This window comes from Pelomonas sp. KK5, assembly GCF_001984095.1.
Taxonomy (GTDB): Bacteria; Pseudomonadota; Gammaproteobacteria; order Burkholderiales; family Burkholderiaceae_C; genus KK5.
This window is the reverse complement of sequence record NZ_LYVQ01000011.1, coordinates 1-49,751: the sequence shown is the minus strand read 5'-3', so window position 1 is coordinate 49,751 and position 49,751 is coordinate 1. Positions and strand designations below refer to the sequence as shown.

Annotated in this window: 40 protein-coding genes and 1 tRNA gene; 10 read left to right on the top strand and 31 right to left on the bottom strand. The window is 68.9% G+C overall.

What is annotated here, in order from left to right:
• Positions 1-8: 8 nt before the first annotated feature.
• Genes B0W88_RS02860 through B0W88_RS02850 form a run of 3 tightly spaced genes read right to left on the bottom strand, consistent with a single transcriptional unit; the run spans position 9 to position 2,824 of the window.
• Positions 9-806, bottom strand: coding sequence for an ATP-binding cassette domain-containing protein (locus B0W88_RS02860; RefSeq protein WP_077033140.1), 798 nt, complete (start codon positions 804-806; stop codon positions 9-11).
• The gene (locus tag B0W88_RS02855; RefSeq protein WP_198937753.1) at positions 806-1,780 is read right to left on the bottom strand and encodes an ABC transporter permease; all 975 of its coding nucleotides are present in this window, start codon (positions 1,778-1,780) and stop codon (positions 806-808) included. Before B0W88_RS02855 ends, B0W88_RS02860 begins: the two co-directional genes overlap by 1 nt.
• A gap of 33 nt (positions 1,781-1,813) precedes the next feature.
• Positions 1,814-2,824, bottom strand: coding sequence for a sugar ABC transporter substrate-binding protein (locus tag B0W88_RS02850; RefSeq protein WP_077033139.1), 1,011 nt, complete (start codon positions 2,822-2,824; stop codon positions 1,814-1,816).
• Between the two features lie 131 nt (positions 2,825-2,955).
• Between B0W88_RS02850 and B0W88_RS02845 the strand changes: the two genes are divergently transcribed.
• Together B0W88_RS02845 and pepA (B0W88_RS02840) are read left to right on the top strand one after the other, a co-directional pair.
• A complete protein-coding gene (locus tag B0W88_RS02845; protein ID WP_077033138.1) occupies positions 2,956-3,879 on the top strand; it encodes a carbohydrate kinase in 924 nt (307 codons plus the stop codon).
• 109 nt (positions 3,880-3,988) lie between these two features.
• Positions 3,989-4,777, top strand: coding sequence for a flocculation-associated PEP-CTERM protein PepA (pepA, locus tag B0W88_RS02840; RefSeq protein WP_077033137.1), 789 nt, complete (start codon positions 3,989-3,991; stop codon positions 4,775-4,777).
• 67 nt (positions 4,778-4,844) lie between these two features.
• Here pepA (B0W88_RS02840) and fahA read toward each other — a convergent pair whose 3' ends face one another.
• The 5 genes from fahA to B0W88_RS02815 all read right to left on the bottom strand — a co-directional run bounded on the left by fahA (position 4,845) and on the right by B0W88_RS02815 (position 10,305).
• Positions 4,845-6,167 (bottom strand): fumarylacetoacetase, encoded by a 1,323-nt coding sequence (gene fahA, locus B0W88_RS02835; RefSeq protein WP_077033136.1) that lies wholly within the window; start codon positions 6,165-6,167, stop codon positions 4,845-4,847.
• Positions 6,164-7,462: a homogentisate 1,2-dioxygenase gene (gene hmgA / locus B0W88_RS02830; RefSeq protein ID WP_077033135.1), complete on the bottom strand. Its 1,299-nt coding sequence runs from the start codon at positions 7,460-7,462 to the stop codon at positions 6,164-6,166. Before hmgA ends, fahA begins: the two co-directional genes overlap by 4 nt.
• Entirely contained in the window at positions 7,459-7,668 is a 210-nt protein-coding gene (locus B0W88_RS02825) for a DUF2783 domain-containing protein (RefSeq protein WP_077033134.1), read from the bottom strand. Before B0W88_RS02825 ends, hmgA begins: the two co-directional genes overlap by 4 nt.
• Entirely contained in the window at positions 7,653-9,200 is a 1,548-nt protein-coding gene (locus B0W88_RS02820; RefSeq protein WP_077033133.1) for an FAD-dependent oxidoreductase, read from the bottom strand. The genes B0W88_RS02825 and B0W88_RS02820 overlap by 16 nt, the downstream gene beginning before the upstream one ends.
• A 148-nt stretch (positions 9,201-9,348) precedes the next feature.
• Positions 9,349-10,305 (bottom strand): MBL fold metallo-hydrolase, encoded by a 957-nt coding sequence (locus B0W88_RS02815; protein WP_077033132.1) that lies wholly within the window; start codon positions 10,303-10,305, stop codon positions 9,349-9,351.
• A gap of 85 nt (positions 10,306-10,390) precedes the next feature.
• Here B0W88_RS02815 and B0W88_RS02810 point away from each other — a divergent pair, with 85 nt between their 5' ends.
• Positions 10,391-11,152: an IclR family transcriptional regulator gene (locus B0W88_RS02810; protein ID WP_077033131.1), complete on the top strand. Its 762-nt coding sequence runs from the start codon at positions 10,391-10,393 to the stop codon at positions 11,150-11,152.
• Here B0W88_RS02810 and B0W88_RS02805 read toward each other — a convergent pair.
• The 4 genes from B0W88_RS02805 to B0W88_RS02790 all read right to left on the bottom strand — a co-directional run bounded on the left by B0W88_RS02805 (position 11,125) and on the right by B0W88_RS02790 (position 15,468).
• On the bottom strand, positions 11,125-11,961 hold the full coding sequence (locus B0W88_RS02805; RefSeq protein WP_144006571.1) for a long-chain N-acyl amino acid synthase: 837 nt from the start codon (positions 11,959-11,961) through the stop codon (positions 11,125-11,127). The two genes, B0W88_RS02810 and B0W88_RS02805, sit on opposite strands and share 28 nt — an antisense overlap.
• Positions 11,962-12,175: 214 nt before the next feature.
• A complete protein-coding gene (locus tag B0W88_RS02800) occupies positions 12,176-12,856 on the bottom strand; it encodes a long-chain N-acyl amino acid synthase (RefSeq protein ID WP_144006570.1) in 681 nt (226 codons plus the stop codon).
• A 546-nt stretch (positions 12,857-13,402) separates the two neighbouring features.
• On the bottom strand, positions 13,403-14,161 hold the full coding sequence (locus B0W88_RS02795; protein ID WP_077033129.1) for a SapC family protein: 759 nt from the start codon (positions 14,159-14,161) through the stop codon (positions 13,403-13,405).
• On the bottom strand, positions 14,158-15,468 hold the full coding sequence (locus tag B0W88_RS02790) for a hemolysin family protein (RefSeq protein WP_077033128.1): 1,311 nt from the start codon (positions 15,466-15,468) through the stop codon (positions 14,158-14,160). The genes B0W88_RS02795 and B0W88_RS02790 overlap by 4 nt, the downstream gene beginning before the upstream one ends.
• A 107-nt stretch (positions 15,469-15,575) precedes the next feature.
• Here B0W88_RS02790 and B0W88_RS02785 point away from each other — a divergent pair, with 107 nt between their 5' ends.
• The gene (locus tag B0W88_RS02785) at positions 15,576-16,397 is read left to right on the top strand and encodes a symmetrical bis(5'-nucleosyl)-tetraphosphatase (protein WP_077033127.1); all 822 of its coding nucleotides are present in this window, start codon (positions 15,576-15,578) and stop codon (positions 16,395-16,397) included.
• Between the two features lie 24 nt (positions 16,398-16,421).
• Positions 16,422-16,511 (top strand) — tRNA-Ser (locus B0W88_RS02780).
• A gap of 112 nt (positions 16,512-16,623) precedes the next feature.
• Here B0W88_RS02780 and B0W88_RS02775 read toward each other — a convergent pair.
• From B0W88_RS02775 to B0W88_RS02765, 3 genes are all read right to left on the bottom strand, one after another.
• Complete coding sequence (locus B0W88_RS02775; protein WP_144006569.1) at positions 16,624-16,899, bottom strand: hypothetical protein; 276 nt, start codon at positions 16,897-16,899, stop codon at positions 16,624-16,626.
• Between the two features lie 200 nt (positions 16,900-17,099).
• Positions 17,100-17,543 carry a helix-turn-helix domain-containing protein gene (locus B0W88_RS32815; protein ID WP_198937752.1) on the bottom strand — a complete coding sequence of 148 codons (444 nt, stop codon included), beginning with the start codon at positions 17,541-17,543 and terminating at the stop codon, positions 17,100-17,102.
• A 478-nt stretch (positions 17,544-18,021) separates the two neighbouring features.
• Positions 18,022-18,321: a hypothetical protein gene (locus B0W88_RS02765; protein ID WP_077033124.1), complete on the bottom strand. Its 300-nt coding sequence runs from the start codon at positions 18,319-18,321 to the stop codon at positions 18,022-18,024.
• A 237-nt stretch (positions 18,322-18,558) separates the two neighbouring features.
• On the opposite strand from B0W88_RS02765, the gene B0W88_RS02760 reads away from it, so the two are divergent.
• Positions 18,559-18,816: a hypothetical protein gene (locus tag B0W88_RS02760; protein WP_077033123.1), complete on the top strand. Its 258-nt coding sequence runs from the start codon at positions 18,559-18,561 to the stop codon at positions 18,814-18,816.
• Between the two features lie 34 nt (positions 18,817-18,850).
• Here B0W88_RS02760 and B0W88_RS02755 read toward each other — a convergent pair whose 3' ends face one another.
• The 14 genes from B0W88_RS02755 to B0W88_RS02695 all read right to left on the bottom strand — a co-directional run bounded on the left by B0W88_RS02755 (position 18,851) and on the right by B0W88_RS02695 (position 30,519).
• Positions 18,851-19,066 (bottom strand): hypothetical protein, encoded by a 216-nt coding sequence (locus B0W88_RS02755; RefSeq protein WP_077033122.1) that lies wholly within the window; start codon positions 19,064-19,066, stop codon positions 18,851-18,853.
• A 48-nt stretch (positions 19,067-19,114) separates the two neighbouring features.
• Complete coding sequence (locus B0W88_RS02750) at positions 19,115-19,318, bottom strand: hypothetical protein (protein WP_144006568.1); 204 nt, start codon at positions 19,316-19,318, stop codon at positions 19,115-19,117.
• A gap of 55 nt (positions 19,319-19,373) precedes the next feature.
• Positions 19,374-19,550, bottom strand: coding sequence for a hypothetical protein (locus B0W88_RS33440; protein ID WP_158080784.1), 177 nt, complete (start codon positions 19,548-19,550; stop codon positions 19,374-19,376).
• A gap of 120 nt (positions 19,551-19,670) precedes the next feature.
• Complete coding sequence (locus B0W88_RS02745; protein ID WP_077033120.1) at positions 19,671-20,015, bottom strand: hypothetical protein; 345 nt, start codon at positions 20,013-20,015, stop codon at positions 19,671-19,673.
• Between the two features lie 141 nt (positions 20,016-20,156).
• Positions 20,157-21,101 (bottom strand): PHB depolymerase family esterase, encoded by a 945-nt coding sequence (locus B0W88_RS02740; RefSeq protein WP_077033119.1) that lies wholly within the window; start codon positions 21,099-21,101, stop codon positions 20,157-20,159.
• 120 nt (positions 21,102-21,221) lie between these two features.
• Complete coding sequence (fba, locus tag B0W88_RS02735) at positions 21,222-22,226, bottom strand: class II fructose-bisphosphate aldolase (RefSeq protein ID WP_077033118.1); 1,005 nt, start codon at positions 22,224-22,226, stop codon at positions 21,222-21,224.
• On the bottom strand, positions 22,223-24,235 hold the full coding sequence (gene tkt, locus B0W88_RS02730; RefSeq protein WP_077033117.1) for a transketolase: 2,013 nt from the start codon (positions 24,233-24,235) through the stop codon (positions 22,223-22,225). Before tkt ends, fba begins: the two co-directional genes overlap by 4 nt.
• Positions 24,232-25,110, bottom strand: a complete 879-nt coding sequence (locus tag B0W88_RS02725) for a phosphoribulokinase (RefSeq protein ID WP_077033116.1) — start codon at positions 25,108-25,110, stop codon at positions 24,232-24,234. The genes tkt and B0W88_RS02725 overlap by 4 nt, the downstream gene beginning before the upstream one ends.
• 13 nt (positions 25,111-25,123) lie before the next feature.
• Positions 25,124-26,194 (bottom strand): class 1 fructose-bisphosphatase, encoded by a 1,071-nt coding sequence (locus tag B0W88_RS02720; protein ID WP_077033115.1) that lies wholly within the window; start codon positions 26,192-26,194, stop codon positions 25,124-25,126.
• Positions 26,113-26,850, bottom strand: coding sequence for an HAD family hydrolase (locus tag B0W88_RS02715; protein ID WP_077033114.1), 738 nt, complete (start codon positions 26,848-26,850; stop codon positions 26,113-26,115). The genes B0W88_RS02720 and B0W88_RS02715 overlap by 82 nt, the downstream gene beginning before the upstream one ends.
• Positions 26,847-27,596 carry an HAD-IA family hydrolase gene (locus B0W88_RS02710; protein ID WP_077033113.1) on the bottom strand — a complete coding sequence of 250 codons (750 nt, stop codon included), beginning with the start codon at positions 27,594-27,596 and terminating at the stop codon, positions 26,847-26,849. Before B0W88_RS02710 ends, B0W88_RS02715 begins: the two co-directional genes overlap by 4 nt.
• Positions 27,593-28,471, bottom strand: coding sequence for a CbbX protein (gene cbbX, locus B0W88_RS02705; RefSeq protein WP_233151602.1), 879 nt, complete (start codon positions 28,469-28,471; stop codon positions 27,593-27,595). Before cbbX ends, B0W88_RS02710 begins: the two co-directional genes overlap by 4 nt.
• Positions 28,455-28,886, bottom strand: a complete 432-nt coding sequence (locus B0W88_RS02700; RefSeq protein WP_077033111.1) for a ribulose bisphosphate carboxylase small subunit — start codon at positions 28,884-28,886, stop codon at positions 28,455-28,457. Before B0W88_RS02700 ends, cbbX begins: the two co-directional genes overlap by 17 nt.
• 139 nt (positions 28,887-29,025) lie before the next feature.
• A complete protein-coding gene (locus B0W88_RS02695; protein ID WP_369973840.1) occupies positions 29,026-30,519 on the bottom strand; it encodes a form I ribulose bisphosphate carboxylase large subunit in 1,494 nt (497 codons plus the stop codon).
• 97 nt (positions 30,520-30,616) lie between these two features.
• Here B0W88_RS02695 and B0W88_RS02690 point away from each other — a divergent pair, with 97 nt between their 5' ends.
• Together B0W88_RS02690 and pepA (B0W88_RS02685) are read left to right on the top strand one after the other, a co-directional pair.
• Positions 30,617-31,606 (top strand): LysR family transcriptional regulator, encoded by a 990-nt coding sequence (locus B0W88_RS02690; RefSeq protein WP_077033110.1) that lies wholly within the window; start codon positions 30,617-30,619, stop codon positions 31,604-31,606.
• Positions 31,607-31,658: 52 nt separating this feature from the next.
• Positions 31,659-32,435, top strand: a complete 777-nt coding sequence (pepA, locus tag B0W88_RS02685) for a flocculation-associated PEP-CTERM protein PepA (RefSeq protein WP_077033109.1) — start codon at positions 31,659-31,661, stop codon at positions 32,433-32,435.
• A gap of 36 nt (positions 32,436-32,471) precedes the next feature.
• On the opposite strand, the gene B0W88_RS02680 is transcribed toward pepA (B0W88_RS02685), so the two are convergent.
• Together B0W88_RS02680 and B0W88_RS02675 are read right to left on the bottom strand one after the other, a co-directional pair.
• The gene (locus tag B0W88_RS02680; RefSeq protein WP_077033108.1) at positions 32,472-32,870 is read right to left on the bottom strand and encodes a SirB2 family protein; all 399 of its coding nucleotides are present in this window, start codon (positions 32,868-32,870) and stop codon (positions 32,472-32,474) included.
• Positions 32,867-33,967 (bottom strand): low specificity L-threonine aldolase, encoded by a 1,101-nt coding sequence (locus B0W88_RS02675; protein WP_077033107.1) that lies wholly within the window; start codon positions 33,965-33,967, stop codon positions 32,867-32,869. Before B0W88_RS02675 ends, B0W88_RS02680 begins: the two co-directional genes overlap by 4 nt.
• A 284-nt stretch (positions 33,968-34,251) precedes the next feature.
• Between B0W88_RS02675 and B0W88_RS02670 the strand changes: the two genes are divergently transcribed.
• A complete protein-coding gene (locus B0W88_RS02670; RefSeq protein WP_158080783.1) occupies positions 34,252-35,964 on the top strand; it encodes a ShlB/FhaC/HecB family hemolysin secretion/activation protein in 1,713 nt (570 codons plus the stop codon).
• A 64-nt stretch (positions 35,965-36,028) separates the two neighbouring features.
• On the top strand, positions 36,029-49,751 hold a 13,723-nt coding region (locus tag B0W88_RS02665; protein ID WP_077033106.1), incomplete at its 3' end, for a YDG domain-containing protein.

The window sequence follows — 49,751 nt, the reverse complement described above, 5'->3', positions numbered from 1 at the left end:
GGAAGGGATCAGTGGGCGAGCGCGTGCGCCGGCAGGTCTTCAGGACGCACCGCGCCCGTCATCACCGCCACTGTATCGCTCATGCTGATCTGCTTCGGGTTCAGCACGCAGGCGCGCTTGCCGAGCCGAGCCACGTGGATGCGGTCCGCGATCTCGAACACGTGCGGCATGTTGTGACTGATCAGCACGACCGACAGGCCCTGGTCGCGCACGCGGCGGATCAGTTCCAGCACCATGTTCCCTTCCTTGACGCCGAGCGCCGCGGTGGGCTCGTCCATGATGACCACATGCTGCGCGAAGGCCGCGGCGCGGGCCACCGCCACGCACTGCCGCTGGCCGCCGGAGAGCGTCTCCACCGGCTGCGTCATCGAGCGGATGCCCACCTTCAGCTCCGCCATGCGCTGCACGCTCTGGGCCAGCATCTCCTTCTTGTCGAGCATGCGCAGCAGGCTGCCTAACGGTCCTTTTCGACGGATCTCGCGGCCCAGGAACAGGTTCTCGGCGATGGACATGGCGGCGGCGACGGCGAGGTCCTGGTAGACCGTCTCGATGCCGGCGCGGCGCGCATCGATCGGGCTCTTGAAGTGGATGGCCTGGCCGTCCAGCTCGATCGATCCCTCGTCGGGAATGGTGGCGCCCGACAGGCACTTGATCAGCGAGGACTTGCCGGCGCCGTTGTCGCCGATCACGGCCAGGATCTCGCCCTGGCGGAGTTCGAAGTCGGCGCCATCCAGCGCCGTGACCTGGCCGTAGCGCTTGGCCAGGCCGGTGGCCTTCATCACCGGCTGGTGAATAACTGCGGACATCAGCGGGCTCCTTTGCGGCTGAGTTGGTCGATGGCCACCGCGATGATCACGAGGAAGCCGGTGATGAGGACCTGGTAGACCGAGGGCACGCCGGACAGCGTCAGGCCGTTGCGCAGCACGCCGACGATCAGCACGCCCAGCAGCGTGCCCATCACGCCGCCGCGCCCGCCGAACAGGCTGGTGCCACCGAGCACGCAGGCGGTGATCGAGTCGAGGTTCTCGGTCTGCCCGGCGTTCGGATCGCCGACGCCGGTGCGCGCCACCGAGAGCAGCGCCGCCACGCCGTAGAGCACGCCGGCCAGCAGGTGCACGCCCAGCAGCACGCGCAGCGTCGGGATGCCGGTGAGGCGCGTGGCCTCCGGGTTGTTGCCCACCGCGTAGACATGCCGGCCCGAGGCCGTCTCGTGCAGCCAGAACCAGATGACACCGAACAGCGCCAGCATCAGCACCGTGCCATACGCGACCTGGGTGCCGCCGATGGCGAAGGTCTCGCCGAGCCAGGTCATCAGCGGCGGCACGTCGGTGACCGTCTGCGCCTTCGAGTAGATCTGGGTGATTGCAAAAGCGATGTTCAGCGAACCCAGCGTGACGATGAAGGGCGGCAGCTTGATGCGGGTGATCAGCAGGCCGTTGAACAGCCCGAACAGCGTGGTGGCGCCGATGCCGCAGAGGATGGCCAGCGGCGCGGGCAGGCCCAACTCCACCGCCATCTTGCTCATCACGATGCTGCCCAGCGCCATCACCATGCCGCAGGACAGGTCGATGCCCGCGGTCAGGATCACCAGCGTCTGGCCGATGGCGATGACGCCGACGACCATCAGCTGCTGCAGGATCAGCGAGAAGTTCGCGCCGCTGAGGAACTGCGGGCTCTGGGTGGCGAACACCACGCAGGCGATCACGAGCGCGATCAGCGGGCCGAGCGTGCTCATCGAGGGCCGGGCCCGGCTGGACTTGAGGGCGGATGAGGTGACCATCTTCGTATCCTCCGCGACAGCGGCCGCGCCCATTTACTTCTTGCCCCAGCAGAGGTCGAGGCCGAGCTTGGTGTCTTTCGAATCGACGCCTGCGACGGGCTTGCCGGCGATCAGCGTGACGCCGGTGTCGGTGTAGCCGCTGACCTTCTTGCCGCCCTGCGCATAGGCCACGCCGGCTTCCACGCCCATCGCCGCCATCTTCAGCGGGTACTGCTGCGAGGTGGCGGCGATCTTGCCGGCCATCACGTCGCGGATGCCGTCGCAGCCGCCGTCCACCGAGACGATCATCACGCCCTTCTCCTTGCCGGCCTTCTTCAGCGCGTTGTAGGCACCGGCAGCGGCGGGCTCGTTGATCGTGTAGACAAGGTTGATGTCGGGATTCTTCTGGAGGCAGTTCTCCATCGCGGTCTGGCCCTTGGCGCGGTCGCCGAAGCTGTCGGCCATGCAGACCACCTCGGCCGGCTGGGCCAGCGTGTTGTCCTTCTGCTCCTTGGTCGGCAGGCCGTAGCCCTTCAGGAAACCGTTGTGGCGCTGCGCGCCGACCGGATGGCCGGGGAACAGGTCCAGCGTGGCGATCTTGACCGGCTTGCCGGCGAACGAGGCCTTGGCGTACTCGCCGATCAGGATGCCGGCCTTGTAGTTGTCGGTGGCGAACAGCGCGTCGGTGGCCTCGGCGGGGTCGGCGGGGCTGTCCAGCGCGATCACCATCACGCCCAAGGCCCGCGCCTTCTTGATCGCCGGCACGATGGCCTTGGAGTCGTTGGGCGTGATCAGGATGGTCTTGGCGCCGGCGGTGATCATGTTCTCCATGGCGGTGACCTGGCCGGCGTTGTCGCCGTCGGCCTTGCCGGCAGCGCTCAGCAGCTTGGCGCCCTTGGCCTTGGCCGACTCGGTCGCGCCTTCGATCATCTTGACGAAGAAGGGGTTGGTCTCGGTCTTCACGACCAGGCCGACCACCGGCTGGTCGGCCGCGTGGGCAGCAGCGCCGGCAGCCAGGGCCAGCAGGAAGGACAGCTTGCGCAGGGTCGGGGTCGTCGTCGTCATTGCTTGTCTCCGTCGTTGGTTTGCCGATCGTTGGCAAGGCCAGTCTAGTTAATAAATCAATTTGAGTTATTAATGGTGAACCCTTAGACTCGCGGCCCGACAACCCTCAAACATCGAAGGAAGACAAAGCCATGTTCCTGGTCTGCGGCGAAGCGCTGATGGATGTGTTCTCGATGGGCGACACGCCCACCGGCGTGGCCCTGGATGCCCGCGTGGGCGGCTCGCCGCTGAACGTGGCCGTGGGCCTGGCGCGGCTGGCGCAACCGGTGGCCTTCTATGGCGGCCTGTCCAGCGACTTCCTCGGCGAGCGGCTGGCCCGTGCGCTGGCGCAGGAGGGCGTGGAGCTGGGCCACGCGCCGCGGCTGGATGCCCCGACCACCGTCAGCCTGGTGGGCCTGAACGCGCGCGGCGTGCCGAGCTACGCCTTCCTGGGCCACGGCGCCGCCGACCGGCAGGTGCGCATCGACACGCTGCCGCCGGCCGGCCTGTTCCGTGCCGTCCATGTGGGGAGTTATGCCACCGTGGTCGAGCCAGTGGCCGGCACCCAGCGAGCGCTGATCGAACGCGAGCAGGGCCGCGCGCTGATCGCCTACGACCCGAACATCCGGCTCAACGTCGAGCCGCGCCTGCAGGCCTGGCTGGACCAGCTCGAATGGATGTTGCCGCGCACCCAGCTGCTGAAGATCAGCGACGAGGACCTCGGCCTGCTGCTGCCGGGCACGACGCCGGCGGTCTTCGCCGAACGCGCGCTGGCGGCGGGCGTGCAACTGGTGGTGGTGACCCGCGGCGGCGAGGGTGCACTGGGCTGGACGCGCGCGCACCATGCCGAGACGGCGGCCCGCCCCGTCACCGTGATCGACACGGTGGGCGCCGGCGATACCTTCCAGGCCGCCCTGCTGACCTGGCTGGCCGAGCGCGACGCACTCAGCGGCGCCGCGCTGTCTGCGCTGGACGGCGCGCAGTTGCTCGCCCTGCTGGAGTTCGCCGGGGCCGCCGCGGCCATCACCTGTTCGCGCCGCGGCGCCGACCTGCCGCACCGCCGGGACCTCCCCTGAATAGGGGGTGGCGGAGGGTTCGCTTTACATGTGTATCACTTTGCAATCCCTAACATGAGGCACTAGGATTGCACCAAAACTGCGCTCGTCCATCCAGGAGACAAGATCAATGAACACTACCCTGCTGGGCCGTGGCGCCCTGGCTGCGGGCCTGCTGGCCATCTCCGCCGCCGCCAGCGCACTCCCGAGCTTCACCTTCGACCCGAGCGCGGTCGGCCTGAGCGGCGACAGCTTCACGGCCGACAACCTGCTGATCTCGGACTACGCCCGCGTCACCACCGCCGGCGCGAGCTTCACCGAATCCGGCTTCCTGAGCATCACCGCCGCGCAGAGCGGCGACGACCTGCTGGTGCCCTCCGGCCTGAACAGCGCCAGCGGCTACTCGCTCTTCATCAGCTTCGTCGGCAGCGGCACGCAGACCAGCGGCACGAGCCCGCTGACCGGCGACACCAGCGGGAAGTTCAGCTCGCTGACCTACACGCTGTATGCGGTGGCCGGCAAGGCGACCTTCAGCATCGTCGGCGGCACGCCGACCACCTCGGCCACCAGCGGCCTGATCACGCTGGCCAGCGGCAGCCTGATCGACGGCAGCGTCGGCACGCGCGTGTCGGGCAGCTCGTTCTCGCCGTCCGCCGATGCCACGCTGAGCTTCAACGTGAACGGCGGCAGCGCGGGCTTCTTCGCCGACCCGTCGCCCTTCAACTACAACCAGGCGCTGACCTCGTTCACGAACACCAGCTCGCAGGTGACGCTGCTGGCGGACGGCTTCGCGATCAACAAGGGCGGCGGTGCGATCAACTTCGCGACCGCCGTGCCGGAACCGGAAAGCTACGCGATGCTGATGGCCGGGCTGGTGACGATCGGCTTCCTCCGCCGCCGCCGCGGCATGAACCGCTGAGCGTCATCATCAGTTCACCCTGAAAGCCGCAGCGCCCTCGGGCCCTGCGGCTTTTTTGCGCCCGGGTTCAGCCGGCGTTGGCAGCGACGATCGTGCCGGCGCATTCACCGAAGCCGATCCGGCGCGCTCCGTCCTTCTGCGCGAAGGCCTTGAGGATCACCGTGTCGCCATCCTCGAGGAAGGCGCGCCGCTCGCCGTTGGGCAGCGTCAGCGGCTGCTTGCCGCCGTCGGACAGCTCCAGCAGCGAGCCGCCCTGCTCCGGCCTCGCGCCGGACTGGGTGCCGGTGCCCATCAGGTCGCCCGGTTGCAGGTTGCAGCCATTGCTGGCGTGGTGGGTCAGCATCTGCGCCAGCGTCCAATAGGCGCTCTCGCCGAAGTTGGAGTCCATCAGCTTGACCGCGGTCTCGCCGGCGCCACGCATCTGCGCCGTCTGCAGCCAGACTTCCAGCTCGATGGCATAGCCGCCCTCGGCGCGGTTCTTCCCGGAATCGAGATACGGCAGCGGCTGGGGATCCTCGGCGGGATGGGCGAAGCCGCAGCGGAAGGGCTCCAGCGCCTCCATCGTGACGATCCAGGGCGAGATCGTGGTGGCGAAGTTCTTGGCCAGGAAGGGGCCCAGCGGCTGGTACTCCCAGCCCTGCATGTCGCGGGCGGACCAGTCGTTGAGCAGGCAGACGCCGAAGAGGTGCTCGTCGGCTTTCTCCATCGGGATCGGCTGGCCTAACGCGTTACCTGCACTGACGAACACGCCCAGTTCCAACTCGTAGTCCAGGCGCTTGCTGGGCGCGAGCGTCGGCACGTCCAGGTGCGGCGGCTTCAGCTGGCCCCAGGGCCGGCGCACATCGGCACCGCTGGGCAGGATGGACGAACTGCGACCGTGGTAGCCGATCGGCACCCACTTGTAGTTGGGCAGCAGCGGGTTGTCCGGGCGGAACAGCTTGCCCACCGTGGTCGCGTGATGGATGCCGGTGTAGAAGTCGGTGTAGTCGCCGATGCGGCAGGGCAGCGCCATCTCGGCGGCATCCTGTGGCAACAGGCAGGCTTCGAGCGCCTTCTGCTGGCTGCCTGCGCCTTCGCGCAGTGCCGTGAACAGCGCAGCGCGCACGGCGCGGCGGGCTGCGGACGGAGCGCCCATGAAGCGGTTCATGTCGCCCTCGGCCAGAACCTGCAGTTGCACGGCGACCGGCGTGTCCCAGCGGCCGGCGGCGGCCGCCAGCTTCAGGTCGAGGATGCGGTCGCCGATGGCGACGCCGGCGCGCAGCGACTCGTTGCGGCCGGCGCGGCGGAACAGGCCGTAAGGCAGGTTCTGCAGCGGGTAGTCGGTGTCGGCAGCGTTGGCGGATTCGACCCAGCTGCGGGCGTCGGGGTCGTGGGTGAAATCGAGATTCATGGGTGCTCGTTGTAGTTGTCTTGCAGCGCCGACCAGCAGTCGGCATAGGTCTTTTCGAGGGCGCCGCCGTTCAGTGCGAAGTCCGTCGGCGCCAGGCGCCAGCGGGTCTCGAACATGAAGGCCAGCGTGTGGTCCAGCTTGTGCGGCTTCAGCTCGGCGCCGCTGGCCTTGGCAAAGGCCTCGGTGTCGGGGCCGTGCGGCACCATCGCGTTGTGCAGGCTGGCGCCGCCGGGCTTGAAGCCTTCGGGCTTGGCGTCGTACTGGCCGGTCACCAGGCCCATGAACTCGCTCATCACGTTGCGGTGGTACCAGGGCGGGCGGAAGGTGTCCTCGGCCACCATCCAGCGCGGCGGGAAGATCACGAAATCGGCATTGGCCCAGCCGGGCGTGTCGCTGGGGCTGGTCAGCACGGTGAAGATGCTCGGGTCCGGATGATCGAAGCTGATGGACCCGATGGTCATGAAGTGGGCCGTGTCGTACTTGTACGGGGCCAGCGTGCCGTGCCAGGCCACGACGTTGAAGGGCGTGTGCTGCTGCAGCGCCGTCCAGAGCCGGCCGCCGAACTTCTTGACGACCTCGTAGGCGCCCTCCTCCTCCGCCTCGACGGCCGCCACCGGCGCGAGGAAGTCGCGCGGGTTGGCCAGGCCGTTGGAGCCGATCGGGCCCAGCTCGGGCAGGCGGAAGGCGGCGCCGTAGTTCTCGCAGATGTAGCCGCGCGAGGGGCCGTCCACGTCGACCTTGAAAGCCATGCCGCGCGGGACCAGCGCGATCTCGCCGGGCGCCACGTCGAGCAGGCCCAGCTCGGTGCGGATGCGCAAGGCGCCCTGCTGCGGGACGATCAGCAGCTCGCCGTCCGCATTGACGAAGGCGCGCCGGCCCATCGCGCGGTTGGCCAGGTAGAGGTGGATGCCGATGCCGGTCTGGGCGTCGGGGTCGCCGTTGAGGGCCATCGTGCGCAGGCCGTCGACGAAGTCCAGCGGTTCGTCGGGAATGGCGACCGGCGCCCAGCGCAGCGGATCCGGGGGCACGACCTGACCCTCGGCCGCGCCCGTCTTCAGCCAGGCATGGGCCAGCGGCACATAACTCCCCACCACGACGGAGGGCCGCCGGCGGTACATCCAGCTGCGCAGGTTCTCGGCGCGGGGGGCGGTGAAGGCCGTGCCGGAGAGCAGTTCGGCGTACAGGCCGTGGGCCACCTTCTGCGGGCTGTTGCGGCCGACCGGCAGGCTGCCGGGGCGGGCCTCGCTGGCGTGCTCGTTGCCGAAGCCGCTCTGGTAATGCAGGGATTCGCTCATGTCGGGTTCAGGGTGTTGGATCTTGCGAGGGCCAGCGCTTCGTCGAGCACGGCGCGGTCGCCGACCTGGTTGGCCAGGATCAGGACCAGCTTGGCGAGGAACAGCTCGGCCTGGTCCTCGCTCATGTCGCGCTGGTGGTCGATCAGGGCGGCGTAGAAGCCGTCGGGATCGGGGATGTTGGGCGCGCGGATCAGTTGCTGGGGCATGCCTGGGCCTTTCTCAGGGCGGCGCGGACCTTGCCGGGGTCGTAGCTGCGCCAGCGCGCGGCCACGACGCGATCCGGCCGGATCAGGTAGCAGGTGCCGGGCCGTGCGTCATAACGCTCCAGTCCGACGCCATCGAGCGCAAGCGCCGGCAGCTCGCCACCGGTGGCCGCCTGGTCCGCCAGCAGGGTGAAGCCGGCGTCCAGCTGCTCCAGCAGCCAGCCGCCGGCCAGCGGCGCGTCCGGGCACGGGCTGCCGGGCGCGGGGCCGCCCTCGAAGGCGTCCTCGTCCGGCGTGTTCAATGGCGAGTCGCGGTAGGGCGTGGGCATCGACAGCCGCCCGCTGTTGACCAGCGGCCGCGCGAAGGGCTCGCTGCGCGCCAGCTGCAGCACCGCGTCGCGCAGGCGCAGCGAGGCGCGGCTCTTGGGGCTGATGAAGTCGGTGGAGCGGGTGGAGTTGAGGATGTTGTCGTCCGCCGCGGCGGTGCGCTCGGCCTCGTAGCTGTCCAGCAGCGCCTCGGGCGCCCTGCCCTCGATGACGGCGGCCAGCTTCCAGGCCAGGTTCTCGGCGTCCTGCATGCCGCTGTTGGCGCCGCGCGCGCCGAAGGGCGAGACCTGGTGGGCCGAGTCGCCGGCGAACAGCACGCGGCCGTGGCGGAACTTCGCCATGCGCCGGCAGGCGAACTGGTAGACGGACACCCATTCCAGCTCGAACTCGGCATCCGGGCCCAGCATCGCCTGGATGCGCGGGATCACGCGCTCGGGCTTCTTCTCCTCGACCGGATCGGCATCGCGGCCGAGCTGGAAGTCGATGCGCCAGACCTTGTCGCACTGCTTGTGCAGCAGCACGGACTGGCCGCGATGGAACGGAGGGTCGAACCAGAACCAGCGCTCTGCCGGGAAGTCCGCCTGCATGACGACATCGGCGATCAGGAAGCGGTCGTGGAAGACCTGGCCGTCGAAGTCCAGGCCCATCATCGCGCGGGTGTCGCTGTTGGCGCCGTCGCAGGCGATGACCCAGTCGGCCTCGATCTCGAACTCGGCGTCGGGGGTCTGGACCTTCAGCGTGACGCCGTCGGGTTTCGGCGTTAGCGCCACCAGCTTGTGCTTCCAGTGCAGCGCCACCAGCGGCTCGCGCATGCAGGCATCCACCAGCGCCTCCTCCAGGTGGTACTGCTGCAGGTTCACCATCGCCGGCATCTTGTGATGCGCCTGCGGCAGCAGGTCGAACTGGTAGGCCAGGCCCTCGCCATGGAAGACCTTGCCGACCTGCCAGCGCACGCCCCGCTCGGCCATCGACTCGCCGACGCCGAGCCGGTCCAACAGTTCCAGCGTGCGCTTGGCGTAGCAGACGGCGCGGGAGCCGAGGCTGACGCGGTTGTTGTCGTCCAGCACCAGCACCGGCACGCCGCGGCGGGCCAGGTCCAGCGCCGCGGTCAGCCCGACCGGGCCGGCGCCGATGACGACGACCGGGCGCCGCGGGTCGGCCGCGCAGCGTTCATAGGCGTACTCGGGCGCCTGGTAGGTCTTCAACATGTCTTTGCCTGTGTTCGGGGCCGAGCGCCGGGCCGCCCCAAGCCGGCCCACTGGCGGCGCTTGCGGCTCGATGCCGAAAGCGCCGGCGCCCCCTCGGGGGGCCGACCGGGCTCGCGCGCGTTCAGCGCCGCGAGATCGGGCGAGGGGCTCATGTTTCCAGGGCCTGCCACATCGCCACGTCACGCTCGGCGGTCCAGATGCGGGGATCCGGATACTGCGTGGCCTCGTCGTAGGCGCGGGTCACGTCGAAGGGCATGCAGTGGGCGAAGATGACCCACTGGCCGTACTTGGGCGCCAGCCGCTCGTAGGTCTCCTTGTAGACCGCCTTCAGCTCCCGGCCCGCCGAGGCACCGGCCTTGACGCTCTCGTACAGCTCGCTGACGAAGGCGCGCGTGCCGGCCAGGCCGGCGGCCACGTCGGCCGGCGTCTGCAGCGCGCGGCCGCGGCCGGGCACCAGCTTCTCGGGCTTCAGGGCGGCGATGTTGTCCAGCGTCTGCGGCCAGTCCTGGAAGTAGGCGTCGCCGGCATAGGGCGTGGCATCGAACTCCACCAAGTCGCCGCTGAACAGCACCTTGTCCTGCGGCAGCCAGACCACCGTGTCGCCCTTCGTGTGGCCGCGGCCCAGCTGCAGGATCTGCACCTCCAGCTTGCCCAGCCACAGGGTCATCTTGCCGGTGAAGGTGAGCGTCGGCCAGGTCATGCCGGGTGGCACCGACTCGACGTTCTGGAACAGGCGCGGGAAGCGGCCGATCTCGCTGGCCTTGTCCTGCTCGCCGCGCTCGACGATCAGGTCGTAGGTGTCCTGGCTGGCGATGATGTGCTCCGGCTCGTAGGCCGAGGCGCCGAGTACGCGTACCGCGTGGTAGTGGCTCAGCAGCACGTACTTGATCGGCTTGTCGGTCACCTCGCGGATGCGGCGGATCACGTCCTGCGCCATCACCGGCGTGGCCTGCGTGTCGATCACCATCACCGCGTCGTCGCCGATGACGATGCCGGTGTTCGGGTCGCCTTCGGCCGTGTAGGCCCAGGCATGGTCCGAGAGCTGGTCGAAGCTGACCTTCTTGACCTCGAGGTCAGCGTGCGAGGCGAATGTTTTGGTCGTCATGGCTGGGCGTCTCCTTGCGTTGGCTGAAATTTAATCTAAACCAAATCAGTTTGTCTATTCCAAATTTTCTGATCCAATCGGCAACATGAGCGAGAGCGACCTTTCCACCAGCAGCGGCCCGCGGGGCATCCAGAGCATCGAAGTGGGCGGCCAGCTGCTGCTGGCCCTGGTCCACGAGGGACGGCCGATGCCGCTGAAGGAGCTGGCGCTGGCGGCCGGCATGCCGCCGGCCAAGGCCCATCCCTACCTGGTCAGCTTCATCAAGCTGGGCCTGGTGGAGCAGGAAGGGGTCAGTGGAAGGTATGGGTTAGGGCCGCTGGCGCTGCAGCTGGGCCTGATCAGCCTGCAGCAGTACGAGCCGGTGCGGCTGGCCACGCCGGTGATCGAGGAGCTGGCGCTGCAGCTGGGCCACACGGTGGCCATCGCGGTCTGGGGCAACCGCGGGCCGACGATCGTTCGCGTGGCCGAGGCGCCGAGCCCGGTGCACATCAGCATGCGCCACGGGACCGTGATGAGCCCGTCGGGCACCGCCTCGGGGCGGCTGTTCGCGGCTCACCTGCCCAAGGCGCTGGTGAAGGCCGCGCTGCACGGCGAGGCGATGCCGGCGGTGGAGTTGCTGGAGGAGGTGCGCCGCCACGGCATGGCGACGTCGAAGGACGGCGTGGTCCACGGCGTCAGCGCGCTGGCGGCACCGGTCTTCGACGACAGCGGGCGGCTGGTGCTCTCGCTGACCGCCATCGGGCCCAGCGGCAGTTTCGACCTGCGCCTGGGCGGCTCGCTCGCGCCGGCCTTGCGCGCGGCGGGCGAGCAGTTGTCGCGTCAGCTCGGCTGGAAGCCGGCCGGCTGATCGTCGAAGGGCGTGAACCCGCTGTCGCTGCCGCGCATGCGCTCCAGGATCGCGAATTCCTCTTCCGGGGAATAGAAGTACGGGTAGAGCGTGCGGGTCTCGCTGCTCAGCTCGGGCCGGCCGCCGTAGGCCTCGACCTGCTGTTCCACGAAGCCGAAGTCCAGGGTCATCAGCACGGCCGGTGCCTTCACGCGCGGATTCGGCCGCGCCTCGGCGCTGACCTTGAAGCCCAGCATGCGGCGGTAGTAGGGCACGTGGCGCGGGTTGACTTCGATCACCAGCCACTTGGCGCCGGTGATGTGATGGGCGTGGATGTAGGCAGTGTGGAACAGCGCGGCCAGCACATGCTTGGAAGGCGCTTCCTGCTGGTCCAGCGCCAGCTTGGTGAACTCGCACAGCGAGCGGCCGGCATCGCGCATGGCCGCCACTTCGTCGGGGAAGACCAGCTCGGCGTTCAGGCCGTGCTCGGAATCGCAGCGGATGCCCAGCGTGCCCACGGTGCGCTCGTCGCATTCGGCGCGCAGCGTGAGCAGGTGGCGCTCCAGATCGTCGCCGCCGTCCTTGACCTGGTAGCCGCGCTGCGCGTAGCGGCGCATCTGCAGGGCCCGCGCGGCATGGCGCTGCTGGCGGTCCAGGGCAGCATGGATCGCGAAGCCCTCGATCAGCTCGCCGGTGACCGGGTTGAAATGCGGGGCGGCGTGCCCGGGCCGAAAGCCGCGGGTGCGCAAGGCCGGGAGACCGGCCAGGTACGGAACAGGTGCTGACGCCGACTCAAAAGCCGCGGCGCCGGGATTGTCAATGAACCACATGTACTGCTTTTCCTTACTCGGTCCGGCCCGTTCCGCGCGAGTCCGACTGCGGGCACGCGCCTCCCCGTGCGAGGCGTCCGCTTGCGCGAACGGTCGCCGGCCAGGACCTGCTTTTTCTCAACCAGTCGCCCGCTGGACGACCATGACGCTATCCCTCACCCGATTCATTCTTCTTTCCCTCGATACCGGCATATCGGACATCCCGGCGCCCCGATCAAGAGGCCAAACGTTGTTCTTCGTGTAACAGCTGCAACACCGCGGCCTCGCGCTCGGGCGAGAAGAACCACGGGTACAGGCTGCGGACATGGTGGGCCATGTGCGGATGCCCGCCCAGCCGCGCGATCTGCTGCTCGGCATGCGCCAGCTCCAGGCTCATCAGCACCGCCGGTGCATGGACGTGCAGATTGGTACGCACCTCGGAGCAGATCTTGAAATCCAGCATGCGCCGGTAGTAGGGCACATGCCGCGGGTTGACCTCGATCACCAGCAGTTCGATGCCCTGCATCCTGTAGGCGTGCAGGTAGGCGGTGTGGAACAGCGCGGCCAGCACCTGCTTGGACGCGGCCTGCGGGTCCAGCGCCAGCTGCGTGAACTCGCAGATCTCGCGGCCATGCGGCCCGCGCAGCATCTCCATCTCGTGCGGGAAGGCGCCGTCCGCGCTGAGGCCTTCGGCCAGATCGAAGCGGATGCCCAGCGTGCCCAGCGTGCGGCCGTCCTCGGCCGTGGCGCTGAGCGTCAGGACGTTCATTTCCCGCTCGCCCACCGGATGCTCGCGGCGATAGCCACGCTGCACATAGCGGTGGTGCACCAGGCGGCTCGCATCCACCCGGTGGCGCTCGCTCAGGGCGCTGTTGATCAGGAAGGGAACGACCGCGGGATATTCATGAAGGGCCACCGAATGCGCCGCCGAACGCAGGGCATGGGACCCGACCAGGGCTTGCAAACCGGCTTGGTGGAGAGGTACGGCACTGTCGGGTTGCATGATTTCCTTTTGCGGATACGAGCCAGCAAACGGGTAAAAATTCCGAATTGGTGCGCAGTCTAGCTGCTTCACCCCCTCGAATGGGGGTGGAAAAACCGCCCCCAACAAATTACCCGAGGAACTTACATTTGCTATCCGGTATTTCGGAAAAAACCAAAATCCCGGGATAGCACAAACCCCAAGATCCGACGTCATTTATGACGCTTCTGTGGCTAGCGAACGCTATGCGTGCGCTATCCCCATGCTCTCCCTCATGCAATGACTGCGCCACCCTGACGCACTTGCTCCTCGAAACCCGCCTCGCCGGGGCGGTCCTGAACACAGCGTGCACCTGCGGCGCCCGGACCACATCATCAACACAGGGATTGACCCGCACAAGCCCTTGCACTAACTAAAAAGCGGGCCACCCCCGCGAAGGGATGGCCCGCCGTCAAGCGGGTGCTGTCCGTGGCCGTGGACTCAGGCGGCGGCGCTGCCCGCCTTGTCGGCCGCGTGCAGGTTGGCCAGGCGGTTCATGTTGCCCATCGAGACGCGGTGCATCTCGATCAGCGACAGGATGCCGTTGCGGAACAGTTCGACGATCTTGGCCTCCGGCAGTTCGGAGAGCTTCTTCTCGTCCACGGCCAGGAAGCCTTCGACCAGCAGCTTCTCGCCGTCGGGCAGCGTGGCTTCGAATCGCATGTCCTGCAGCAGGCCGGCCTCGACGATCTGCTCGCAGATCAGGCGGGTGCGCTCGGACTCGGTCTCGAAGTTCTCCAGGAAGGTCTTGGCGTTGAGCAGGAACTCGCTGGGCTGGCCGTCGGCCGCGAACAGCGAGTGGCCTTCGGTCTCGTTGAAGCCGGTCCACTTCTCGTCATAGCAGACGGCCACCTGGTCGCCGCCATCGATGCGGGCCATCGCGAAGGGGTAGCGGCGCAGGTAGGCCGGGACATAGTTGCCGGTCCACTTGTCGCCCTTGATGAACAGGTTGCTGCCCTGCTTCAGGCCCAGCACCGCCAGCGGCGCCACCACCAGCTTGGCATCGGGCTTGTTCTCGCCCACGCGCACGAACACCAGCGGGTACTCCTTGCAGGCGTCGGCGAACTCCACCACCGTCAGGAACATGGAGTTCAGTTCCTTGGCACGGGCCAGCACCGGTTCCTCGGTGCGCAGGCGCAGGTTCTTGTGCGCGACGCGGTCGAGGGCGACCATGCTGTCATACATCGGGGGGTTGCTCATTGATTGACTCCTAATATCCGTTCGTCGGCCAGTCGGCTGACCAGCACCTTGTCCACACGCTTGCCGTCGAGGTCCACGACCTCGAACCTCCAAGCATCCCACTCCACCACATCGGCCGTGCGCGGCAGGCGCCCCAGCAGCAGCATGATCATGCCGGCCAGGGTGTTGTAGCGCCCACGGTCCTCTTCAGGCAGTTCCTTCAGGCCCAGCCGGTCCTTCAGCTCGGTGACGGGGATCAGGCCATCCAGCAGCCAGCTTCCATCCTCGCGCTGGACCGCCCAGGCGTCATCATCACTGGGCGCGTTGAACTCGCCCGCGATCGCTTCCAGCACGTCGCGCACCGAGATCACGCCCTGCACCTCGCCGTACTCGTCCACGACGAACACCAGCGGCGCGTCCGAAGCGCGGAACTGCTCCAGCAGCTCCATGCCCGACAGTGTTTCCGGCACGAACACCGGCGGCTCCAGGTCTTCGGCCAGCGCCAGCGGATTGCCGGCCAGCGCGCGCTGCAGCAGCTTCTGCGCGGAGACGACACCGATCACGTCGGACACGTCGCCGCGGCAAACCGGGTACCGGCTGTAGCCGTGCGCCTGCAGCAGGGCCAGCACCTGCTCGTTCTGGTCGTCCACATCCAGCCAGGCGATCTCGGCGCGCGGGATCATCATCGAGCCGATCTGGCGCTCGTCCAATCGGAACACGTTGCGCACCATCTGGTGCTCGTGCTGCTCGATCACACCGGCGTCCAGGCCCTCCTCGAGGCTGGCGGCGATCTCCTCCTCGGTGACGCCGCGCTGCGCATCGGTGCGCAGGCCCATCACGCCCAGCATCCAGTCGGTCGTCACCGTCAGCAGGCGCACCAGCGGGCGCGCCACCATCGACAGGAACTCCATCGTCGGCGCCACCAGGCGGGCGGCCGTCTCGGGGTAGATCTGGCCGATGCGCTTGGGCACCAGCTCGCCGAACAGGATGGTCAGCACCGTGATGATGCAGACCACCAGGCCGGTGGCGGTCACTTCCGCGGCGCGCTGGCTCATCGGGAAGGTCTCGAGCAGCCAGTGCGACAACGGGCCCGAGAAGGCCGCATCGCCGACGATGCCGTTCAGCACGCCGATCGAGGTGATGCCGATCTGCACCACCGACAGGAACTTGGTCGGGTTGTCGTGCAGGTCCATCGCGGCCTGCGCGCCGGCGCTCTCGTTCTCGACCATCACCTGCAGACGCGCCTTGCGGCTGGCCGTGAGGGCCATCTCCGACATAGCAAACAAGCCGTTGACCAGAATCAGCAGGAGTACGAGCGCGGTGTCCATTGAGGGGGCAGCAGGTTCGGGGTTTGCCCTTGCCATGCGCCCTTCGGTTGAAAGAAGCCCGCAAGCGTATCAGAACGTCGTGACTTCTCAGACAGCACAATCCCCGTATGAACTACCTGATCGGCGATGTCCAGGGCTGCTGCGGCGCCCTCGACGCCCTCCTGAAGAAGATCGACTTCTCCCCGTCCCGCGACCGTGTGTACGTGCTCGGCGACCTGGTCAACCGCGGCCCCGCCTCGCTGGCCACCGTCCGCCTGCTTCAGCAGTTAGGCGATGCCGCCACCTGTCTGCTGGGTAACCACGACCTGCACCTGCTGGCCCTGGCGCACGGCGTGCGCAAGCCCAAGGCGGACGACACCGTGGCCGACATCCTGGCCGCCCCCGACCGAGAGGCCCTGCTGGACTGGATGCGCCAGCGCCGCATGGCGGTACACGAGCACGGCTGGCTGATGGTGCACGCCGGCGTCGTGCCCCAGTGGGACCTGACGCTGACGCTGGCGCTGGCCGCCGAGGTCGAGGCGCTGCTGAGGAGCCCCGCCCTGCCCGACTTCCTGCACACGATGTACGGCAACGAGCCCGACCGCTGGTCAGCCGAGCTAACGGGTTATGCGCGCGCCAAGTTCACGATCAACGTGCTGACCCGGCTGCGCTTCTGCGATGCCGACGGACGCATGGACTTCAAGACCAAGGACGGGGCCGACGGCGCGCCCAAGGGCTTCATGCCCTGGTTCGACGTGCCGGGGCGCCGCACGGCCGGCGTGCCGATGGCATTCGGGCACTGGTCGACGCTGGGCTATGTCGACCGGCCGGACCTTCTGGCGCTGGATACGGGCTGTGTCTGGGGCGGGAAACTCAGCGCGGTGCGCATCGACGGCGGCCGGCGCGAGCTGATCCAGGTGCGGTGCGAGCAGGCACGCAAGCCCGGATAGAATGCGCCTCCTCCTCTGAGCGATGGAAGCGTGGGAGAGTGGTTTAATCCAACGGTCTTGAAAACCGTCGAAGGTGTGAGCCTTCCGTGAGTTCGAATCTCACCGCTTCCGCCAAGACTCCAGCAAACACGGGCCTTCCAGGCCCGTTTTTCATTTCCTCCCACCAAAAAACCCACCAACATGATTGCGATGTCGTGAGTTGCGGTGAGACGACAGCGAGGCCGGCTCAGGCCTTCCCCTTGGGAGGCGCGTGGACTGCTTGGAACAGGTCTTTGAGCGACCCGAGGTAGCTCTCCTGCCGCTTTTCGATGCCGCGGATCATCGATGGCGAACTCATCTCGTTCACGATCCCCGCACACACTCGCACGAGTTGCTCCGTAGGTATCGCCACAACAGCTGCGGCACGAGTCTGGCCATTGCCCAGTTCTTCGCCGAGAACTAGCTTGGTCGTGTAGAAGCCGAACACAACGTCGATAACCGCATCGGCGTAGATGGTCGGCACCGCCGGAATTCTTGGGGGCAAGGGCATCGCCGCCCCGTCTCCTGGCGCGTGCCACTCGGGCTGATCGGGCATCGCCGACGTCGACGCATCAGCAGAACTCGATGGCGCTTCACTGGCCGTTTCCGGTGTAACGGGCTGCCTCGAAGCACGCTTCGTCGTCTTCCGTTGGGCGGGGCCATCCGCCTTGATCGAAGCTCGCGTCATGGCCGAGGGCCTTGCAGAACTTCGTTGGTTTGAATGAGGTCTCCGAAGCCGCAGGCGAACAAGCGAGAAGGTGCAACGTCGTGCGTACGCACAGCAAAGCGGCCGTAGTCGACGAAGCGAATCACCAAGGCGCAATCGAAAGCGTGCGCAGCCTTGACCAGCGTCGACACGAGAACGTCGCCCCCCTCAGGGTCCTCCAGCTTCGAGATCGCTGATTGCTTCGTTCCCATCCTCCTGGCGAGTTCCGCCTGGGTCAGATCGCGCTCTTCACGATTGATTCGAACCTGCCAGGCGATCAGGTTCTCCACGGTCGATTCCATCGCCGCTTGACGGTAGTCTTCATCCAGCCATTCCTCGGGTATTGAAGGCTCGGTACTGATTTTGTTCCCCGCAAGGGGGAAGCTAGTACGGGGCCCAATCGCAACCAGCTGTTCTTGCATCGAAGTCCAGGAGTACTGCCGCCCGGCACGAGGCAACGCGTTGCTCGTAGTCGCTCGGATGGTATTGATTGTCTTTTTCATGTCCGGCCAAACATATCACGAATACGTGATGCGAATCGTTAAAAAAGCCGAAGAGTCGATGCTGTTTCCGGTTCTCATCCTGGAAACGTATCACGTACATGTGATTTCCCACAGGACTGGCGTTCGGCCTACTCCAGCGCTCCTTCGGCTGCTCCCTCAAGAACCTCAGCGTCACGTCGCGTTTGGCTCGCTGCCGCGCTGAGAGACCTCGAGACCACTTCTGAAGGTCGCATCGGCCGTGCTCGGTGACGTAAAGCCGAAAGATCCAGGGAGTCGCAGGGCCCCGAAGCTGCGACATCAGCAAGGACTGAGGATTGAGAACCAGCTTAGGCCTGGGCATGTCGACATGATAGGGAGGGGACGCCCACCACGCGCCACGTGGGCAGGCGCGCTGGGCTCACTTGCCGTTGTCCGGACCCTTGGTGCCTTCCTTGCCCGTGTGCGGGTTGACGTTGCCCTTGGACGACCAGTTGTCGCGCTTGGTCTTGTTCGGGTTCGTCGCGTGACTGGGCGCCACGTAGGTGCCGTCCTTCTTGGTGTAGCCCTTGGTGGCGTGGCTGCCGCCCGGGTTGCTCGCGTGGCTCGAATGGCCTCCGCTGCTGTGGCCACCACCACCGCCGCCACGGGCTTGGGCTGCCGGGCCGGCGAGCAGCAGAACCGCGGCCGCGGCCGCTGCCGCTGCGATGAGCTTCGTCATGGTCGTCTCCTCCAGATTAGATGCCAGGCTGTGCTCGCCTGGTCGACTCCAACGCTACAGCCGGCGGGTGCCCGCGACAAGCGTGAATGCTCCCCTGCCGGCCGCGCAGTCTGTCCGCCGCCATTGCAGCGCGTCGCCCCAATCCGGCGGCCCGTCGCTACCCGCTGGCGATACCCGCCACCGGCGCCGAAACTGCAATCACTGACCCGACAAACCCACCGCAGCAAGGAGCCCATCATGAGCAGCAACGACAAGTACTTCGCCATCGGCCTGGTCGGCATCGTCGCGATCTTCTGCTCGGTGGCGCTGGAGCTGGCCCAGGCGTCGTCGACGCCCGCCTCGCAGGACATCGTCAAGCTGGAGCGCGTCGTCATCATCGGCAAGCGCGCGCCGGCGGTGGCGCAACTGCCGCGCGTCGTCATCGAAGGCCGCCGCACGGCCAGTGCCGATGGTGTCCAACTGGCTGCCGCCAAGGTATCGGCCAAGGCCATCTGAGCGGCGACAGTCGTTCCCGGGGCGCGAGCTCCGGTCAGCACTTCATCTCGTGGTATCGCGACCTGGCCCGGAACAGGGCCTTGGCAACATCGTCCTTGTCGCCCTGACCCTTGGCCTGCTGTTCCACGGCCTTGAGCCGCGGCAACTCCATATCCAGTCGAGCACATTGCTCGCGCACCCCGGGTGGCAGTTTCGACCTGCGCTCGAACTTGTTGAAGCCCTGCTCGTCCAGACCGGTGAGCGGCTGCACGCCCTCGATGATCAGAGTCCGCGTCCGTTCCCGCTGGTATGACGGGCTTCAGAGATTGGCCCCCGGATAGGTCTCCGCACCCTTGGTCGGCGTCACATCGACTTCCTTGGCGCCAAGGCATGGCGTGGCCGTGTATTCCACCCGCCCGTTCTGCACGCACTTGTAGACGGTCTGCGTCGGCTCTGGCGCCGCAGCGCCATCGACGGCAACAAACACAGCAAACAGCACCGCGATTGATCTCTTCGGATCCATCTCCCGCCCTCCCGGCTTGTAGGGCTGATTCTGCATCTGCCAGGCCGGAACGCGGCTATCGAGCGGGCTCCTGCGCCTCCGCCCCAGCCCCCGCGACGACACGCTCGACGGCCGTCGTCGGATCCTTCTCCTGGCCGCCCGCGGTGAACAGGTTGGCCAGCGCCACGCCCGCCGATGCCGCGATGGCAACGACGATGACCGCAATGAACAGGGACTTGGCGCTGTCGTTCATGGCACAGGCTCCGGCTGGCTCGGGATCGATGGCCGCAGTGTCCCTACACGGCGCCTTTTCCGCCTCCGTCATCCGACGGACAGCGGAATTCGCGGCGCCATATACCGTCCAGGCTGACGGTTAGGTGGCCGATGGGCCCGAGGGGCGCCGCTCCAGCCAGGCCAGCACCGCCAGCGACAGCGTCATGCCCGTCGCCAGCAGCGTCAGCAGGTCCCCGCCTTCGGCGCCGGACAGCCGCATGATCCCGGCCAGCAGCCAGGTCGCGAGCACCATCACGATGCCGAACATCAGGGCCGCGGGGCGCCGGCGTGCGCCGCGAGGCATGCCGTCCGCCGCCGGCAGGCCGACCGGCAGCGCGGCGCGCCCGCCCGCAACGGTCCGTGCCATGCGGCGCCGGTCGCGCGCCTGGCGGCGGTCGCGGGCGTCCTGGTGGGCAAGGCGGGTCTGGGCGGCGGTGGCATTCATGGCGGTTCCCTCGAGCGGTCGGATCGATCGGCTTGCCGTCGAATTTCGGCGTTAGCAATCCGATGGGCGAAGCATAGGGAGACTCGCTCGCCGGGCGGCCCGCCCGGATGCGGGGACTGGCAGGGCCGCACGTGCGCTATCTCACGCGCCCTCCTGCACCAGGTCGCCGATGTCGTCCGCCACGCGCGGCTGCCGGCCGCGCAGGGACAGGAAGAAGCGCAGCATCTCCAGGCTCGCATCGGGCCCCAGCGGATCGGTCCAGGAACCGGCCGGATCGCCGCCGGACCAGGCATGGGCCGCGCCATGCACCAGCCAGTGCTCGGCCACCTGATGCCCCCGCGAGTCTCGCCACACGCTGCGCGTGAAGCGCCGGCCCAGCGGGCACTCGCCGTGCAACTCGGCCGGCCGGCCCACGCCGAGGTGGCCGGCGATGCAGGCGTCGATGGCGGCGCGGCCATTGTGCGGATGGACCGTGCGGTCCTGGTCGCCATGGAACACGATGGCGGGCACCTGCAGCAGCGCGTGGCGCGTGCGCGGCAGCGGCATCACCATCGCCATGCCCGGCCCGCACTTCATCACCTGGATCGCCTGGGCCACGCCGAGCGCGGCGCGCGGCGCCAGACCCGAATGGATGCCGACGCCGGCGTACAAGGCCGGATACTCGGCCGCCATCGTCGCGGCCATCGCGCCGCCGGCCGACATGCCGGCGATGAAGACCCGCGCCGGGTCCAGTTCGTGCTCGTGCAGGATGCGCTCGGTGAGGCTGGCGATCCAGGCCGGCTCGCCGCGCCCGCGCTGCTGGTGCTGGGGGCGGAACCAGTTCCAGCAGCTCAGTTCGTTCGCTTCCGGCGATTGCGCCGGATAAAGCACCGCCACGCCCTCACGCGCCGCATGCTCGTCCATACGCAGGCCGCGCGCGAAATCCTCGGGCTGCTGCTTGCAGCCGTGCAGCATCACCAGCAGTGGCAGGCCGGCCCGCTCGCCGGGTGGCAGGAACAGGCGAAAGGCCTTCGCGACGCCGTCGTGCTCATGCCGGCCGACGATCCAGCGCCCGCCAGGGCCGCCGCGTCGCAAGGCTTGCAGCAAAAAGCGCTGGCGCCTCCACAACCCGCGCAGGACTTGCCGCAAACGATCGAGCATCGCGTACCCCGGGGCCGAAAGCCCGAAGAGCGTGCACGATGCATGCCATCGCCTTCGTCATCGTCACTACTGCAGCAGCCGCGCGCCCATGCCCGCGCAGCCGAAGGCCTCGAAGCGCTCCACGCACAGCTCGCGCGCCGCCGCCATCGCTTCCTTCATGAACCTGCGCGGATCGAACTCCTCCGGCTCGCGCACCATGGCGCGGCGCATCGCGCCGGTCATCGCCAGGCGGATGTCGGTGTCGATATTGATCTTGCGCACGCCATGGCGGATGCCCTGCTGGATCTCGGCCACCGGCACGCCGTAGGTCTCGCGGATCGCGCCGCCATGCTCGCGGATCACGTCCAGCCACTGCTGCGGCACCGAGGACGAGCCGTGCATCACCAGGTGGGTGTCGGGCAGGCGCTCATGGATCGCGCGGATGCGGTCGATGGCGAGGATGTCGCCGGTGGGCTGGCGGCTGAACTTGTAGGCGCCGTGGCTGGTGCCGATGGCGATGGCCAGCGCATCGACGCCGGTCTGCGCGACGAAGTCGGCCGCCTCGTCAGGATCGGTGAGCAGCTGCTCGTGGCTCAGCACGCCTTCGGCGCCGACGCCGTCCTCCTCGCCCGCGGTGCCCGACTCCAGCGAGCCGAGGCAACCCAGTTCGCCCTCCACCGACACGCCCACCGCATGCGCCATCTCCACCACCTTGCGCGTGACCTCGACGTTATGTCCGTAGGAGGCCGGCGTCTTCGCATCCTCCAGCAGCGAGCCGTCCATCATCACGCTGGTGAAGCCCGAACGGATCGCCTGCATGCACACCGCCGGGCTGGCGCCGTGGTCCTGGTGCAGCACGATGGGGATGCGCGGGTACATCTCCGCCGCGGCCTCGACCATCTTGCGCAGGAAGGGCTCGCCGGCGTACTTGCGGGCGCCGGCCGAGGCCTGCAGGATCACCGGCGCATCGGTCTTCTCGGCGGCCTGCATGATGGCCTGGATCTGCTCGAGGTTGTTGATGTTGAAGGCGGGCACGCCGTAGCGGTGCTCGGCCGCATGGTCCAGCATGCGGCGCAGCGAGATCATCGTCATCGTGAGGTCTCCTGTTGTTGATCGATCAGTTGCAGCGCGCGCTCGCAGACCGCCTGCGGCGTGAAGCCGAACAGCGCGAACAGCTCGGCCGCCGGCGCGGATTCGCCGAAGCGGTCCAGGCCGATCACCGCGCCGTCCTCGCCCACGTACTTCCACCACAGGCCGCTGCTGCCCGCCTCGAGGGCCAGGCGCGGCAGCCGGCGCGGGATGAGCTCGCGGCGATAGCGTTCGTCCTGGCGCTCAAAGGCCTCGATGCAGGGCATCGAGACGACGCGCGCCACCACGCCCCGCACGGCGAGCAGTTCGGCCGCCTGCAGCGCCAGCGCGACTTCGGAGCCGCTGGCGAGCAGGCAGACGCGCTCCCTCGCGGGGTCATCGCTTCGCACCAGATAGCCGCCTCGCTCCGCGCCCTGCCCGCCACTGGCCGGCAGCGCCTGGCGCGACAGCACCAGCGCGCTCGGCCCGTCGCTGCGGTGCAGGGCCGCGCGCCAGGCGATAGCCGTCTCCAGCGCATCGGCGGGCCGCCACACATCGAGGCCCGGGATCAGGCGCAGGCTGCTCACATGCTCCACCGGCTGGTGGGTCGGCCCGTCCTCGCCGAGGCCGATCGAGTCGTGCGTGAACACATGGATCACCGGCAGCCGCATCAGCGCGGCCATGCGGATGGCGTTGCGCGCGTAGTCGGAGAAGGCCAGGAAGGTGCCGCCGAAGACGCGCCAGCCGCCGTGCAGCGCCACGCCGTTCATGACCGCCGCCATGCCGAACTCGCGCACGCCGTAGTGGACGTGGTTGCCGGTGCCGCGGCCCTTCAGCGGCACATGGCCGGGCCAGTCGGTGAGGTTGGAGCCGGTCAGGTCGGCCGAGCCGCCCAGCAGCTCGGGCGTCGCCGGGCCCAGGCGCTGCAGCAGGTTCTGCGAGGCCTTGCGAGTGGCGATGGCGCCGGCCTGCGCGGCGGCCACGGCCGCCTCGGCGAGCGCCGCCTCGGTCTGAGGCAGCAGCGGCATCGGCGAGGAACAGCGCCGGGCCAGCTCGGCAGCCAGCGCCGGATGGGCGGCGGCATAGGCCGCCCGGACGCCGCGCCATGCCGCATGCCGCGCGGCGCCCGCCTCGCGGGCATCCCAGGCGGCGGCGATGTCCGAAGGGATCTCGAAGGGCGCCGCGGTCCAGCCGAGCGCGGCGCGGGTCAGTGCAATCTCGGCGTTACCGAGCGCCTCGCCGTGGGCCTTGGCGCTGCCGGCGCGGTTGGGCGAGCCGCGGCCGATGGTCGTGCGGCAGCAGATCAGCACCGGCCTGTCGGCCGAGGCCTTGGCTTCGACGATGGCGCGATCCAGGGCCGCGCTGTCGTGCCCGTCGACCGAACGGATCACCCGCCAGCCATAGGCCTCGAAGCGCGCCGGCGTGTCGTCGCCGAACCAGCCCTTCACGTCGCCGTCGATCGAGATGCCGTTGTCGTCGTAGAAGGCCACCAGCTTGTTCAGGCCCCACACGCCGGCCAGCGAGCAGGCCTCGTGGCTGATGCCCTCCATCAGGCAGCCATCGCCGAGGAAGACCCAGGTGCGATGGTCGATCACGTCGAAGCCGGGACGGTTGAATTCGGCCGCCAGCAGCTTCTCCGCCAGCGCCATGCCGACCGCGTTGGCGAGGCCCTGGCCGAGCGGGCCGGTGGTGGTCTCGACACCCGGCGTCAGGCCCAGCTCCGGATGGCCGGGCGTGCGGCTGTGCAGCTGGCGGAAGCGCCGCAGCTCGTCCATCGGCAGCGCGTAGCCGCTCAGGTGCAGCATCGCATAGAGCAGCATCGAGCCGTGGCCGTTGGAGAGCACGAAGCGGTCGCGGTCGATCCACTGCGGATCGGCCGGGTCGTGCTTCAGCTGATGGCGCCACAGCGCCTCCGCGATCTCGGCCATGCCCATCGGCATGCCGGGGTGGCCCGAGTTGGCGGCTTGCACCGCATCCATCGCCAGCGCGCGGATCGCATCGGCGCACTGCTTGCGGATCGTGGCGCCGCTCATGATGCCAGCGCCTTCCTGCGCCGCTCGACCAGCCGCAGGATCATCGGCGTGAAGATCAGCTGCATCGCCAGCTCCATCTTCCCGCCCGGCACCACCAGCGTGTTGGCGCGCGACATGAAGGAGTCGTGCAGCATGCTCAGCAGGTAGGGCATGTCGATGCCCTTGGGGTTGGCGAAGCGGATCACCACCAGGCTCTCGTCGGCGGTGGGGATCGTGCGGGCGATGAAGGGATCGGAGGTGTCCACCACCGGCACGCGCTGGAAGTTGATGTGCGTGCGCGTGAACTGCGGGCAGATGTACTCCACGTACTCGTGCATCCGGCGCAGGATCACGTCGGTGACCGCCTCGGTCGTGTAGCCGCGGGTGGCCTTGTCGCGGTGGATCTTCTGTATCCATTCGAGGTTGATGACCGGGACGACGCCGATCAGCAGGTCGGCATGGCGCGCGATGTCCACGCCGGCCGTCTTCACGCCGCCGTGCAGGCCCTCGTAGAACAGCATCTCGCTGGGGGGCAGGTCTTGCCAGGGCGTGAAGGTGCCGGGCGGCTGCTTGAAGGGCTCGGCCTCCTCGGCGTTGTGCAGGTACTTGCGGGCGCGGCCGGTGCCGGTCTCCCCGTAGTTGCGGAACAGGTTCTCCAGCTCGCCGAACAGGTTGGCGTCGTCGCCGAAGTGGCTGAAGTGCGGCTTGCCGTTCTTCTCGGCCTCGGCCATCGCGGTCTTCATCGCGGCGCGGTCGTAGCGGTGGAAGCTGTCGCCCTCGATGATGGCGGCGTCCACCTCCTCGCGGCGGAAGATGTTCTCGAAGGTGCGGGTGACGGAGGTGGTGCCGGCGCCGGACGAGCCGGTGATGGCGACGATGGGGTGCTTGATGGACATGGCAACAATCTCCTCACGCCGCCGCAAAGAGGCCGCGGCGCCCGAACAGCGGCGAGTCGAACTCCTCCTCCGGCGCCTCGCGGTGATAGCGCTCGATCCGCTCGACCTCGCTCTTCGAGCCGAACACGAAGCCGATGCGCTGGTGCAGCGTCTCGGGCTGCACGTCCAGCAGCCGCGCGCGGCCGGTGCTGGCGCCACCACCGGCCTGCTCCACCAGCATCGAGATCGGGCTGGCCTCGTAGAGCAGGCGCAGGCGCCCGGCGCGGGCCGGATCCTTCGTGTCCTTCGGGTACATGAAGACGCCGCCGCGCATCAGGATGCGATGCGTCTCGGCCACCAGCGAGGCGATCCAGCGCATATTGAAGTCCGCCCCGCGCGGGCCGGGCTGGCCGGCCAGGCACTCGTCCACATAGCGCTTCACCGCCGGCTCCCAGAAGCGCGAGTTGGACGCGTTGATCGCGAACTCGCAGGTCTTCTCCGGGATGCGCAGCTCCGGGTGGCTCAGCACCCATTCGCCCAGCATCGGGTCCAGCGTGAAGGCATGGGTGCCGCGGCCGATCGTCAGCACCAGCATCGTCGACGGACCGTAGATCGCATAGCCGGCGCAGACCTGCTGGCTGCCCTTCTGCAAGAAGTCCTGCACGGCGGGGTCTTCACCGGGCTTCGGTGCGCGCAGGACGGAAAAGATGCTGCCCACCGCCACGTTGACGTCGATATTGGAGGAGCCATCCAGCGGGTCGAACAGCAGCAGGTACTTGCCGCGCGGATGCTGGACCGGCAGCCGGTAGGGCAGCTCCATCTCCTCGCTGACCATGCCGGCCGTGTGGCCGCCCCATTCGCTGGCGCGCAGGAACATGTCGTTGCTGAGCACGTCCAGCGCCTTCTGGTCCTCGCCCTGGACGTTGGTGGCGCGGGCGCTGCCGAGCACGTCGGCGAGGGCCCCGAACGCGACCTTGCGCGCGATCGCCTTGCAGGCCAGCGAGACATCGGTGATCAGCGCATTCAGGTCGCCAGTGGCTTCGGGGTGGCGGCGGCGCTCCTCGATGAGGAACTGCGTGAGGGTCGAGCGGCCTCCGGTGGGCATGGTGAGTCTCCTTGATGTTCGAGATTCAAGAGCGTGAGCAGTTCGGCAGGTGTGTCCAGCCTCGTCGGGGCGCCAGGAACGAGGCCGTAGCCCCATGACACCCAGGCGGCGCGGCAGCCGGCGGCGTTGGCGGCGCCGATGTCGGCCGGCCCGTCGCCCACCATCAGCAGCGACTTCACCGGCAGCCCCAGGCGGGCCGCGGCCTGCTGCAGCAGCAGCGGCGCGGGCTTGCGCTGCGCCGGCAGGTCGGCGCCGTGCACGGCAGACAGCCAGTCCAGCAGGCCGGCCGCGCCGAGCACCGCGCGGGCCAGCGGCGTGGGCTTGTTCGTCACCGCCACCAGCGGATAGCGCCCGGCCAGCCGCGCCAGCAGCGCGGGAATGCCGGCATAGGCCTGCCCCTGGGCGCGCGGGTCGTCCAGCGTCGTCGCGTCGAAGATGCGGCGCAGGCGCAGCGGGTCGACGTCATGGCGCTGGCAGGCGTCGAGCGCGCGGCGGATGGTGGTGTCGGGGCCATCCCCGATCCAGCCGAGCACGGTGGCGACATCGAATTGCTGCAGCCCCGCCGCCGCCAGCGCGGCATTCAGCGCGAAGCAGACGCCGGGGGCGCTGTCGACCAGCGTGCCGTCGAGGTCGAAGGCGATGGCGGCGGTCCTCATGGCCGCGCCTCCACCAGCCCGCGCAGCAGGCCCGGCGCTGGCGGCGGCGAGGCGAGCGCGCAGAGTTCGTCGAAGCGCAGGCCCTCGAGGCTGTCGCGCCGCAGTTCGGCCGCCGAGAGATCCTGGCCCTCGGTCCAGAAATTCGGCGTCACCACCGCCCACAGGCCGGCGCCCTGGGCGGCGCGCAGGCCGTTGGCCGAGTCCTCCACCGCGATCGCCCGCTCGGGCTCCAGACCCAGCCCGGCCAGCGCCAGCCGGTAGATGTCCGGCGCGGGCTTCTTGCGCCGCACCTGGTCGCCGCAGGCGATCACGGCGAAGCGGTCCAGGCCGCGCGGGCCCAGCGTGGCCTGCAGCAGCGCATCGATGTTGGCGGCCGTCGTCGTGCTGGCGATGGCGAGCCGGCAGCTGGCCGCTTCGGCCTCGTCGAGCAGCGCCTCGACGCCCGCCCGCAGCGGCACGCCGCCGGCCGCGACGAAGGCGGTGTACAGCCGCGTCTTCTGCGCATGCAGCTCGGGGATCAGCTCCGTCAGCCAGACGCGCTCGCTGCCGCGCAGGCCCAGCCCATCGATGTAATGCGCGATGCGCTCCTTGCCGCCGGTGATGGCGAGCAGCTCGCGGTAGTCCTCGCGGCTCCATTGCCAGGGCAGGCGCTGCTGGCGGAAGGCCTCGTTGAAGGCGGCGCGGTGCGCTTCCTCGGTGTCGGCCAGCGTGCCGTCCACGTCGAAGATCAGGGCTTCGATGCTCATGCTGCAATCTCCTTGGCCTGGCCGAACACGCGGCTGGCCAGCACGTCCTCGGCCTGCAGCGTGGTCAGCTGCTCCTTCGTCAGCGCCTCCTCCGACGTGAACAGCCGCGTCGCATGCCGCAGCCGGATGCGGTCCAGCGCGTTGCGGATGGAGCGCGCATTGGCGAAGTGCGGCTGCTGGCGGCGCAGGTGCAGGTAGCGGGCGAAGGCGGGCCGGGCGCCTTCGTCGTCGAAGCGGTAGTTCAGCTTCGTCAGCATCAGCTCGGCGATCTGCATCAGCTCGTGCTCGGTGTAGTCGGGGAAGTCGATGTGGTGGGCGATGCGCGAGGCCATGCCGGGGTTGCTGGTGAAGAAGGTGTCCATGCGGTCGCGATAGCCGGCCAGGATCACGACCAGGTCGTCGCGGTGGTTCTCCATCACCTGCAGCAGGATCTCGATGGACTCGGCGCCGTAGTCGCGCTCGTTCTCTGGCTTGTAGAGGTAGTAGGCCTCGTCGATGAAGAGCACGCCGCCCATGGCCTTCTTGATCACCTCGCGGGTCTTGGGCGCGGTGTGGCCGATGAACTGGCCGACGAGGTCGTCCCGCGTGACGGCCACGAGATGGCCCTTGCGCACGTAGCCCAGCTGCTTGAGCACCTCGGCCATGCGCAGGGCCACCGTGGTCTTGCCGGTGCCGGGGTTGCCGGTGAAGCACATGTGCAGCGACGGCGGCGTGGACTGCAGGCCCTGCTCGGCGCGGAGCTTGTCGATCAGCAGCAGGGCGGCGATGTCGCGGATGCGATTCTTCACCGGCGCGAGGCCGACGAGTTCCGCATCGAGTTGGGCCAGCACGGCGCGAGCGCCGCTGGCTTCGAGCATGTCAGCCGGAGTAGCCATAACGCTCACCTTCAGCGCCACGCGTCGTCGCATAGCTCTCGATCGAATAGCGCAGCGTGCGACCCGGTTCCTCGGTGCGGATCAGGCGGAAGCCCGGTTCCTTCTCGGGCCGGTTGACGATGAAGGAGAGCACGACGGACTCGGTGCCGTGCGTCGAGTCGAAGGCGGTCAGCCGGATGTAGTGGTCGTGGAAGGTATCGCGGCAGGCCTGCAGCTCCATCATCACGCCGGCGGCGTCACTGATGTCGAACATCGGGTTGCCGAACATCTCCCAGAAGGTGTTGCGGGGGTGCGGGTCGTCGGTGTATTCGAGGCCGATGGACCAGCCCTTGTTGAGGCAGTAGTCGATCTGCTTGCTGATCTGCGCGTCGGTGAGCGGCGGCAGGAAGGAGAAGGTGCCTTGGGTGACTTTCATTTCATTGATTCCTTGAGTCGGAAAGCATCCGTTCGGGCTGAGCCTGTCGAAGCCTTGCGCGCGAGCCCTTCGACAGGCTCAGGGTGAACGGGGATGACGCGGGCCCTTCGACAGGCTCAGGGCGAACGGAGGGGGTGGTTCAGGCCACGTTGGCCGTCGGCACGTAGTCCGACGTATCCGTGGGCGTGTAGTTGAAGGAGATCTCGCCCCAGGTATCGAGCGCCGCCCGCAGCGGACTGCACCACTGCGCCGCATCACGCAGGATCTGCGGCCCTTCCTCCTTGATGTCGCGCCCTTCGTTGCGCGCCAGCACCATCGCCTCCAGCGCCACGCGGTTGGCCGTCGCCCCGGCCTGGATGCCCTGCGGGTGGCCGATCGTGCCGCCGCCGAACTGCAGCACCACGTCGTCGCCGAACAGGTCGATCAGCTGGTGCATCTGGCCCGCGTGGATGCCGCCCGAGGCCACCGGCATCATCTTCTTCAGCGCGCCCCAGTCCTGGTCGAAGTAGATGCCGCGCGGCAGGTCCACCTTGGTGTGCGTGTCGCGGCAGACGTTGTAGTAGCCCTGCACCGTCATCGGGTCGCCCTCGAGCTTGCCGACCGCCGTGCCCGCGTGGATGTGGTCCACGCCCACCATGCGCATCCACTTGGCGATCACGCGGAAGCTCACGCCGTGGTTCTTCTGCCGCGTGTAGGTGCCATGGCCGGCGCGGTGCAGGTGCAAGACCATGTCGTTCTGCCGCGCCCAGTGCGACAGGCTCTGGATCGCCGTGTAGCCCACCACCAGGTCGACCATGATGATCACCGAGCCCAGCTCCTTGGCGAAAGCGGCGCGGCGGTACATCTCCTCCATCGTGCCGGCGGTGACGTTGAGGTAGCTGCCCTTCACTTCCCCGGTCGCGGCGCTCGCCTTGTTCACCGCGTCCATCACGAAGAGGAAGCGGTCACGCCAGTGCATGAAGGGCTGGGAGTTGATGTTCTCGTCGTCCTTCATGAAGTCCAGGCCGCCCTTCAGGCCCTCGTAGACGACGCGGCCGTAGTTGCGGCCCGAGAGGCCCAGCTTGGGCTTGGTCGTGGCGCCCAGCAGCGGCCGGCCGAACTTGTCCAGCCGTTCGCGCTCCACGATGATGCCGGTCGGCGGGCCGGCGAAGGTCTTCACGTAGGCCACCGGGAACTTCATGTCCTCCAGCCGCGCGGCCTTCAGCGGCTTGAAGCTGAAGACGTTGCCGATGATCGAGGCCGCCACGTTGGTGATCGAGCCCTCCTCGAACAGGCTCAGGTCATAGGCGACGTAGCAGAAATACTGGCCGAGGATGCCGGGCACCGGGTCGATGCGGTAGGCCTTGGCGCGGTACATGTCGCAGGCGGTCAGGCGGTCGGTCCAGACCACGGTCCAGGTGGCGGTGCTCGACTCGCCGGCCACCGCGGCGGCGGCCTCGATCGGGTCCACACCGTCCTGCGGCGTGATGCGGAACAGCGCCAGGATGTCGGTCTCCTTGGGCACGTAGTCCGCGTTCCAGTAGCCCATCTGCGCGTACTTGAGCACGCCCGCCGAATAGCGCTTCTTCGCGTCGGTGATCTGCGTGGTCGAGGTAGTGGGCGAGGCCGCCCCGATCTCGTTCATCTGGCCCATCTGTCGTCTCCGGTTGCGTGATCGATGGACCTGAATCTACGCAGCGGCTAGCATCAGGAATAGTTAATTCTTTTCTCTGTTCCATAGGTGTCCGCTTATGTTCAGAAACGCCACATTCCGTCAACTTGCGGCTTTCCATGCGGTGGCGCGGCTGGGCAGCGTGTCGCGCGCGGCCAGCGAGCTGAACCTCACGCAGCCGGCCGTCTCCATCCAGCTCAAGCTGTTGGAGGAAAGCGCCGGGGCGCCGCTGCTGGAGCGCGAGGGGCGCGGCATCAAGCTCTCGCATGCCGGCGAGGTGATGGCCGACTACGCGGCCCGCATCCTCGATCTCTGGCGCGAGTGCGGGGACGAGATGGCGGCCCAGCGCGGCGTGTTCTCCGGCACGTTGCGCCTGGGCGCGGTGACCACCGCCGAATACCTGCTGCCGCCGCTGCTGGTGGCCTTCTCGCAGGTACAGCCGGACGTGAAGGTGCAGCTCAAGGTCGGCAACCGCGACGAGATCGTGCAGATGCTGGCCGGGCAGGAGGTGGACCTGGCCATCATGGGCCGGCCGCCGGCCGAGCTGAAGACCGTCGCCGCGCCCTTTGCGCGCCACCCGATGGCCTTCATGGCCGCGCCCGGCCACCGGCTGATGAAGCAGCGCAAGGTCACGCTGGCCGACCTCGCCGGCGCCAACCTGCTGGTGCGCGAGCGCGGCTCCGGCACCCGCGCGACGCTGGAGCGCCTGCACAAGGACGCCGGCCTGCCGCTGCGCATCGGCTCGGAGCTGTCCAGCAACGAGGCGATCAAGCAGATGTGCGCGGCCGGCTTCGGCGCCGCCTTCCTCTCGCTGCACACCTGCGGCCTGGAGATGCAGACTGGCATGCTGGCCCTGCTGCCGATGGAGAACAACCCGCTGGAGCGCGACTGGTACGTGATGCACCTGGCCAGCCGCCGGCTGCCGCAGGTGGCCTCGGCCTTCCGCACCTTCCTGGCGGAGGAGGCGCAGGCGCTGATCCTGCAGCAGCTGCGCGGGCCGAAGCTGTCGAAACCGGCCGGCAACCGGACGGCCCGCAAAAGGAACTCAGGCGGGATCGATGTTCCCTAACGTCCGGTTTCCACTGACAATACCGGCATAAATGAGCCACGGAGACAAGGCCATGAACCAGCATTCCCCGTCGTCCCTGCGGCAGGCGGCCGTCGCCCTGTCGCTGCTCGCGCTGTCCGCCGGCGCCAGCGCGGCCCTGACCACCTTCACGCTGGATCCGGTCGCCGCCGGCCTCTCCGGAGCGGCCTTCACCGCCGACAACCTGCTGATCTCCGACTACGCCACCGTCACCAACGGCGTCGGCGGCAGCTTCACCGAGACCGGCTTCCTCAGCATCACGGGCGCCCAGCTGAACAACCAGAACCTGACGGTGCCCGGCCTGAACAGCAGCTATGGCCTCTACATCGCCTTCACCGGTACCGGCACCAGCGACGGCAACAACCCGCTGACCCAGGTCTCGCTCGGCAACTTCAGCACGCTGACCTACACGCTCTACGGCTACAACGGCGCTGCCTCCTTCGGCTTCAGCGGCACCACGCCGACGACCACCGCCGCCAGCCCCACGCCGCTGGCCTCGGGCAGCCTGGTGAACGGCAGCGTGTTCTCCTTCCCCACCGGCACCTCCTTCTTCCCCGGCGCCAATGCGACGGTGAACTTCAACACGCTGGCGGCCGCCTTCTTCGCGGCGCCCTCGCCCTTCTCCAGCGAGGCGCTCGTGTCCTTCAGCAACACGCCCTCGCAGGTGGCGCTGTTCGCCGGCGGCTTCATGATCAATTCCGGCGGCGGCACCATCAACTTCGCGGCGCCGGTGCCCGAGCCGCACAGCTACGCGATGCTGATGGCCGGGCTGGGCGTGCTGGGCCTGGTGGCGCGCCGGCGGCGCCGCTGAACGGCTCGGGGCCGATACGAAGGGGGCTGGCGCCGGTCAGGCCAGGCCCAGCCACGCACTTCGTGTGATTGACGCGGCCACCATATAGGCCAGCGCCAACAGCGCCACCAGATAGGCCGGCACGCGCAGCTCCTGCCGCGCGGCAGCGCCTTCCCACATCGCCAGATGGGCCGCCACCGTGTAGACGATCAGCGCCACCAGCTTGGCCCCCAGCCAGCCGTCGTACAGCGGATTCAGGTGTTCCAGCACCCACAGGCTCAGGCCGGTGACCGTCATCAGGAGGTCCACGCCCAGCACGATGAAGCGCAGCCGGTCGTCCATCGCCCAGGGCAGGCTCAGCTGGTAGGCGCCGCCGCGCACCAGGAACACCACGACGCTGATCCAGGCCAGCAGCGCGTGGATCTGCGCCATCTGCGCGTCGAAGGAATAGCTCATGGGCTGGCCCTCTCCAGCAACAGTCGGAACAGGCGCTCGACCGTGGCGTCGTCGATCGCCAGCAGCTGGTCGCCCACCGTCAGCTCCACCACGCTGAAGCCGCGTACGTCCATCGGCCGCGCCTTGCCGAACAGCCAGGCGCCCTCCTCGCGCGCGACCGCATCGCGCGCCTCGTTCAGCGCCTCGGCGGGCGCGTCGATCTGCAGGTGGAACATATTGCAGCGCGGCTCGGCGGGATTGACGCGCACGCCGGGCAGGCGGCCGAACAGGCTCGCCAGTTCCTTCGCGCGGCGCCAGCAGTCGTCGAGCAGGGCGAGACGCGCGTCGAAGCGCAGCATCGCCGAGGCCAGCAGCGGCGTCTGCTGGTAGAGGTTGCCGCCCATGCGCCGCTGCCACAGCCGCGCCTCGGCGATGAAGGCCTCCTCGCCGGCCAGCACCGCGCCGGCCATGCCGCCGATGTCCTTGTACATGGACACGTAGACCGAGGCGAAGCCCGCTGCGATCTCCGCGAAGGAGCGCTGGTAGAAGGCGCGGCACTGCCACAGCCGCGCGCCGTCCATGTGCAGCGGCGTGGCCATGGCCGCAGCCTGTTCCTTCAGCGCCTGCAGCGCATCCCAGTCGGGCAGTTGCCCGCCGGCCTCGCGCATCGGCAGCTCGACGACCACGGCCGCCAGGCGCTGGCGCTGCGCGGCCAGGTCTTCGGCCGTCATCGGCTGCAGCCGCGAACCCACCGGCACCGCATGCAGCCCGAACAACGCCTGTGGCGCCTCCTGCTCATGCAGCGCCAGGTGCGCGTTGGGCGAAAGGCCGAAGCGGTCGAGCCCGGCACGTTCTGTGTAGATGCGCATTGCGATCAGCTGCGCCATCACGCCGCTGGGCATGAAGACCGCGGCCGGCTTGCCCAGCAGCGCCGCGATGCGCTGCTCGAAGACTGCGGCCAGGCCGCCCTCGCCATACACGTCGGCCTGCGCGCCCTCGCGCGCGCACCAGCGCGCCAGCGCCTCGAATTCATCGGCAGGTTCGAGGGCCTTGAAGCCGGGCAGATGCAGCCGGCAGCCTTGCTTCAGTAACAGCTGTGCAGAAAGTCGCGCGTCCATCCGGGCGAGCGTAACAAACCCCGAAGTGCGGGTGTACCCAGGCAGACACGCTGCCGATACTGCCGTCGAGGCTCGCCGTTAGGGCCTCGAACCAGAAATATTGGTGCACTCGGTTTGGCCGTTATGTTATGTTTGTTTCAACACATCCGAGAACACCTGTGCACCGCGAAGACGGTGGCCAAGGGTGCTGGAAACACGCAGTCAGGTCTACGCTCGTGTATGGAGGAGCTCATGCAGGAAGAAGCCTTCTCTCCGGTGTTGCCGACCTCCGTGGGGCCCAGGCCTTGACGGCCCGCGCCCCATGGGCACTGCTGGCCGGACTGGGCCTGGCAGTGCCGGGTCTTGCCCAGCAGCCGCCCGTCGCCCCCGACGTCGACGCCCAGATCCGCCAGCAGCGCGAGCTGGAACGCCAGCGCAGTCTCCCCCAGCCGACGGCCCCGAGGCCCGCCACGCAAGGTGAAGGCGCGCGCGTTCCCGAAGGCCCGACGCTGCTCGTCAAGCGCTTCGTCTTCGAAGGCAACGAGCGCTACACCAGCGAGCAGCTGGCGCCGATCGTCGCGCCCTACCTGCAGCGCCGCGTCACGCTGGGCGAGCTGGAGCTGGCCGCCGCCGACGTGGCGCGCTACTACCGTGCCGCCGGCTGGGTGGCCCGCGTGATCGTGCCGCCGCAGCAGGTGGACGAAGGCACCGTGCGGCTCAAGGTGATCGAGGCGGTGCTGGGCCAGACGCGCTTCTCGCAGGGCACCGATACCGCCGCGCTGCCGGTGCGCCCCGGCGTCATCGTCGGCAGCGTGCAGTCGCGCCAGGCGCCGGGCGCCAAGTTCAACATCCCCGCGGTCGAACGCGGCCTGCTGCTGGCCAACGACCTGCCGGGCATCGGCGTCGCGGGCAGCCAGGCGGCCGGCGCGAAGGAGGCGGAGACCGACGTGGTGCTGGACGTCAGCAGCAAGGGCGCCGTCTTCGGCGAGGCCTCGCTGGACAACCTCGGCGCCCGCTCCACCGGCGCCGCGCGGGCCACCGGCCGCATCGGCTTGAACAGCCCCGCGCACTTCGGCGAGCAGCTCGACGCGATCGTGCAGGTCACCGAGTACATGCGCTACCTGCGCGTCGGCGGCTCGGTGCCGCTGGGCGCCGACGGCCTGCGCCTGGGCGCCAATGCGGCCTACCTGCACTACCGCGTGGGCGCCGACTTCTCCGCGCTGGAGCCGCGCGGCAGCTCGAAGACGCTCGGGGCCGACCTGCTCTACCCCGCGATCCGCAGCGCCAGCCACAACCTCTACCTCGACGCCGCCGTCGAGCACAAGCGCCCGTACAACACCGCCAGCACCGGCACGATCAGCGACTACTCGATCGACAACCTGCTGTTCAAGCTGGACGGCAACGCCTTCGACCAGATCGGCGGCGGCGGCATCAGCACCGGCAACCTCACCTTCGTGCTGGGCCATGTGAAGCTGAGCGATTCGCCCGCGGCCTACGTCGCCGCCGACGCGGCCGGCCCCAGGGTGGCCGGCACCTTCCAGGCGCTGCGCTACCGCTTCACGCGCATGCAGCGGCTCGGCGGTGACTGGAGCCTCCAGGCGGGCTTCAGCGGCCAGCAGGCCGACAAGAACCTGGACTCGGCCGAGAAGCTCTACCTCGGCGGCCCCTACGGCGTGCGCGCCTATCCGGTCAACGAGGCCGGCGGCTCCAGCGGCCAACTGCTCAACGTGGACCTCAAGTGGCGGCTGCCCGCAGCGGCGCCCTGGGGCTTCGAGCTGAGCGCCTTCTACGACCGCGGCCACATCCGCAACCCGTACAGCGTACCCGGCCAGCTGGGCACCTACTCGCTGAGCGGCTGGGGCCTGGGCCTGGCCGTCGACGCGCCCTACCGGACACGGCTCTCGGCCATCGTGGCCCGCCGCATCGGCGACAACCCCGGCGCCAATGCCCAGGGGCGCGATCAGGACGGCAGCCTGGACCGCACGCGGTTCTGGCTGACGGGCACCGTCAGCTTCTAGAAGCTCATTCAAGACGCCCGCAGGCCGGGCGCCCGTGCAGTGTCGACAGTGGAGTGTTTGTCGCATGAACAGGATCTTCAAGCTCGTCTGGAGTACCGCCGTCAACGGCTGGTGCGTCGTCTCCGAAACCGTCAGCGCCCGGGGCAAGGCCTCGCGCGCCGGCTGCGGTGGCGGCGGCAGCAGCGCCTCGCCCTGGCTGGCCGGCCTGTTCTTCTCGATCCCGATCGCGGCGCTGGCCGCGCCCCCTGCGGCCAACCAGCTGCCCACCGGCGGCCAGGTGGTCGCCGGCCAGGCCACGGTCAGTGCAAATAACGCAGCAGCTCAGCTGACCGTCAACCAGGGCACCAACCGCGCCGCGATCAACTGGCAGAGCTTCGACATCGGCTCATCGGCCAAGGTCACCTTCAACCAGCCGAACGCGCAGAGCGTCACGCTGAATCGCGTGGTCGGCGTCGCGCCGAGCCAGATCTTCGGCCAGCTCACGGCCAACGGCAGCGTCTACATCGTCAACCCCAGCGGCGTGCTGTTCGCGCCCGGCGCGCAGGTGGACGTGGGCGGCCTCGTCGCCTCGACGATGGCGATCAGCAACGACGACTTCATGGCCGGCAAGGCGGTCTTCAGCCGCAACGGCAGCACCGCGTCGGTCGTCAACCTGGGGCAGATCAAGGCTGCCGACTACATCGCCCTGCTCGCCCCCGAGGTGCGCAACGAGGGCGTGCTCGTGGCCCAGGCCGGCACCATCGCGCTGGCCGCCGGCGAGGCGGTGACGCTGGACTTCGGCCCCGACAGCAAGCTGCAGGGCATCGCCGTCACGCCGGCGCAGATCAAGACCCTGGTGGAGAACCGCCGCGCGGTGATCGCCGAGGGCGGGCAGATCATCCTGGCCAGCCGGGCGGTGGACGCGCTGCTGGGCAGCGTGGTCAACAGCGGCACGCTGAGCGCCAGCAGCATCGTCGACAAGGGCGGCGTCGTCACGATCACGGCCGATGCGATCACGCTGGCCGACAGCTCGGCGATCAGCGCCGACGGCACCACCGGCGGCCGCATCCAGGTCGGCTCGATGCAGAGCACGCAAACCAGCGCCGCCGGCACGCTCAGCGCGCGCGGCAGCAGCGGCGCGGGCGGCGCCGTCGAGACCTCGGCGCAACACCTGACCCTCGGCGCCGTCGCGGTGGACACCACCGGCGCCACCGCCACCGGCCAGTGGCTGCTCGACCCCTACGACCTCACCGTGGGCAGCTCCAGCGCGTCTACGATCAGCACCAACCTCGCCACCACCAACGTCACGCTGCAGACCACCGCCAGCGGCACCAGCGGCCCCGGCACGGCCAACGCCTCGGGCAGCGGCGACATCACGATCAACAGCGCCATCACGTGGAGCAGCGCCAACACGCTGACGCTGGACGCCTATCGCAACATCAGCATCAACGCGGCGGTCACCGCCAGCGGCACCGGCAAGGTGGTGATGATCACCGGCGACACCGGCGGCAACCAGACCAGCACCGGCGGCGACTACAGCTTCAACCTCGGCAACAGCGGCTTCGGCGGCAGCCTCAATTTCACCGGCACGGCCAACGCGGGCCAGGCGCTGACGATCAACGGCAACGCCTACACGCTGCTGTACGACATGAGCGCCACGGCCAACCTCGGCCTGGGCAGCCTCAACGGTAAGACCACCGGCTACTACGCGCTGGCCAGGAACATCACGAGCGCCGGCACGACGACGGCCTCGGTCGTGTCCAGCTTCGGCCTGAGCAGCGGCGCGCACACCGGCACGTTCTCGGGCCTGGGCCATACGGTGGACGGGCTGACGATCAACGTCTCGTCCGGCAGCATCTATGGCTTCTTCGGCACCGTCTACGGCACGGTGCGCGACTTCGGCATCACCACGGGCGCCATCAATTCCAGCAACAACGGCATCACCTACATGGGCCTGCTGGCCGGCCAGACCAGCGGCGCGACGATCAAGAACGTCTATTCCACGGGCACCGTCCAGAGCAGCAACAACAGCAACAGCTACGGCGGCGGCCTGATCGGCCAGCTGGCCACGAGCTCGCTCGACAAGGCGTGGTCCAGCGCCTCGGTGAGCCTGCCGCTGGCCCAGGACATCGGCGGCCTGATCGGGCAGGTCACCACCACATCCACGCTCACGTCCTCGGTCACCAACAGCTATGCCACCGGCAACGTCACGTCCAGCACCTCCGGCGGCGGCCCGGCCGGCGGCTTGATCGGCGGCATCAACCACAACGGCAGCGTCAACTTCCTGGGCGCGACGGTGGACAACTCCTACGCCACCGGCACCGTCACCAGCAACATCTACACCGGCGGCCTGATCGGCTACATCCAGAACGGCAGCACGACCAACTACAACACGATCAGCAACTCCTACGCCACCGGCACCGTCACGAACGGCTCGGGCGGATACGCCGGCGGCCTGGTGGGCCAGGCCGCGCTTGGCTACACCACGTTCACCAACGTCCATGCCAGCGGCAACGTCACCACATCCGGCAACAACGCAGGCGGGCTGATCGGGAACACCTCGGGCAACTACAACCCGACCGAGACCATCATCATCACCAAGGCCTACGCGACCGGCAACGTGACGGGCACCTCCGCGAGTTCCAGCAGCATCGGCGGCCTGATCGGCGACAGCACGAACACGCGGGTCAGCGTCTCCTTCTCCGCCGGCAACGTCAGCGCGGCCCAGTACTTCGGCGGCCTGATCGGCGCGGCGCGCAACAGCACCACGCTGACGGATGTCTATGAAACCGGCAACGTCACCAGCAACGGCCTGAACACGCCCTACGCCATCGGCGGCCTGGTCGGCTACGTCGCCGGGGCCACCGTCGCGATCACCAACGCCTATTCCTCGGGCACCACCCCCACGGCCAATAGCGCCAACAACGTGGCCGCCTCCATCGGCCAGGGCGCCGGCTCGACCCTCACCAACGTCTACTACGACTCCACCAAGGAAGGCAGCACCGCCTACGGCAGCAGCGCACCCAGCAGCGTCACCGGCGGCGGCGCCAAGACCACTTCGCAGCTGCAAAACGGCACGCTGCCCTCGGGCTACAGCGGCACGATCTGGGAATCCACGGCTGGCTACTACCCGTACTTCGACTTCATGTTCCCGGGCGGCACGATGTCGATCAGCGGCACGGCCTACACCTCGGCCGGGGCCACGGCCAACTCGGGCACGGTCCAGCTCTACGCGAACGGCAGCGCCCTGTTCACGCTCGGCGGCACCATCACGACCAACGGCAGCACCGGCACCTACAGCGCGCTGGTCGGCGCCGGCAGCGTCACCGCCAGCACCAAGCTGGCCGGGACGCTGACGCTCAACGGCGCCGGCTCGGTCAGCGGCCTCAGCTACACCGACGCGCCGACCACGAGCGGGGCCAATGTCGTCGGCTTCGACCTGCGCCAGGGCCTGTTCCTGAGCACCACCAGCGACACCACCAACAGCACGCTGCAGACCAACCTGGCCGGCGCGCTGGGCAGCAGCAGCTACACCAGCCTCAAGACCACGCTCGACACCGCGCTCTGGCAGATCAATGCCAGCGGCAACTTCAGCGTGGACAGCGCGCTGAGCCACGGCGGCAGCAGCGGCCTCACGGCGGGCGGCAACCTCTCGCTGGATGCCGCCGTCACCGCCACCGGCAGCACGCTGATGCTCAAGGCCGGCGGCACCGTCACCGACGGCGCCAGCGGCGCGATCACGGCCACCAACCTGGCGCTGCTGGGCGGCGCGGTGACGCTGGACGGCACGAGCAACAACGTGACGACGCTGGCCGCCAGCGGCGTCGGCAGCCTGAGCTACACGGATTCCAACTCACTGACCGTGGACAGCCTCGCCGGCCTGAACACCGGCGTCACCGCGGCCAGCATCAATGGCGCGACCACGACGGTGACCGGCGTTGCAGCCAGCGGCGACGTGCTGCTCGGCAGCACCGGCACCAACGGACTGACCATCAACAGCGCCGTGCAGACCAGCTCCGCCGCGGCTGATGCCACCATCACCCTGCGTTCCGGCCAGAACCTGCAGGTGGCCGACGGCGTGGCCGTCGGCGGCACCGGGACGAACAAGGCCAACGTGGTGCTGTGGGCCGGCTACTCGACCACCGGCTTCCGCGGCGTGGCGAAGCTCGGCAACGGCACGGTCGACACCAAGGGCGGCCTGTTCTACCTCGGCGGTGCGCAGGGCACCGACAGCAATGGCGGTGTGGCCAGCTACAACGGCGTCTCGGTGCCCTCGAGCGAGGCGGCCGCCTTCGTCAGCGGCAACCCGAGCGGCGCCACGCTGACGGGCACCACCATCACCACCGGCGGCGGCGACATCGTCATCAAGGGCCGCGCCAACGTCAGCAGTGCCGCCAGCTACGTGAGCGGCGTGGACCTGCACGGCGCCACGCTGTCCTCGGGCAGCGGCAGTATCGCCATCACCGGCACGGTGAACGCCACCTCGCTTGGCAACTCGGCGGCGGGCATCACCATCGACGGCGCCACCAGCATCGCCGCCACCGGCGCCGGCACGGTCGCGATCACCGGCAGCGACGTGCGCACCAATGCGCTCACCAGCTTCTCGCGCGGGGTGCAGATCACCGCCGGGAACGGCAGCAACGTGGCCATCACGACGCAGAGCGGTGCGCTGACGGTCAGCGGCACGGACAGCAGCACCGGCACCACCTCCGACGCGCTGCGCCTGGAGAACACTGCCCCCGCCACCGCCACGCTGAAGATCACCTCCGCCAGCGGCGACGTCACGCTCAGCGGCAACCAGAGCTCCGGCGGCGCCACCTCTGGCGTGCAGGGCATCGACTTCATCGCCGACGGCGCCGCCGCGGCGGGCGCGATCCGCATCGGCGCCGACGGTGCGAGCAGCTACACCGGCAACCTGATCGTGCGCGGCAGCACCATCACGCACGGCAGCGGCACCACCGCCACCGGCGCCGTCACGCTGAACGGCACCGGCAGCCTGACGATGGACTCGCCCGGCACTTCCTTCACCCAGGGCTTCACGCTCGACAGCATCTACGCCACCGGCACCACGCACACGGCGCTGACCGTGGGCAAGTCCACCAACACGGCGGCGGTGTCGCTGCCGGTGGCCCAATCGGCCGCGGGCCCGGTCACGATCAGCGGCGGCGCCGTCGCCATCGGCGCCTCGCTGAGCAGCACCGGCAGCGGCAGCAACAACCTGATCACGCTGAGCGCCTCGACCAGCGCCACGCAGAGCGCCGGCACGCTGACCGCCAGCAACCTGCTGCTGCTGCGCGGCGGCAATTTCACGCTGACCCAGGCCGGCAACGCGATCGGCACGCTGGCGGCCAGCGGCGTCGGGAACGTCAGCTACGTGGACGTCGACGCGCTGACGCTCGGCAGCGTCGGCAGCACCAACGGCGTCAGCGGCAGCGGCACGCTCAACATCGTCACGACCAACGGCGACCTGACCGTGGCGCAGAACGTCGCCACCACCGACACGACGAGCGCGGCCATCACGCTGAACGCCGCGCTGAGCCGCGCGGCCGGCACGGCCACCGGCGGCAACATCGTCGTCAGCGGCAGCCCCTCGATCACGACCGGCGCCGGCGGCCGCGCCACGCTCTACAGCGGCAGCGCCAGCGGCGACACCTCGCTGGCCACGCTGATCGGCCTGGGCTCGGGCCGCTTCCGCTACAACAGCGACGAGAGCAGCACCAACTACACGACCGCGCTGGGCACCGGGCTGTACGGCATCTACCGCCAGTCGATCAACACCGCGGTGGCGGCCAGCACGGCCAGCATCGTCTACGGCACGGCCACGCCCAACCTGCTCGGCAGCAGCGGCACCGTCAACGGCGACACCGCCAGCGTGACGGTGCAGAGCCCGGTCACCTCGACCAGCGGCAAGCTGGTCGTCAACAGCTACACCGTGAGCCCCGACGTGACCGCGCTGGTGGGCCTGGGCTACACCAGCAGCGGCAACAGCAGCGGCACGCTGACCGTGACGCCCAAGGCGCTGAGCATCAGCGGCGTGACCGCCGTCAGCCGGGCCTATGACGGCACGACGGTCGCCACCCTCGGCGGCAGCGCCAGCATCGGCGGCGCGATCTCCGGGGACGACGTGAGCCTCTCCGGCGGCAGCACCGGCGCCTTCGCCGACAAGAACGTCGGCACCGGCAAGACGGTCACCGTCAGCTACAGCCTGGCCGGCGCCGACGCGGCCAACTACACCGCCGCCTCGGCCGGCGCGGTCACGGCCGACATCACGCCGAAGATCCTCACCGTCGGCGGCGTCGTGGCCAACAACAAGGTCTACGACGGCACCACCGCCGCCACGCTCAGCAACGACGGCTCGGTGAGCACCGGCGTGGGCGGCGAGACGCTGACGCTGAGCCACGGCACGGCCAGCTTCGCGGACGCCAACGTCGGCGCGGGCAAGACCGTCAGCGTGCTCGACTACGCGCTGGGCAACGGCAGCAACGGCGGCGTGGCGAGCAACTACCAGCTCTCCAGCACCACCGCCACCACCACCGCCGACATCGGCACCAAGGCGCTGACCGTCACCGCCAACCACGACGCCAAGCTGGTCACGCAAAGCGATGCCGCCGGCTACAACGGCGCCAGCTACAGCGGCTTCGTCGGCGCCGACACGGCCGGCTCGCTGGGCGGCTCGCTGGTGATCACCCGCGCGGGCCAGGGCACGGACGAAGCGGCCGGCACCTACAGCAACGCGCTGGTCGCCTCGGGCCTGAGCTCCAGCAACTACGCGATCAGCTTCGTGCCCGGCAGCTACACCGTGGTGGCCGCGGACACCCTGCTGATCAAGGCGGGCAGCCAGAGCGTCGTCTACGGCAGCGGCCTCGCCTACAGCGTGACCGCGCAGTACATCACCGCCGGCAACGTGATCCACACGCTCACGCAGACCGGCGGCTCGGGCAACAACTACGTGTTCAGCGACGGCGTGGGCGGCACCGCCACCGTGACGCTGACGCCGCAGGGCGCCGTCACCAGCACCGGCGGCTACCTCAACGTGGGCAGCTACGCGATCGCCGACGCGGCGCCGCAGCGCACCGGCAGCAACTTCACCGGCTTCCACTTCGTCGGCAATGCGGACGTGACGGCCAAGGGCGTCGCCGTCGGCACCGGCACGGTCACCAAGGTCTATGACGGTACGACCACGCTGACCGGCGTGACGCTCACGCCCGGCGGCACGATGGCCGGCGATGCGCTGGGCGTCACCGGGAGCGGCGACTTCGCGCAGAAGAACGTCGGCACCGGCCTCACCTACACGATCTCCGGCCTCGCGCTGACCCAGGCCGACGCCGCCAACTACTACCTCAGCGGCGGCAGCAGCCTCACCGCCAGCGACGGCAGCATCACGCCCAAGGCGCTGACGATCAGCGGCATCACCGCGAGCAGCAAGGTCTACGACCAGACCGTGGCGGCGACCGTCGACGTGAGCGGCGCGGTGTTCACCGGCCTGGTCAGCGGCGATGCGGTCACCGTCAGCGCCACCGGCGTGTTCGGCAACAAGAACGTCGGCACCGGCAAGACGGTGACGCTGACCAGCCTCAACGGCGGCGCCGACCTCGGCAACTACACCGTCTCCAACCAGGCCGCCACCAGCGCCGACATCACGCCCAAGGCATTGACGATCAGCGGCATCACCGCCGCCGACCGCGACTACAACGGCACGACCAACGCCACCGTCAGCACCGGCGGCATCCAGTACGCCGGCCTGATCGGCGGCGACGTGCTGGCCATCGCCTCGTCCACCGGCACCTTCGCCGACAAGCACGTGGGCAGCGGCAAGACGGTCTCGCTGGCCAACAGCTATGCCGGCGCTGACCTCGGCAACTACACGATCACCGACCAGGCCGGCACCACCGCCAGCATCACGCCGGCGGCGATCACGGTCAGCGCAGCCGACCTCACCAAGACCTACGACGGCGGCACCAGCGCCGCCGGCGCCGCGGCCGCGGTGGTCAGCGGCACGCTGTTCACCGGCGACACGCTGGTGGGCGGCAGCTTCGCCTACGCGGACAAGAACGCCGGCATCGGCAACAAGACGGTCACCGTCTCGGGCGTCACGATCAGCGACGGCAACAGCGGCAACGACTACACGCTGACCCTGGTGGACAACACCACCAGCACGATCAACCGCGCGGCGCTGAGCTACGGCGGCCTCACCGCCAGCAACAAGGTCTACGACGGCAACACGACGGCCAGCGTGGTCACCACCGGCGGCGCTTTCACCGGCCTGATCGGCGGCGACGACGTGACCCTCGGCAGCGCCAGCGGCACGTTCGACACCAAGAACGTCGGCACCGGCAAGACCGTGAGCCTGAGCGCCAGCTACGCCGGCGCGGACGTGGGCAACTACACGATCACGACCCAGGCCAGCACCACGGCCGACATCACGCCCGCCACGCTGACGATCAGCGGCATCACCGCCGCGGGCAAGGTCTACGACGGCACGAACGCGGCCACCGTCAGCACCAGCGGCGCCGTCTACGGCGGCCTGGTCAGCGGCGACCTCGTCAGCGTCAGTGCCACCGGCGTCTTCAGCGACAAGAACGCGGCCACCGGCAAGACCGTCACGCTGAGCAGCAGCTACAGCGGCGCCGACACCGGCAACTACACGATCGTCGACCAGGCCAGCACCACCGCCGACATCACGCCCAAGGCGCTGACGATCAGCGGCCTCACCGTGGCCGACCGCACCTACAACGGCACCGACGTGGCCAGCTTGATCACTAGCGGCGCCGTGCGCAGCGGCCTGGTCAGCGGCGACGTGGTGACGATCAGCGCCACCGGCCAGTTCGCCGACAAGAACGTGGGCACGGCCAAGGCCATCGCGCTGAGCAGCAGCTACGGCGGCGCGGACGCCGGCAACTACGCGATCACCGACCAGGCCGCCACCACCGCCAGCATCACGCCGGCCACCCTGGTGCTGACCGCGGCCAACCTCACCAAGACCTACGACAGCACCACCGCCGCCACCGGCGCGACGGCGGCCGTCGGCAGCGGCACGCTGTTCTCCGGCGACACCCTCAGCGGCGGCAGCTTCGCCTACGCGGACAAGAACTTCGGCATCGGCAACAAGACGCTGACCGTCTCGGGCGTGACCGTCAACGACGGCAACGGCGGCGCCAACTACACGGTCAGCTACGCCAGCAACACGACCAGCACGATCAACAAGGCGGGCCTCACGATCAGCGGCATCACCGCCGCGGACAAGGTCTACGACGGCACGGTCAACGCCACCGTCAGCACCACCGGCGCGGTCTACAGCGGCCTGTTCGGCGGGGATGTGGTCGTGGTGTCGGCCACCGGCGCCTTCACCGACGCCAATGCCGGCGTGGGCAAGACGGTCAACCTCAGCAGCAGCTACAGCGGCGCCGACGTCAACAACTACACCATCACCAGCCAGCCCACCGCGCTGGCCACGATCTTCACGAAGGGCCTGGTGGTCACCGCCAACGACGACGCGCGCTTCGTCACGCAGTCCGACAACGCGGGCTTCAACGGCGTCCACTACACCGGCTTCGTCGGCGGCGACACTGCGGCCAGCCTGAACACCAGCGGCCTCGCCGTCACCCGGCCCAACGCGGGCACCGACGTGGCCGCCGGCGTCTACAGCGGCGCCCTGGTGCCCAGCGGCGTGACCAGCAGCAACTACAACGTCACCTTCGCCAACGGCACCTACACGATCCTGGCCGCCAACAACGCGCTGGTGAAGACGGTCAACGTGGACACGCCCTACGGCGTCGTGCCGACCTACACGGTCGCCTCGGTCCAGTACATGGACGGCAGCAACGTCATCAGCAGCCTCACGCAGACCAGCCACACCGGCAACAGCTACGGCTACACCGACGGCGTCGGCGGCACGCTGAGCTTCACGCTCGGCCCGTCCGGCGCGACGACCAGCACCTCCGGCCGCGTCGTCGTCGGCAACTACACGATCGCGGACGCGGCGCCGGTCATCGGCGGCGGCAACCTGGCCGGTCCGGTCACCTTCATCGGCAACGAGGCGGTGCAGCAGGCGGCGGTGACCGTGTCGGCCGGCGGGGTCAGCAAGGTCTACGATGGCAACACCTCGATGAGCGGCGTCACGCTGAGCCTCAACGGCCAGTACGGCGGCGACGTGGTCACCGTCAGCGGCACGGGCGCCTTCTCGCAGAAGAACGTCGGCACCAACCTGAGCTACACCGTCAGCGGGCTCACGCTGGGCGGGGCCGACGGCGGCAACTACTACGTCACCGGCGGCACCTCGCTCGCGGGCAGCGACGGCAGCATCACGCCCAAGGCGCTGACCGTCAGCGGCATCACCGCCGCCAACAAGACCTACGACGGCACGAACAGCGCCACCGTCAGCGGCGCCGGCGTGAGCTTCGGCGGCCTGGTGGCCGGCGACAACGTGACGCTCTCGAGCCTCAGCGGCGCCTTCACCGACAAGAACGCCGGCATCGGCAAGACGGTCAACCTGAGCGAGAGCTTCGGCGGCACGGACGCCGGCAACTACACGATCACGCCGCAGGCAACGACGACCGCCACGATCAACCCACTGGCGCTGACGATCTCCGGCTCGCCCCCCGTCTCCGGCCTGAGCAAGGTCTACGACGGCACGACCCTGGTGCCCATCGACACCACCGGCGTCAGCCTGGTCGGGGTGCTGGGCGGCGACCAGGTCGGCCTCTCGGCGCAGGGCAATACCGCCGACAAGAACGTCGGCATCAACCTGCCGCTGACGATTGCCGCGCTGCTGGGCGGCACCGACGGCGGCAACTACAGCGTCACCGGCTTCCCGACGGTGGGCTCGGTCACTGTGTCGCCCAAGGCGCTGACGATCAGCGGCATCACCGCCGCCGACCGGCCCTATGACCAGACCACCAACGCCACCGTCAACACCACTGGCACGGTCTACGCCGGCCTGGTCTCCGGCGACCAGGTGACCATCGCCTCCAGCGGCAGCTTCGGCGATGCGCATGCGGGCGTGGGCAAGACGGTCAACCTCACGAACACCTACGGCGGCACCGACGCCGGCAACTACGCGATCACCGACCAGCCGACGACGACTGCCACGATCACGCCGCTGACCATCACCCCCGGAGGCACGCTGCCCGACACCAGCGCGCTGACCAAGGTCTACGACGGCACGACCAACGTACCGATCGACACCAGCGGCATCACGCTGGGCGGCGTGCTGCCGGGCGACCAGGTGGGCGTGAGCGCGAGCGGCACCACGGCGGACAAGAACGTCGGCACCAACCTGCCGGTCAGCGTCAGCGGCGGCCTCACCGGTGCCAATGCAGGCGACTATGTCTACGTGTTCCCGATCAGCTCGGGCCTGGTGACGGTGACGCCGAGGGCCCTGGTGCTCGGCGGCATCACCGCGGCGGACAAGGTCTACGACAGCACCCTCGCGGCGACGCTGGGCTTCGGCAGCGCCACGTTCACCGGCGTCGTCAGCGGCGACACGGTGGGCTACAGCACCAACGGCCTGTTCAGCGACAAGAACGTCGGCACCGCCAAGACGGTCAACCTCAACGCGGCCCTCACCGGCGCCGACGCGGGCAACTACACGCTGACCGGCCAGACCAGCACCACCGCCAGCATCACGCCGCTGATGCTGAGCCTCTCGGGCCTGCCCGACACCAACGGCCTCACCAAGACCTACGACGGCACCGTCAATGTGCCGATCGACACCAGCGGCGTCACGCTCGGCGGCCTGCTGCCGGGCGACCAGTTGGGCCTGTCGGCCAGCGGCACCACCGCGGACAAGAACGTCGGTGTGAACCTGCCGGTGACGATCGCCAGCCTGCTGACCGGCGCCGACGCGGGCAACTACGCCTTCACCGGCTTCCCGAGCTCGGGCCTGGTGACGGTGTCGCCCAAGGCACTGGTCGTCAGCGGCATCACCGCCGCCAGCCGCGCCTACGACCAGACGACCAGCGCCACGCTGAGCCTGGCCGGCATCAGCTACGCGGGCCTGGTGGCGGGCGACCAGTTCAGCGTCAGCGCCACCGGCAGCTTCGCCGACGCGCATGCCGGCGTGGGCAAGACGGTCAGCATCGTCAGCACCCACAACGGCGCCGACGCCGGCAACTACACGGTCACCGACCAGGCGACGACCACCGCCACCATCACCCCGCTGACGATCACCGCCGGCGGCACGCTGCCCGACACCAGCGGGCTCACCAAGGTCTACGACGGCACGACCAACGTGCCGATCGACACCAGCGGCATCACGCTGGGCGGCATCCTGCCCGGCGACCAGGTGGGCGTGAGCGCCAGCGGCACCACGCCGGACAAGAACGTCGGCAACAACATCCCGGTCAGCGTGACCGGCGGCCTCACCGGCGCCAACGCGGGCGACTACGTCTACGTGTTCCCGATCAGCTCGGGCCTGGTGACGGTCACGCCCAAGGCGCTGGTGCTGGCCGGCATCACCGCGCTGGACAAGGTCTACGACGCCACCATGGCCGCCACGCTGCGGCTGGGCAATGCCACCTTCAGCGGCGTCGTCAGCGGCGACGTCGTGGGCTACAGCACCGACGGCCGCTTCAGCGACAAGAACGTCGGCGCGGCCAAGACGGTGAGCCTCAACGCGGCCCTCACCGGCGCCGATGCGGCCAACTACACGCTGACCGGCCAGACCACCACCACGGCCAGCATCACGCCGCTGGTGCTGAGCCTGTCCGGCCTGCCCGACACCAACGGCCTGACGAAGACCTACGACGGCACCACGCTCGTGCCCATCGACACCAGCGGCGTCCACCTCGGCGGCCTGCTGCCGGGCGACCAGCTGGGCCTCTCGGCCAGCGGCACGACGGCGGACAAGAACGTCGGTGTGAACCTGCCGGTGTCCATCACCAGCCTGCTCACCGGCGCCGATGCGGGCAACTACGCCTTCACCGGCTTCCCCGGCTCGGGCCTGGTGACGGTGTCGCCGAAGGCGCTGGTCGTCAGCGGCATCACCGCCGACAACAAGGTCTACGATGCCACCATCGCCGCCACGGTCAACACCGGCGCCGCGACGCTGGCCGGCCTGATCGCCGGCGACCAGCTGAGCCTCGGCGCCACCGGCAGCTTCGCCGACAAGAACGCCGGCACCGGCAAGACGGTGAACCTGAGCAGCACTTACAGCGGCGCCGACGTCGGCAACTACGCGATCACCAGCCAGGCGACGACCACGGCCAACATCACGCCCAGGACCATCACCGTCGACAACCTGCCCGGCAGCGGCAACGGCGGCGCCACCGACTTCACCAAGACCTACGACGGCACGACCAACGTGCCGATCAACACCAGCGGCGTGACGATCGGCGGCGTGTTGCCCGGCGACAGCGTGGGCTACGGCGCCACCGGCACCACGGCCGACAAGAACGCCGGCAACGACAAGGCGGTGACGATCACCGGCGGCCTCACCGGCCCCGACGCCGGCAACTACCAGGTCACCGTACCCACCACCGCCACCGGCACGGTGGACGTGCTGCCGAAGACGGTCACCGTCATCGGCACGGTGGTGCTGCCCAAGATCTTCGACGGCACGACCAGCGCGGGCCTGACCGGGTCCATCCTCAGCCCCGGCGACGTGGTGCCGGGCGACCAGCTGAGCCTGACCAATGCCGGCACCGGCCAGTTCGCCGACCCGAACCCGGGCACCAACAAGCCGGTGACGACGAACATCGGCCTCGGCGGCGCCGATGCCGGCAACTACGCCATCGTGCAGCCGCAGGGCCTGACCGGCACGATCAGCAACGAGGCGGTCATCGTGCTGCCGCCCGCGCCGCCGACCGGGG

Bases quoted from the DNA above. Each gene is read 5' to 3' on its own strand.
- B0W88_RS02710 (WP_077033113.1), bottom strand. From the start codon at position 27,596: ATGAGCATCGAAGCCCTGATCTTCGACGTGGACGGCACGCTGGCCGAC.
- B0W88_RS02690 (WP_077033110.1), top strand. From the start codon at position 30,617: ATGTTCAGAAACGCCACATTCCGTCAACTTGCGGCTTTCCATGCGGTG.
- B0W88_RS02795 (WP_077033129.1), bottom strand. From the start codon at position 14,161: ATGAGCAACCCCCCGATGTATGACAGCATGGTCGCCCTCGACCGCGTC.
- B0W88_RS02675 (WP_077033107.1), bottom strand. From the start codon at position 33,967: ATGGACGCGCGACTTTCTGCACAGCTGTTACTGAAGCAAGGCTGCCGG.
- B0W88_RS02860 (WP_077033140.1), bottom strand. From the start codon at position 806: ATGTCCGCAGTTATTCACCAGCCGGTGATGAAGGCCACCGGCCTGGCC.
- B0W88_RS02855 (WP_198937753.1), bottom strand. From the start codon at position 1,780: ATGGTCACCTCATCCGCCCTCAAGTCCAGCCGGGCCCGGCCCTCGATG.
- B0W88_RS02805 (WP_144006571.1), bottom strand. From the start codon at position 11,961: ATGTGGTTCATTGACAATCCCGGCGCCGCGGCTTTTGAGTCGGCGTCA.
- B0W88_RS02695 (WP_369973840.1), bottom strand. From the start codon at position 30,519: ATGGGCCAGATGAACGAGATCGGGGCGGCCTCGCCCACTACCTCGACC.
- hmgA (WP_077033135.1), bottom strand. From the start codon at position 7,462: ATGAGCGAATCCCTGCATTACCAGAGCGGCTTCGGCAACGAGCACGCC.
- B0W88_RS02825 (WP_077033134.1), bottom strand. From the start codon at position 7,668: ATGCCCCAGCAACTGATCCGCGCGCCCAACATCCCCGATCCCGACGGC.
- B0W88_RS02790 (WP_077033128.1), bottom strand. From the start codon at position 15,468: ATGGACACCGCGCTCGTACTCCTGCTGATTCTGGTCAACGGCTTGTTT.
- pepA (WP_077033109.1), top strand. From the start codon at position 31,659: ATGAACCAGCATTCCCCGTCGTCCCTGCGGCAGGCGGCCGTCGCCCTG.
- pepA (WP_077033137.1), top strand. From the start codon at position 3,989: ATGAACACTACCCTGCTGGGCCGTGGCGCCCTGGCTGCGGGCCTGCTG.
- B0W88_RS02700 (WP_077033111.1), bottom strand. From the start codon at position 28,886: ATGAAAGTCACCCAAGGCACCTTCTCCTTCCTGCCGCCGCTCACCGAC.
- B0W88_RS02765 (WP_077033124.1), bottom strand. From the start codon at position 18,321: ATGACGAAGCTCATCGCAGCGGCAGCGGCCGCGGCCGCGGTTCTGCTG.
- B0W88_RS02815 (WP_077033132.1), bottom strand. From the start codon at position 10,305: ATGACGACCAAAACATTCGCCTCGCACGCTGACCTCGAGGTCAAGAAG.
- B0W88_RS02680 (WP_077033108.1), bottom strand. From the start codon at position 32,870: ATGAGCTATTCCTTCGACGCGCAGATGGCGCAGATCCACGCGCTGCTG.
- B0W88_RS02785 (WP_077033127.1), top strand. From the start codon at position 15,576: ATGAACTACCTGATCGGCGATGTCCAGGGCTGCTGCGGCGCCCTCGAC.
- B0W88_RS02810 (WP_077033131.1), top strand. From the start codon at position 10,391: ATGAGCGAGAGCGACCTTTCCACCAGCAGCGGCCCGCGGGGCATCCAG.
- B0W88_RS33440 (WP_158080784.1), bottom strand. From the start codon at position 19,550: ATGAACGACAGCGCCAAGTCCCTGTTCATTGCGGTCATCGTCGTTGCC.
- B0W88_RS32815 (WP_198937752.1), bottom strand. From the start codon at position 17,543: ATGCAAGAACAGCTGGTTGCGATTGGGCCCCGTACTAGCTTCCCCCTT.
- B0W88_RS02750 (WP_144006568.1), bottom strand. From the start codon at position 19,318: ATGGATCCGAAGAGATCAATCGCGGTGCTGTTTGCTGTGTTTGTTGCC.
- B0W88_RS02720 (WP_077033115.1), bottom strand. From the start codon at position 26,194: ATGCCCACCGGAGGCCGCTCGACCCTCACGCAGTTCCTCATCGAGGAG.
- cbbX (WP_233151602.1), bottom strand. From the start codon at position 28,471: ATGGCTACTCCGGCTGACATGCTCGAAGCCAGCGGCGCTCGCGCCGTG.
- tkt (WP_077033117.1), bottom strand. From the start codon at position 24,235: ATGAGCGGCGCCACGATCCGCAAGCAGTGCGCCGATGCGATCCGCGCG.
- fahA (WP_077033136.1), bottom strand. From the start codon at position 6,167: ATGAATCTCGATTTCACCCACGACCCCGACGCCCGCAGCTGGGTCGAA.
- B0W88_RS02715 (WP_077033114.1), bottom strand. From the start codon at position 26,850: ATGAGGACCGCCGCCATCGCCTTCGACCTCGACGGCACGCTGGTCGAC.
- B0W88_RS02760 (WP_077033123.1), top strand. From the start codon at position 18,559: ATGAGCAGCAACGACAAGTACTTCGCCATCGGCCTGGTCGGCATCGTC.
- B0W88_RS02745 (WP_077033120.1), bottom strand. From the start codon at position 20,015: ATGAATGCCACCGCCGCCCAGACCCGCCTTGCCCACCAGGACGCCCGC.
- B0W88_RS02820 (WP_077033133.1), bottom strand. From the start codon at position 9,200: ATGTTGAAGACCTACCAGGCGCCCGAGTACGCCTATGAACGCTGCGCG.
- fba (WP_077033118.1), bottom strand. From the start codon at position 22,226: ATGACGATGATCTCGCTGCGCCGCATGCTGGACCATGCGGCCGAGCAC.
- B0W88_RS02725 (WP_077033116.1), bottom strand. From the start codon at position 25,110: ATGTCCATCAAGCACCCCATCGTCGCCATCACCGGCTCGTCCGGCGCC.
- B0W88_RS02845 (WP_077033138.1), top strand. From the start codon at position 2,956: ATGTTCCTGGTCTGCGGCGAAGCGCTGATGGATGTGTTCTCGATGGGC.
- B0W88_RS02850 (WP_077033139.1), bottom strand. From the start codon at position 2,824: ATGACGACGACGACCCCGACCCTGCGCAAGCTGTCCTTCCTGCTGGCC.